This is a genomic window from Tsukamurella sputi (genome assembly GCF_007858445.1).
Classification (GTDB): domain Bacteria; phylum Actinomycetota; class Actinomycetes; order Mycobacteriales; family Mycobacteriaceae; genus Tsukamurella; species Tsukamurella sputi.
In genome coordinates this window covers 514665-572056 of sequence record NZ_VIGV01000003.1, presented here as the reverse complement: position 1 = coordinate 572056, position 57392 = coordinate 514665, and the positions used below count along the sequence as shown (strand labels likewise).

At 71.0% G+C, this 57392-nt stretch carries 51 protein-coding genes and 1 riboswitch (2 of these 52 cut by a window edge); of the genes, 26 read left to right on the top strand and 25 right to left on the bottom strand.

Annotated features, from left to right (window positions below):
- Positions 1-5525, top strand: the 3' portion of a protein-coding gene (locus tag FK268_RS12215; protein WP_146434311.1) for a non-ribosomal peptide synthetase. 3031 nt of this gene lie to the left of the window's left edge; only the last 5525 of its 8556 coding nucleotides appear in the window; the start codon falls outside the window, past its left edge; its stop codon occupies positions 5523-5525.
- 70 nt (positions 5526-5595) lie between these two features.
- Here the strand turns inward: FK268_RS12215 and FK268_RS12210 are convergent, their stop codons facing one another.
- Positions 5596-6585 carry a Fe2+-enterobactin ABC transporter substrate-binding protein gene (locus FK268_RS12210; protein ID WP_146434309.1) on the bottom strand — a complete coding sequence of 330 codons (990 nt, stop codon included), beginning with the start codon at positions 6583-6585 and terminating at the stop codon, positions 5596-5598.
- Positions 6586-6709: 124 nt separating this feature from the next.
- Here FK268_RS12210 and FK268_RS12205 point away from each other — a divergent pair, with 124 nt between their 5' ends.
- Both FK268_RS12205 and FK268_RS12200 read left to right on the top strand, forming a co-directional pair.
- A complete protein-coding gene (locus FK268_RS12205) occupies positions 6710-7993 on the top strand; it encodes a hypothetical protein (RefSeq protein WP_146434307.1) in 1284 nt (427 codons plus the stop codon).
- Between the two features lie 17 nt (positions 7994-8010).
- Entirely contained in the window at positions 8011-8937 is a 927-nt protein-coding gene (locus FK268_RS12200) for an LLM class F420-dependent oxidoreductase (protein ID WP_146434305.1), read from the top strand.
- A 212-nt stretch (positions 8938-9149) separates the two neighbouring features.
- Here the strand turns inward: FK268_RS12200 and FK268_RS12195 are convergent, their stop codons facing one another.
- The 3 genes from FK268_RS12195 to groL form a co-directional block, all read right to left on the bottom strand.
- Positions 9150-9665, bottom strand: a complete 516-nt coding sequence (locus tag FK268_RS12195; RefSeq protein ID WP_146434303.1) for a mycothiol transferase — start codon at positions 9663-9665, stop codon at positions 9150-9152.
- Between the two features lie 29 nt (positions 9666-9694).
- Positions 9695-11611 carry a molecular chaperone HtpG gene (gene htpG / locus FK268_RS12190; protein ID WP_146434301.1) on the bottom strand — a complete coding sequence of 639 codons (1917 nt, stop codon included), beginning with the start codon at positions 11609-11611 and terminating at the stop codon, positions 9695-9697.
- A 233-nt stretch (positions 11612-11844) separates the two neighbouring features.
- The gene (gene groL / locus FK268_RS12185) at positions 11845-13467 is read right to left on the bottom strand and encodes a chaperonin GroEL (protein ID WP_146434299.1); all 1623 of its coding nucleotides are present in this window, start codon (positions 13465-13467) and stop codon (positions 11845-11847) included.
- 277 nt (positions 13468-13744) lie between these two features.
- Between groL and FK268_RS12180 the strand changes: the two genes are divergently transcribed.
- Positions 13745-14206, top strand: coding sequence for an SRPBCC family protein (locus tag FK268_RS12180; protein WP_146434298.1), 462 nt, complete (start codon positions 13745-13747; stop codon positions 14204-14206).
- A gap of 54 nt (positions 14207-14260) precedes the next feature.
- On the opposite strand, the gene FK268_RS12175 is transcribed toward FK268_RS12180, so the two are convergent.
- Entirely contained in the window at positions 14261-15439 is a 1179-nt protein-coding gene (locus FK268_RS12175) for a DUF7373 family lipoprotein (RefSeq protein WP_146434296.1), read from the bottom strand.
- A 75-nt stretch (positions 15440-15514) separates the two neighbouring features.
- Positions 15515-16681, bottom strand: a complete 1167-nt coding sequence (locus FK268_RS12170; protein WP_146434294.1) for a DUF7373 family lipoprotein — start codon at positions 16679-16681, stop codon at positions 15515-15517.
- A 74-nt stretch (positions 16682-16755) separates the two neighbouring features.
- On the opposite strand from FK268_RS12170, the gene FK268_RS12165 reads away from it, so the two are divergent.
- The 6 genes from FK268_RS12165 to FK268_RS12140 are packed head-to-tail and all read left to right on the top strand — an operon-like array spanning position 16756 to position 23604.
- Positions 16756-18135, top strand: a complete 1380-nt coding sequence (locus tag FK268_RS12165) for a M20/M25/M40 family metallo-hydrolase (protein ID WP_146434292.1) — start codon at positions 16756-16758, stop codon at positions 18133-18135.
- Positions 18135-19349, top strand: a complete 1215-nt coding sequence (locus tag FK268_RS12160; RefSeq protein WP_146434290.1) for a molybdopterin molybdotransferase MoeA — start codon at positions 18135-18137, stop codon at positions 19347-19349. The genes FK268_RS12165 and FK268_RS12160 overlap by 1 nt, the downstream gene beginning before the upstream one ends.
- Positions 19350-19358: 9 nt before the next feature.
- A complete protein-coding gene (locus FK268_RS12155) occupies positions 19359-19667 on the top strand; it encodes a GlsB/YeaQ/YmgE family stress response membrane protein (RefSeq protein ID WP_146434288.1) in 309 nt (102 codons plus the stop codon).
- A gap of 59 nt (positions 19668-19726) precedes the next feature.
- Positions 19727-20449 (top strand): phosphatidylserine decarboxylase, encoded by a 723-nt coding sequence (locus FK268_RS12150; protein ID WP_146434286.1) that lies wholly within the window; start codon positions 19727-19729, stop codon positions 20447-20449.
- A complete protein-coding gene (locus FK268_RS12145; RefSeq protein WP_193560275.1) occupies positions 20446-21342 on the top strand; it encodes a CDP-alcohol phosphatidyltransferase family protein in 897 nt (298 codons plus the stop codon). Before FK268_RS12150 ends, FK268_RS12145 begins: the two co-directional genes overlap by 4 nt.
- Positions 21343-21393: 51 nt before the next feature.
- The gene (locus FK268_RS12140; protein WP_146434284.1) at positions 21394-23604 is read left to right on the top strand and encodes an AAA family ATPase; all 2211 of its coding nucleotides are present in this window, start codon (positions 21394-21396) and stop codon (positions 23602-23604) included.
- 244 nt (positions 23605-23848) lie between these two features.
- On the opposite strand, the gene FK268_RS12135 is transcribed toward FK268_RS12140, so the two are convergent.
- Complete coding sequence (locus tag FK268_RS12135) at positions 23849-24298, bottom strand: hypothetical protein (protein WP_146434282.1); 450 nt, start codon at positions 24296-24298, stop codon at positions 23849-23851.
- Between the two features lie 70 nt (positions 24299-24368).
- Here FK268_RS12135 and FK268_RS12130 point away from each other — a divergent pair, with 70 nt between their 5' ends.
- Genes FK268_RS12130 through mnhG form a run of 6 tightly spaced genes read left to right on the top strand, consistent with a single transcriptional unit; the run spans position 24369 to position 30908 of the window.
- A complete protein-coding gene (locus tag FK268_RS12130) occupies positions 24369-27266 on the top strand; it encodes a Na+/H+ antiporter subunit A (RefSeq protein WP_146434280.1) in 2898 nt (965 codons plus the stop codon).
- Positions 27263-27844, top strand: a complete 582-nt coding sequence (locus tag FK268_RS12125; RefSeq protein WP_146434278.1) for a Na(+)/H(+) antiporter subunit C — start codon at positions 27263-27265, stop codon at positions 27842-27844. The genes FK268_RS12130 and FK268_RS12125 overlap by 4 nt, the downstream gene beginning before the upstream one ends.
- On the top strand, positions 27841-29568 hold the full coding sequence (locus tag FK268_RS12120; RefSeq protein WP_146434276.1) for a Na+/H+ antiporter subunit D: 1728 nt from the start codon (positions 27841-27843) through the stop codon (positions 29566-29568). Before FK268_RS12125 ends, FK268_RS12120 begins: the two co-directional genes overlap by 4 nt.
- Positions 29561-30256: a Na+/H+ antiporter subunit E gene (locus FK268_RS12115; RefSeq protein WP_146434274.1), complete on the top strand. Its 696-nt coding sequence runs from the start codon at positions 29561-29563 to the stop codon at positions 30254-30256. The genes FK268_RS12120 and FK268_RS12115 overlap by 8 nt, the downstream gene beginning before the upstream one ends.
- Entirely contained in the window at positions 30256-30579 is a 324-nt protein-coding gene (locus FK268_RS12110; protein ID WP_068571176.1) for a monovalent cation/H+ antiporter complex subunit F, read from the top strand. The genes FK268_RS12115 and FK268_RS12110 overlap by 1 nt, the downstream gene beginning before the upstream one ends.
- Complete coding sequence (gene mnhG / locus FK268_RS12105) at positions 30576-30908, top strand: monovalent cation/H(+) antiporter subunit G (protein WP_146434272.1); 333 nt, start codon at positions 30576-30578, stop codon at positions 30906-30908. The genes FK268_RS12110 and mnhG overlap by 4 nt, the downstream gene beginning before the upstream one ends.
- A gap of 25 nt (positions 30909-30933) precedes the next feature.
- Here mnhG and FK268_RS12100 read toward each other — a convergent pair whose 3' ends face one another.
- From FK268_RS12100 to napA, 11 genes are all read right to left on the bottom strand, one after another.
- Positions 30934-31944 (bottom strand): pyridoxal-phosphate dependent enzyme, encoded by a 1011-nt coding sequence (locus tag FK268_RS12100; RefSeq protein WP_146434270.1) that lies wholly within the window; start codon positions 31942-31944, stop codon positions 30934-30936.
- Complete coding sequence (locus FK268_RS12095; RefSeq protein WP_146434268.1) at positions 31941-32858, bottom strand: GHMP family kinase ATP-binding protein; 918 nt, start codon at positions 32856-32858, stop codon at positions 31941-31943. The genes FK268_RS12100 and FK268_RS12095 overlap by 4 nt, the downstream gene beginning before the upstream one ends.
- A complete protein-coding gene (locus tag FK268_RS12090) occupies positions 32855-34060 on the bottom strand; it encodes an MFS transporter (protein ID WP_146434266.1) in 1206 nt (401 codons plus the stop codon). Before FK268_RS12090 ends, FK268_RS12095 begins: the two co-directional genes overlap by 4 nt.
- The gene (locus tag FK268_RS12085) at positions 34057-34863 is read right to left on the bottom strand and encodes a Rossmann-like domain-containing protein (protein WP_146434265.1); all 807 of its coding nucleotides are present in this window, start codon (positions 34861-34863) and stop codon (positions 34057-34059) included. The genes FK268_RS12090 and FK268_RS12085 overlap by 4 nt, the downstream gene beginning before the upstream one ends.
- Positions 34860-35861 carry an ABC transporter substrate-binding protein gene (locus FK268_RS12080; protein ID WP_146434263.1) on the bottom strand — a complete coding sequence of 334 codons (1002 nt, stop codon included), beginning with the start codon at positions 35859-35861 and terminating at the stop codon, positions 34860-34862. Before FK268_RS12080 ends, FK268_RS12085 begins: the two co-directional genes overlap by 4 nt.
- Before the next feature lie 28 nt (positions 35862-35889).
- On the bottom strand, positions 35890-36639 hold the full coding sequence (locus tag FK268_RS12075) for an ABC transporter ATP-binding protein (RefSeq protein ID WP_146434261.1): 750 nt from the start codon (positions 36637-36639) through the stop codon (positions 35890-35892).
- A complete protein-coding gene (locus FK268_RS12070; protein ID WP_231707046.1) occupies positions 36636-37703 on the bottom strand; it encodes a FecCD family ABC transporter permease in 1068 nt (355 codons plus the stop codon). Before FK268_RS12070 ends, FK268_RS12075 begins: the two co-directional genes overlap by 4 nt.
- 70 nt (positions 37704-37773) lie before the next feature.
- On the bottom strand, positions 37774-38910 hold the full coding sequence (locus FK268_RS12065; protein WP_158636104.1) for a glutamate--cysteine ligase: 1137 nt from the start codon (positions 38908-38910) through the stop codon (positions 37774-37776).
- Between the two features lie 2 nt (positions 38911-38912).
- Entirely contained in the window at positions 38913-39647 is a 735-nt protein-coding gene (sodC, locus tag FK268_RS12060; RefSeq protein WP_146434257.1) for a superoxide dismutase[Cu-Zn], read from the bottom strand.
- A 118-nt stretch (positions 39648-39765) separates the two neighbouring features.
- Complete coding sequence (locus FK268_RS12055) at positions 39766-40230, bottom strand: LytR C-terminal domain-containing protein (RefSeq protein ID WP_146434256.1); 465 nt, start codon at positions 40228-40230, stop codon at positions 39766-39768.
- Positions 40231-40249: 19 nt separating this feature from the next.
- The gene (napA, locus tag FK268_RS12050; RefSeq protein WP_068533592.1) at positions 40250-40576 is read right to left on the bottom strand and encodes a nucleoid-associated protein NapA; all 327 of its coding nucleotides are present in this window, start codon (positions 40574-40576) and stop codon (positions 40250-40252) included.
- Positions 40577-40749: 173 nt separating this feature from the next.
- On the opposite strand from napA, the gene FK268_RS12045 reads away from it, so the two are divergent.
- From FK268_RS12045 to FK268_RS12035, 3 genes are read left to right on the top strand one after another with little or no spacing between them, the layout of a single operon-like run.
- On the top strand, positions 40750-41340 hold the full coding sequence (locus FK268_RS12045) for a peptide deformylase (RefSeq protein ID WP_146434254.1): 591 nt from the start codon (positions 40750-40752) through the stop codon (positions 41338-41340).
- A 1-nt stretch (position 41341) separates the two neighbouring features.
- The gene (locus tag FK268_RS12040; RefSeq protein ID WP_158636093.1) at positions 41342-42241 is read left to right on the top strand and encodes a GNAT family N-acetyltransferase; all 900 of its coding nucleotides are present in this window, start codon (positions 41342-41344) and stop codon (positions 42239-42241) included.
- A complete protein-coding gene (locus tag FK268_RS12035; protein ID WP_146434250.1) occupies positions 42238-42714 on the top strand; it encodes a DUF1990 family protein in 477 nt (158 codons plus the stop codon). The genes FK268_RS12040 and FK268_RS12035 overlap by 4 nt, the downstream gene beginning before the upstream one ends.
- Before the next feature lie 8 nt (positions 42715-42722).
- Here FK268_RS12035 and FK268_RS12030 read toward each other — a convergent pair whose 3' ends face one another.
- Positions 42723-43064 (bottom strand): GNAT family N-acetyltransferase, encoded by a 342-nt coding sequence (locus FK268_RS12030; RefSeq protein WP_146434248.1) that lies wholly within the window; start codon positions 43062-43064, stop codon positions 42723-42725.
- A 134-nt stretch (positions 43065-43198) separates the two neighbouring features.
- Between FK268_RS12030 and FK268_RS12025 the strand changes: the two genes are divergently transcribed.
- The 4 genes from FK268_RS12025 to thiD (FK268_RS12010) all read left to right on the top strand — a co-directional run bounded on the left by FK268_RS12025 (position 43199) and on the right by thiD (FK268_RS12010) (position 47916).
- The gene (locus tag FK268_RS12025; protein ID WP_146434246.1) at positions 43199-44038 is read left to right on the top strand and encodes an ABC transporter ATP-binding protein; all 840 of its coding nucleotides are present in this window, start codon (positions 43199-43201) and stop codon (positions 44036-44038) included.
- Between the two features lie 32 nt (positions 44039-44070).
- Positions 44071-45195: an ABC transporter permease gene (locus FK268_RS12020; protein WP_158636092.1), complete on the top strand. Its 1125-nt coding sequence runs from the start codon at positions 44071-44073 to the stop codon at positions 45193-45195.
- A 30-nt stretch (positions 45196-45225) separates the two neighbouring features.
- Positions 45226-45338, top strand: a riboswitch (TPP riboswitch).
- On the top strand, positions 45335-47017 hold the full coding sequence (gene thiC / locus FK268_RS12015; RefSeq protein WP_146434243.1) for a phosphomethylpyrimidine synthase ThiC: 1683 nt from the start codon (positions 45335-45337) through the stop codon (positions 47015-47017). It overlaps the preceding riboswitch by 4 nt.
- A 35-nt stretch (positions 47018-47052) precedes the next feature.
- Positions 47053-47916, top strand: coding sequence for a bifunctional hydroxymethylpyrimidine kinase/phosphomethylpyrimidine kinase (gene thiD, locus FK268_RS12010; protein WP_146434574.1), 864 nt, complete (start codon positions 47053-47055; stop codon positions 47914-47916).
- Positions 47917-47927: 11 nt separating this feature from the next.
- On the opposite strand, the gene FK268_RS12005 is transcribed toward thiD (FK268_RS12010), so the two are convergent.
- Positions 47928-48392: an HNH endonuclease gene (locus FK268_RS12005; protein ID WP_146434241.1), complete on the bottom strand. Its 465-nt coding sequence runs from the start codon at positions 48390-48392 to the stop codon at positions 47928-47930.
- 130 nt (positions 48393-48522) lie between these two features.
- On the opposite strand from FK268_RS12005, the gene thiD (FK268_RS12000) reads away from it, so the two are divergent.
- Positions 48523-49365 (top strand): bifunctional hydroxymethylpyrimidine kinase/phosphomethylpyrimidine kinase, encoded by an 843-nt coding sequence (gene thiD, locus FK268_RS12000; RefSeq protein WP_146434239.1) that lies wholly within the window; start codon positions 48523-48525, stop codon positions 49363-49365.
- Here the strand turns inward: thiD (FK268_RS12000) and FK268_RS11995 are convergent.
- The 3 genes from FK268_RS11995 to FK268_RS11985 all read right to left on the bottom strand — a co-directional run bounded on the left by FK268_RS11995 (position 49331) and on the right by FK268_RS11985 (position 52317).
- Positions 49331-50512: an AbrB family transcriptional regulator gene (locus tag FK268_RS11995; protein ID WP_231707045.1), complete on the bottom strand. Its 1182-nt coding sequence runs from the start codon at positions 50510-50512 to the stop codon at positions 49331-49333. The two genes, thiD (FK268_RS12000) and FK268_RS11995, sit on opposite strands and share 35 nt — an antisense overlap.
- A gap of 108 nt (positions 50513-50620) precedes the next feature.
- Positions 50621-51376 carry a hypothetical protein gene (locus tag FK268_RS11990; protein ID WP_146434237.1) on the bottom strand — a complete coding sequence of 252 codons (756 nt, stop codon included), beginning with the start codon at positions 51374-51376 and terminating at the stop codon, positions 50621-50623.
- 2 nt (positions 51377-51378) lie between these two features.
- Positions 51379-52317 (bottom strand): ABC transporter ATP-binding protein, encoded by a 939-nt coding sequence (locus tag FK268_RS11985; RefSeq protein ID WP_146434235.1) that lies wholly within the window; start codon positions 52315-52317, stop codon positions 51379-51381.
- Positions 52318-52508: 191 nt separating this feature from the next.
- Here FK268_RS11985 and FK268_RS11980 point away from each other — a divergent pair, with 191 nt between their 5' ends.
- Together FK268_RS11980 and FK268_RS11975 are read left to right on the top strand one after the other, a co-directional pair.
- Positions 52509-53357, top strand: coding sequence for a LuxR C-terminal-related transcriptional regulator (locus tag FK268_RS11980; RefSeq protein WP_146434233.1), 849 nt, complete (start codon positions 52509-52511; stop codon positions 53355-53357).
- 58 nt (positions 53358-53415) lie between these two features.
- The gene (locus tag FK268_RS11975) at positions 53416-54861 is read left to right on the top strand and encodes an MFS transporter (protein WP_438695986.1); all 1446 of its coding nucleotides are present in this window, start codon (positions 53416-53418) and stop codon (positions 54859-54861) included.
- 4 nt (positions 54862-54865) lie between these two features.
- Here FK268_RS11975 and FK268_RS11970 read toward each other — a convergent pair whose 3' ends face one another.
- Positions 54866-56218 carry a TetR/AcrR family transcriptional regulator gene (locus FK268_RS11970; RefSeq protein WP_146434231.1) on the bottom strand — a complete coding sequence of 451 codons (1353 nt, stop codon included), beginning with the start codon at positions 56216-56218 and terminating at the stop codon, positions 54866-54868.
- Between the two features lie 11 nt (positions 56219-56229).
- A protein-coding gene (locus FK268_RS11965) for an ABC1 kinase family protein (RefSeq protein WP_231707044.1) crosses the window boundary here: on the bottom strand, positions 56230-57392 show its 3' portion. 253 nt of this gene lie beyond the right edge of the window; only the last 1163 of its 1416 coding nucleotides appear in the window; its start codon lies beyond the right edge, outside the window; it ends in the stop codon at positions 56230-56232.

The following is a 57392-nucleotide window of genomic DNA, read 5'->3' as shown; positions in this document are numbered from 1 at the left end:
GAGACAGCATCAGTGCGATCACCGTCTGCAGCGAGTTGCGGACTCAGGGGCTGGAGATCCGGCCCCGGGACTTCCTCTCCGGCAGCAGTTTCGCGACACTGGCGGCCAATGCCACGGAGACGGCGGAGCAGGAGGAGGACCCCGTCGTCCCGGCCGACGGCGAGTTCCTCGCGCCACCGATCGTCGCCGCTCTCCTGGAACTCAACCCGGACCCACGAGACCTCGCCGGCTACGCACAGTGGATCGCCCCGGAGCTGCCCGTCGGCGCGACGCCCTCATCGGTGCGAACGGCGCTGCAGCTCGTCGTCGAGGCGCATCCCGCGCTGCGACTGCGCCTCTCGGGCTCGCGGACGCTCACCATCGGCGACACCGCCCCGCCGGTCGAGGTCGGCGAGGGCGCCGGCACCGTCGAGGCCACGGCCGCCGAGCTGGCCGCCGAACTCGACCCGGCCACCGGCGTGGTGCTGCGCGCCCGCATCGTGCGCCCCGACGACGGACCGGACCGGCTGGTCCTGGTGATCCACCACCTCGCCGTCGACGGGGTCTCCTGGCGGGTCCTGCTCGACGACCTGCCGCAGGCGCACCGCGATGCGGCGGAGGGCCGCACCCCCGCCGTCCGCGCCGAGGCCACGCCCTGGCGCGCCCACGCACTCGCGCTGGCGGAGCAGGGCGAGAGCGGCACGTACCGAGGCGAACTCGACCATTGGCGGTCCGCGCTCGCCGATGCCGAACGGCTCGGCGTCCGCCTGCTGGATCCCGCCGTCGATCGGGTCGGCACCGCCGTGACCACGTACACCCGCACTGCTGCCCCCGTCGCCGCGGCGGTCACCGCGACCCTGGCGAGCGCCTACCGCGCCAACGCGGAGGAGACGCTCCTCGCGGCGCTCGCGCTCGCACTGCGCCTGCGCCGCCGGCGTGCGGGAACCGCGGGACGGTCGGCCGCGACGGTCACCGTCGAGGGCCACGGGCGCGAGCAGGTGCTCCGCTCCGCCGATCTCGCGCGCACCGTCGGCTGGTTCACCGTGGAACATCCCGTCCGCCTACCGCTCCCCGCGACCGATGCGGAGCTCGACGAGGCTCTCGCCGGCGGCGCCGCCGCCGGCCGGCTCGTCCGCGCCGTCAAGGAGGCCCGCCGCGGCGTACCCGGCGAGGGCATCGGCTACGGCGTACTCCGGCACCTCGACCCCGGAGGCGAGCCCCTCGGGGACGCGCCCGACGTGGTCTTCAACTACCTCGGTCGCTTCACCGCGCCCGACCGCGGCTGGCGACTGCCGGGCGAGACCCCCTTCTCCGTCGTCGATCCCGCGGGCAAGGCCCTTGAACAGGTACTCGCGGTCAACTGCTTCGACGTCGACGACGGGCTCACCGTCGAATGGACGGCCGCGGGCGGGGTCCTCGACGCCGCCGCGGTCACTGAGCTGCAGGAGTGCTGGTCGGAGGCCGTGGGCGCGCTCGCGGCACACGCGGAGCGGATCGGGCCCGACGGTGGCGGCCTGACCCCGTCGGACCTGCCCCTGGTGACGCTGGACCAGGCGGACATCGACCTGCTGGAGCAGGACGGCCCGATCGCCGACGTGCTGCCCGCCACCGCCCTCCAGGTGGGCCTCGCGTACCACTCGCAGGTGCTCGCCGATGGTGAGCCCGACGTCTATGTGGTGCAGGCCGCGACCTACCTCGACGGCCCCGTCGACCCCGACCGGATGGCGGCGGCCGCCGCGGAGCTGCTGCGCCGCGTGCCCTCGCTGCGGACCCGCCTCGGCTACACCACCTCCTCCGATGTGGTGCAGGTGGTTCCGGAGACCGTGGCCCCCGACTTCACCTTCGCCGACCTCGCCGACCGGCCCGACCCGGCAGCGGAGTTCGCCGCGATCGCCGCGGCCGAGCAGGCGCGCCGCTTCGACCCGTCGACGGCGCCGCTGATCCGGTTCCTGCTGTGCCGCACGGGCCCCCGCAGTCACCGTCTGGCCCTGACCAACCACCATTCGCTGCTCGACGGCTGGTCCATGCCGATCGCCGGCCGCACCCTGCTCGCGATCTACGCCGAGCTGGGCGGCGGCCCCGCGGCGCCCGCCTCCGCGCCGCTCGACGGCTACTACCGCTGGCGCGCGGAGCGGGACGTCCCCGCGGCCCGCGCCGCCTGGGCGGAGGAGCTGGCCGGCCTCGAGGCCCCGACGCTCCTGGCCCCCTCCGGTTCCGGCGCCGCCGATGCCGCACCCGAACGCATCCTGGTCGAGCTCGACGAGGACCTGACCGGCGGCCTCACCGAGCTCGCGCGCAGCCGCGGCGTGACGCTCACGAGCGTCCTGCACACCGCGTGGGGCCTGCTGCTGGGCCGCCTGACCGGCCGTCGCGACGTCGTCTTCGGGTGCCCGGTCTCCGGCCGTCCGGTGGAGGTGCCCGACGTGGGCACCATGGTCGGGCAGCTCGGCGAAACCATCGCGGTCCGGGTGCAGGCGACGCCCGAGCGGCCCGTCGGCGAGATGCTCGCCGACGTCCACCGCCGCGCGCTGGCCCTCTCCGATCATCATCACCTGGGCCTGGTCGAGATCACCCGCGCCGCGGGCCTCGGCGAGCTCTTCGACACCATGGTGGTCACGGAGAACTTCCCGCTCTCCGACCGGCACGTGCAGCCGATCGAGCCGGGCCTCGACCTCACGGGCGTCGACATCACCGACGCCACTCACTACCCGCTCACGATCGTGGTCCTGCCCGGCGAGCGCCTCACGCTGGGCCTCGGCTACCGCACCGACCTGCTCTCCGCGGACACCGTGCGGGCCTACGGGCGCTGGCTCACCGAGGTCCTGCGCGCCGTCGTCGCCGCCCCCGACACCCCGGTGGGGGCGATCGGCACCCTGCCCGCCGACGAACGGGCCGCGATGCTGGCCCTGGGCGAGGTGCCGCCGCGGGGCGAGTACGGTCCGCTGCTCGAGGTGTTCGGCGGGCACGTCGCCGCGACCCCTGATCATCCGGCAGTGGTGTGCGAGGACCGGCAGCTGACGTACCGCGAACTGGACGACGCCGCGAACCGGCTGGCGCACCTGCTGCTCGCCGACGGCGTACGGCAGCAGGACGTCGTCGCGGTCTTCGCCGAGCGCGGACTGCCCTGGTACGTCGCGGTCTTCGGCGTGCTCAAGGCCGGGGCCGTCTACCTCCCGCTCGACCCGTCGTACCCCGCGGCGCGCCTGCGGTTCCTCCTGGAGGACGCGGCACCGTCGGCCGTACTGACCTGTGGCGGGGTTCCGGAGGCTACCACCGCCTCCGTGCCCGACGGGGTGCAGGTGCGCGCCGTGGACCCGTGGGACACGACCGGCGAGGCGACCGACCCGGCGCACGCCCGGGAAGGCCTCACGTCGGACTCCCTGGCGTACGTCATCTACACTTCCGGGACCACCGGGCGGCCCAAGGGCGTCGCGGTGAGCCACCGCGGCCTGCCCGTCCTCATGGCGTTCGTCATGGAGGCGTTGGGCTTCCGCGCGGACGAGCGCGTGCTGCAGACCGGCTCACCCAGCTTCGACATCTCGGTGCTGCAGGTGCTGGGGCCGCTGATGGCCGGGGCCACGTCGGTGATCGCCCCCGACGCGGTGCGCGTCCCCGGCGACGAGCTGCTGGAGTACATCGCGGAGCAGCGCGTCTCGGTGATCAACCTGCTGCCGTCGTTCCTCGCGGCGATGCCCGACCACGCGCGGGTCGATCCGTCGGTGATCTTCATGGTGGGCGCCGAGCGGCTCGATCCGGAGCTCGCCGACCACTGGGGCCGGGGCCGCCGCGCCCTGTTCAACTGCTACGGCCCGACCGAGGCGACCATCAACGCCGTCACCTGGCGGTACGTTCCCGACGATCCCGGGCCGCTCCCGATCGGCCGACCCGATCCGGACCAACCCTGCTACGTGCTCGACGAGGGGCTCAACCCCGTGGGGACGGGCGTGCTCGGCGAGCTCTACCTGGCGGGTGACTCGCTCGCGCAGGGCTACCTGCACCGCCCGGACCTCACCGCCGCGACGTTCGTGGCGAATCCCTTCGGCGCGCCGGGTTCCCGGATGTACCGCACGGGCGACCTGGTCGCGTGGCGCGAGGACGGGAACCTCTCCTTCCACGGCAGGGCCGATCATCAGGTGAAGATCCGCGGCCTGCGGATCGAGCTGGGCGAGATCGAGACCGCGCTGGCGCGGCAGCCCGGCGTCCGCGCCGCGTCCGTCCTGGTGCGCGACGACCGGCTCGTCGGCTACCTGGTGCGCAACGACGGCGCCGATCCCGATCCGGAGGCGATCCGCACCGCCCTCGGCGCGGAACTGCCCGCCCACATGGTGCCCGCAGCTTACGACGTGCTCGACCGGCTTCCGCTGGGCCCCACCGGGAAGCTGGATCGGGACGCGCTGCCCGCGCCGGCGACCCGCGCCGATGCCGGTCCCGATCGCGTGCCCGAGACGCCGGCGGAGGAGGCGCTGCTCGCCGTCTTCCGCGAGCTGCTCGGCACGGACGAGGTGCGGCTGTCCGACGACTTCACGGAGCTGGGCGGCGACTCGCTGGTCTCCCTGCAGGTGGTCTCCCGGGCTCGGCGGCGGGGCTTCGAGCTCAATGCCCGCGACGTCCTGGAGGGGCGTTCGATCGCCGGGATCGCCGCTCGCGCCGTCGCGTCTTCGGCCCCGGAAGGGCCCTCGGGCAGCGACTTCGAGCAGTTCCTCGAGGTGCTGCGACTCGACGGCGCCGACGCCCCCGATGTCTTCACGGGCAGACATCCGGTGAAGGTCGGCGTGCACACCTTCGGCGGGCAGATCCTGGCGCAGGCGATCGTGGCCTCCGCCGCGACGCTCCCCGGGGACGGCGGAGCGTTGCCGCTGCACGCGGCGCACACGCACTTCGTCGAGCTCGGTGCCGTGACGCAGGACCTCACCTACCGGGTGACGCGCCTGCGGGACAGCCGGACCGCGGCGAACCGTCAGGTCACCGTCGAACAGGACGGGCGGATCCTGGCGGTCATGACGCTCGCCTATCAGGCCGACGCGCCGAATGCGCTCGAGCACAACGACACGGCACCGGAGGCGGGTGATCCGTTGATGCTACCCACGATGGCGGAGCGGTTCGCCGGACACGAGTCGCGCCTGCGCACCCTCGTGGCCGCTTCACACCCGATCGAGATGCGCTTCGCCTCGGAGCCGGTGTGGGAGAAGCGCGGAGCGGAGGGCGCGACGAGCCGGAACCTGGTGTGGATGCGCACCGACGGGACGCTCCCCGCCGAGCAGGTACTGCACGACGCCGCGCTGGCCTGGGCGTCCGACCTCACCGTGCAGGACCCGATCATCGCCCGGCACGGTCTCGCCTGGGGCTACGACCGGGTCGGCGCGGCAACGCTGAACCAGTCGCTGTGGTTCCACAGGCACACCCGGTTCGACGACTTCCACCTGCTGGTGGTCGATTCCCCCGTCGCGCGCGGTGGGCGCGGGCTGTCGACCGGCCACTTCTACGCGCACGGGGAGCTGGTAGCGACGGTGACGCAGGAGGCGATGGTGCAGGCGCTCCCCGACTGATTCCGCCTGAGACGACGCGACAGCCGCGGCCGGTTCACCCGGGCCGCGGCTGTTCGCGTGGTGGAGCGGGTTACTTCTTGAACATCTTCTCGACGACGTCGAGCGTGGCCATGGCCTTGTCGAAGTCGGGGCGCTGCACCCAGTAGGGAAGGTCGTAGGCACGGTTCGCGGCGAAGGCCGGGAGCGAGGCGTAGACCGGCTGCGAGCGCAGCGAGTTCGCATCGAAGGTCTGGCCGCTGAAGCCGACGATGAAGACCGAGGGCTGCGTCACCGTGCTCGGCAGCGCCTCCTGAGTGATCTCGTAGGAATCGCCGCCGGCGGTGTACGGCTTGAACTTGCCGCTCGCGAAGATCGGCGCCGGCTCGATGCCGAGCTTGGCGAACTCGGCGGGCACGCCGCGGTTCTCGATGAGGCCGTAGGCCTTGCCCTGCGCGGTCATCGACAGGTACGACACGGGGCCGGGAGGCGGTGCGATGGCCGCCTTCACCTGTGAGACGCGGTCGTCGTACCTCTTCACGGCGTCCTGGTACACCCGCGGCTGGTCGAAGGCCTTGGCCAGGAACTCGAACTGCTGGTTCCAGCTCTCCAGCTTGTTGTCGACCACGATCGTCGGGGCGATGGCCTTGAGCCGGTCGTAGGCGTCGTTGGTCTGCTTGAACGGGAAGCCCAGGCCGCCACCGACGATGAGGTCCGGCTTCTCGGCGGCGATCGCCTCGATGTTGTAGCCACCGGCGGGCCAGTGCATGAACTTCGTGCCGGCCTTGGTGAAGTCGTCCTTCCACGCGTCGAAGGGCTGCGCCTTCGCCGGGTCGCGGTCGGTGTATTCGGTGACCATCGAGACCACGGGCAGGCCCAGGTCGTACAGGTAGCCCGCGAGGTTGTAGTTCAGCAGCACGACCCGCTTCGGCTTCGCGGGGATCGTCACGTCACCCTTGACGGTGCTCACGGTGCGCGTCGCGTTCGCGTCGGCGGGGGAGTCGGACGAGCCGCCTCCGCCGCAGCCGGCGACCAGACCGACGGCACAGAGGATGGCGACGAGGTATCGCACATGCTTGGCCATGGAGTAGCCCTTTCTCCGTGTAATTAGGACAGGCTTATCAAAGCATACGGCCGCGTCAGGCCGATACCCAGGCCCGATTCGAACTGAGGTTAGCATAACTATAGTATTTCGGTACGGTGGGGCCGTGACTCGCGCTGCTTCCCTCTCTCCCCTCCGCACGGTCGCGCGCACCGTCGGGCTCGCCGTCGCGGGCCTCGTCCTGATCCTGTTCACCGCCGCCGTACTGCTCTCACAGGTCGTCGCCGCGCTGTCCGCGGCATCGTGGTTCACGCCGCTGTGGCGGGCGGTCGGCGCCGTCGGGGCCCGGATCACCGGTACTGCTCCCGCGCCCGTCGACGTCGCAACCGGCAGCGACCTGCAGTGGGCGTGGCAGTTCCACGCCGGCGCACTCGCGATCGGCGCGTGCGCGGGCCTGCTGTGGGGCGCCGTCGCGGTGCGTTCCGGCGACCGGGGCGCGGTGGGCGTCGACCGCGCCACCCGGGTCCTGCGCGCGATCGCGACCGTGGTGCTGGCGGTCGCGATGCTGCTCTACGGTCTGGCCAAGGTGATCCCCGCCCAAATGGGCCACATGAACCTGCCCGCCTATCAGCTGCAGGCCGTGGGCGATACCGAGCCCTTCTCCCTGCTCTGGGGTTACATGGCGGCGTCCACGCCCTACACGGTGATCACGGGGGCGATCGAACTCGCCGCAGGACTGCTGCTGATCGTGCCGCGCACCCGCCTCGCCGGGGCGCTGCTCTCGATCGTCGCCCTGACGCAGATCGTGCTGCTCAACGTCTTCTACGACGTGCCGGTGAAGTTGCTCGCCGCCGAACTACTGCTGATCGCCGTGGTCCTCGTGTTCCCGCATCGTCGGGACCTGCTCCGCGCCGTTCTCCCCGCAGTCGCATCGCCCGCGCGGCGTACGGGCACCGTCGTGGCCGGCGTCCTGGCAGCGATCCTCATCGCCGCGACCGTCGCCGGCAACCTGGAGCGGGTCGACGCGATGAACACCCCGCGCGATCCGCGGGACGGGGTCTGGCGGGCCGTCTCGCTCACCGTCGACGGCGCGCCCGCCCGCGCCACGGGCGAGGACGGGCCCGTCTGGACGTCGATCGCGATCACGCTCCGCGGCACCGCGGACCGTCCGGCGAAGGGCTCCGCACAGGACAGTCTCGTCACGCAGACACCCGACGGTGCCGTCACCGCCTGGGGCCTGCGCGCGGACGGCGACCGGTTCACGGTGCGCGCCGGGGCCGGGGCCGAGCCCGTCGAGCTGCAGGTCACGACGGTGCCCGCCGGCCTGCAAGTGGTCGGCACCGTCGATGGACGGCGGCTGGACGCGCGGTACGAGCGGCGCGAGCTGGACCGCCGCGCCGACATCCGTTTCGTGCAGGCACCCTTCGATCGCACACGTCCGCGGCTGTAGTGGCACAGTGGTCTTCCATGGAGCTACGCATCTTCGTCGAACCCCAGCAGGGAGCCACCTACGCCGACCAGCTCGCCGTCGCGCGGACCGCGGAGGCCGCCGGATTCGGCGCCTTCTTCCGATCCGACCACTACGTCGCGATGAACGTCGACGGGGCGCCCGGCCCCACCGACTCGTGGATCACGCTCGGCGCGATCGGTCGTGAGACCTCCACCATCCGGCTCGGCACGCTGGTCACGTCCGCCACCTTCCGGTTCCCCGGACCGCTGGCGATCTCCGTCGCGCAGGTCGACGAGATGTCGGGCGGGCGCGTGGAACTCGGGCTCGGCGCCGGCTGGTTCGAGGAGGAGCACGCCGCGTACGCGATCCCCTTCCCGGACGTGAAGGAGCGCTTCGCGCGCTTCGAGGAGACACTGGAGATCGTCACCGGACTGTGGGAGGCGCAGGGCCCCTACACCTTCCGCGGTGAGCACTTCTCGGTGGTCGACTCCCCCGCGCTGCCCAAGCCCGCGCAGGCGCACGTGCCGATCGTGCTGGGAGGCGCCGGCAAGAAGCGCAGCGCCGCGCTGGCCGCGCGGTTCGCCGACGAGTACAACACCCCCTTCGTGCCGGTCGAGGAGGCTGCGGCCGTGTGGGCCCGCGTCGACGCCGCCGCCACCGCCGTCGGCCGCGACCCGCAGTCGATCATCAAGTCCGCCGCGCAGATCGTCTGCGGTGGGTCCGACGAGGCGACCGTCGCACGACGGGCCGCCACGATCGGCCGCGAGCTGCCCGAGCTGCGGGAGAACGGGCTCACCGGGTCTGCGGCGGAGATCGTCGACAAGTTGGGCACCTTCGCCGAGGCCGGCGCCTCGCGGGTGTACCTGCAGGTGCTCGACCAGAGCGACCTCGACCACGTGGAGTGGATCGGCGCCGAGGTGCTGCCGCAGGTCGCCGACCTGTAGCCGCCGAGACACCACAGAAACCGGCCCTCAGCTCGGTCGCGCGGAAGTATCTCCATCGCGACCGAGCCGACGGCCGGCTTCTGTACGCAGGTCAGACGTTCGCGGTCCGTGCAGCGATACCCCGCGGCGGGCGGAATCGGTTCTCGGGCACCAGATCGACGAGCGGCGCGTCTACGTGGAGCTGGCTCTGCACGCGGTGCCGGTCGTCGGCGTCAGTCCGGAAGCAGAGCGCCCTTGAGGTAGGCGGCGGCGCCCAGGTGCTGCGCGCAGTCGTCGACGATGCTCACCAGGCGCACCGCGACGGTGACCGGCGGGTCCCAGGCCTCATCGATGACGCGGGCCAGCTCATCCGGTGTGACCTCCGCGAGGTAGCGGCTCGCCATGGAGTCGACGTCGCGGAAGTAGCCTATGAGCAGCGCATCGCTGCCGTGCACCTTCGCGGCGTCGGCGCGGGTGTGACCGTACCCCGTGGACTCCGGCGGCAGGTCGAGGCCGAAGCGGTCGTACCAGCCGTTCGCCGTCCAGACCTCCTCGACGCCGGCGATCGGCGCGAGTTGCGCGTCGATGACGCGAGCGCTGTGCCACACCAGCCAGGTGATCGTGTTGGCGTCCGGCACGATCCGCCGGTTCGCGATGTCCGGGTCGAGACCGTCCGTCACCTCCTCCGCGTGCTCGCGGATGCGGGCGAACGAGTCGGTGAGCAGGTCGCGTGCAGCGGTTCCGTCCATACGTCCGACGGTACGCCGAGCACCGTCGATCAGCTGAGGTTGCGAGCGAGCTGGCGTGCGAGGACGGTGGCGAACTCGGCGGGATCCGCCACGGCGCCGCCCTCCGCCAGCATGGCGGTGCCGTAGAGGATCTCAGCGGCGTCCTTCAGCTCGTCTCCCGGCTCCCCCGCTGCGACCTTGTCCTTGAGTGCACGGACGAGATCGTTCTCCGGGTTCAGCTCTAGCGTGCGTCGGGTCCGCGGCACCTCCTGGCCGCTGGCGCGGTACATCTGCTCGAGCTGCGGCGTCAGGTCGAACTCGCCGCCCACGAGGCACGCGGGCGAGGTGGTCAGCCGCGAGGTAAGACGCACACCGGAGACCTTGTCCTCCAGCGTCTTCGCCAGCCATTCGGTGAGCGGCTCGAAGCCCTCCGCCTCCGGCGTCTCGTCGCCGAGGTCGGCCTCGCCCTTCGCGACGGAGACGAACCGCTTACCGTCGAACTCCGCGCCGGTGGTCCACAGCTCGTCGACCTGGTCGGTGAGGAGCAGCACCTCGAAGCCCTTGGCGGCGAAGGCCTCCAGGTGCGGCGAGGACTCCAGCTGTCGGCGGGATTCACCGGCGGCGTAGTAGATGACGTCCTGCCCCTCGGGCATGCGCGAGACGTACTCCGCGAGGCCGGTGGTGCCCTCCTTGCTGAAGGTCGACGCGAACGACGATGCCTTGAGCAGGGTTTCGCGATTCTCGTGATCGTCGAGCAGCCCCTCCTTGAGAACGGCACCGAAGGAGGTCCAGAAGGTGTCGTACTTCTCCCGCTCGTTCTCCCGCATCGCGGTGACGGTCTGCAGCACCCGCTTGACCAGGCGCTTGCGGATCATCACGAGGTGCCGGTCGTTCTGCAGGATCTCGCGGGAGACGTTGAGAGAGAGGTCCTGTGCGTCCACGACACCGGTGATGAACCGCAGGTACGGGGGCAGCAGCGCCTCGCAGTGATCCATGATGAACACCCGCTTGACGTAGAGCGCGGGACCCGGCTTGGTGTTGCGGTAGAACATGTCGAAGGGCGGCATCGTCGGGATGAAGAGCAGCGCCTGGTACTCGAAGGTGCCCTCCGCGCGGACCGCGATCGTCTCGAGCGGCTCGTCGAAGGCGTGGCTGATGTGCCGGTAGAAGTCGGCGTACTCCTCGTCGGAGACCTCCTCCTTGGGGCGGGCCCACAGGGCCTGCATGGAGTTGAGGGTCTCCGGGCCGGACGGTGCGGCATCGTCGGACTCGGCGGCCTCGCCGTCCGCCGCGGCGGGGAGGACCAGGCGGATCGGGAAGGCGATGAAGTCGCTGTAGCGCCGGACGACCGTGCGGAGCACGTGCTCGGAGGCGTAGTCGTGGAGGCTGTCGTCGCCGTCCGCGGCGCGCAGGTGAAGAGTGATCGTGGTGCCGTGCTGCGCGGGCACGTCGTCACCCGTGAGGTCGGTGACGGTGTAGGTGCCGTGGCCCTCGGACTCCCACCGCGTGGCGGTGTCCTCGCCCGCCTTGCGGGTGACGAGCACGACGCGGTCGGCGACCATGAACGCGGAATAGAAGCCGATGCCGAACTGGCCGATGAGCTCCGCTGAGGCACCCTGTTCCTTGGCCTGCTTGGCGGCCTCCAGCTTCCGCTTGAGCTCGCCGGTGCCGGACTTCGCGAGCGTGCCGATGAGGTCGACGACGTCCGCGCGGCTCATGCCGATGCCGTTGTCCGCGATGGTGAGCGTGCGGGCATCGGCGTCGGGGCGCAGCTCGATGTGCAGGTCGGAAGCGTCCGCGTCCAGGTTCTTGTCCTGGTAGGCCTCCAGGCGCAGCTTGTCCAGCGCGTCCGAGGCGTTGGAGATCAGCTCACGGAGGAAGACGTCCTTCTCCGAGTACACCGAGTGGATCATCAGCGACAGCAGCTGATCGGTCTCGGCCTGGAACTGAAGGGTCTCTGCGGTCACGTCGTCGCCTTTCTGAACACGGACGGATGTCCGATACGGATGATGGAGGTGGTTACGCGCCGCTCACCGCGGCCCGCTGGTCTGGTGCGTTCCGAAGTTCGGGTTCTGCGAAGCGGCGGCGGCTGATTCTGCCGCCGACCCTCGTACAACCCGAAATTCGGAAACGGGGCGGGCCCGGCACCGTCGCGGACGACGATGCCGGGCCCGGAGATCCTGATCCGAGTGGCTTGGACTTAGAAGTCCATGCCGCCCATGCCGCCGGTCGGATCGACCGGGGCACCGGCCTTCTCCGGCTTGTCGGCGACGACGGCCTCGGTGGTGAGGAACAGCGCCGCGATCGAGGCTGCGTTCTGCAGCGCCGAGCGGGTGACCTTCACCGGGTCGTTGATGCCGGCGGCCAGCAGGTCCTCGTACACGCCGGTGGCGGCGTTGAGGCCGGTGCCGGCGGGCGAGTTGCGGACCTTCTCGGCGACGACGCCGGGCTCGAGGCCGGCGTTGACGGCGATCTGCTTGACGGGAGCGTCCAGCGCGACCTTGACGATGTTCGCGCCGGTGGCCTCGTCACCCTCGAGAGCGAGGGAGTCGAAGACGGTGCCCGACTGCGCGAGAGCAGCGCCACCACCGGCGACGATGCCCTCCTCGACGGCGGCCTTGGCGTTGCGCACGGCATCCTCGATGCGGTGCTTGCGCTCCTTGAGCTCAACCTCGGTGGCGGCACCGGCCTTGATGACGGCGACGCCGCCGGCCAGCTTCGCGAGGCGCTCCTGCAGCTTCTCCCGGTCGTAGTCCGAGTCGCTGTTGTCGATCTCGGCGCGGATCTGCGAAACGCGGCCCTCGATCTGCTCCTTGGAACCGGCACCGTCGACGATGGTGGTCTCGTCCTTGGTGACGACGACCTGGCGCGCCTGGCCCAGGACCTCGAGGCCGGCGGTGTCGAGCGACAGGCCGATCTCCTCGGAGATGACCTGGCCACCGGTGAGGATGGCCATGTCCTGCAGCATCGCCTTGCGGCGATCGCCGAAGCCGGGGGCCTTGATGGCGACCGACTTGAAGGTGCCGCGGATCTTGTTGACGATGAGCGTCGACAGGGCCTCGCCCTCGACGTCCTCGGCGATGATCGCGAGCGGCTTGCCCGACTGGATGACCTTCTCCAGCAGCGGCAGCAGATCCTTGACGGTCGAGATCTTGCCCGAGACGAGCAGCACGTAGGCGTCCTCGAGCACGGCCTCCTGACGCTCGGCGTCGGTGGCGAAGTAGCCCGAGATGAAGCCCTTGTCGAAGCGCATGCCCTCGGTGAGCTCCAGCTGGAGACCGAAGGTGTTGCTCTCCTCGACGGTGATGACGCCTTCCTTGCCGACCTTGTCCATGGCCTCGGCGATGAGCTCACCGATGGCGGGGTCGCCGGCCGAGATGCCCGCGGTAGCAGCGATCTGCTCCTTGGTCTCGACCTCCTTGGCGGCCTTCAGCAGGTGCTCGGTGACGGCCTCGACGGCCTTCTCGATGCCCCGCTTGAGGCCCAGCGGGTTCGCACCCGCGGCCACGTTGCGCAGGCCCTCGCGCACGAGCGCCTGGGCCAGAACGGTGGCGGTGGTGGTGCCGTCGCCCGCGACGTCGTCGGTCTTCTTGGCGACCTCCTTGACGAGCTCGGCGCCGATCTTCTCGTAGGGATCCTCGAGCTCGATCTCCTTGGCGATGGAAACACCGTCGTTGGTGATCGTGGGGGCGCCCCACTTCTTCTCCAGAACGACGTTGCGGCCCTTGGGGCCGAGCGTCACCTTGACGGCGTCGGCGAGGGCGTTCAGTCCCCGCTCGAGGCCGCGGCGGGCCTCTTCGTCGAACGCGATGATCTTGGCCATTGCGAAGTGATTCCTCCAGATAGGGGCCTGTTCGGCCCGTACTTTGGACACGTCTTCTAGGTCGATTCGGTGCCCGCGACGGACGACCCGGCGTGTCACCTCCGCGCGTCGCACGAAGGGCCCGGTCTCACCTACCTGACCTAGCACTCACGTTATCCGAGTGCTAAGTCGTTTCTAGCACTCGGCGGTGCCGAGTGCAAGGTCGATCCCGCCCCGTCCGCCCCGGGCGGAAAGACGGCACCGTCGGGCGGTTCCTACCGCTGGGTAGGATCCGGTCATGGCAACCCCCGTATTGGAGTCCAGCGTCGTGATCGACGCGCCCGTGGAGAAGGTCTGGGCCGCCGTGTCCGACCTGGCGAAGATGGGCGAGCGCAGCCCGCAGTGCAAGAAGGTGTTCGTCTTCGGTGGCCCGATCAAGCAGGGCACCCGCATGCTGAACATCAACCGTCAGGGCTGGAAGGTCTGGCCCACGAACACCCAGGTCACCGAGTTCACGCCGAACGAGCGCATCGCCTTCCGCGTGGCCGAGAACCACACCGTCTGGAGCTTCACGCTCGTGGCCGACGGTGACAAGACCACCGTCGTCGAGCGGCGGGAGGCGGCGGGCGGCAAGACGACCGCGCTGAGCAGCACCCTCGTCGCGGCCCTCCTCGGCGGCAACGAGGACTTCGAGCGCGGCCTGCTGGTCGGCATGAAACAGACCCTCTCGCACATCAAGACCGAGGCCGAGGCGGCCTGACCTCACGGAACCGGAAAGGGCGCACCCGGCGGGTGCGCCCTTTCCCGTCTGCGCCTACGCGTTGGACTTGAGGATCGTGTACGCCGCGCCGATCCCCTGGAGCGCCTCCTGGCGCTGCTGCGAAGCGAACTCCGCGACGTACCGGCCCACTGCCACGGCGCACCACGTGTTCTTCGTCGTGGCACCGTCGTATACGGGGTAGGTGAGGCAGACCGCGCCCGGCGCGCCCTTCACCTTCTCCTCGTCGGCCTTCGGGAAGGCCTCCTTGTTCTCCGCCGCGAACTCGTTCACGACGTGCGTCGCGCCTGCCGCGTCCTTCGCCCGGTAGACGGTGCTCCCGCCGGTGCCGACGACATCGACGCCCGCGTCGGCGAAGGTCTTCACCGACCGGGAGACGTCGGTCTGCCGCAGTACCGCGGCGCGCCCGGGGAGGGAGTAGCCGCCGTCGCTCTTCGACGGTGCCAGGGTCAGCTTCGCGATGCCCTCGGCGTCGCGCTGCAGCGTGCTCACCTTGTCGAGAGGCGTCGGCTGGAAGCCGTCGAGCGCCTTGGTCTGCCGGTCGAAGAAGGTGCGGATCTGGTCGACGGAGAAGTCACCGAAAGCGCCGATCACGTACTGCTTGTACGCGAGGAAGGCCACCGTCGCCGTACCGGCGGAGTCGAAGGTCTGGGTGTAGGCGACCGCCGCGTCGTAGCCGGGAATACGGGTCTCCACCTTCGCCGGGTCGGTCCTGCCCGCCGCATCCTTCGCGGCAGCACGCAGCGCCGGCCCGACGGTCGCCGCCGCGTCGCCGGGATTCGCCAGGCGCAGGACCGCGACGGTTTCGCCACGGTTCTTGGTCTTCGAGTCGTACTTTGTGCCCTGCGGCTTGTCACCGATCCCGACCGTCACCCACGCCTCGGGCTTGGCACCCACGACGTCCGAGACCGACTGTCCGAAGAGGTTCTTCATGCCCCGCTGGACCGTGTCCCGGGATCCCGTCTCGACGTGGCCCTGGAAGTGCATCGTCTGATCGATCTCGTACAGGTACGGCACGATCTCCGACATCCGGTAGCCCTCGAGCGCCTCACCGTCGGCCTGCGTCGGCGGCGCGATAGTGCGCGCCGTGGTCGCGAACGAACCGGTCTCCGGCTTCGGCACACCGGACGGGTCGGCGACGGGGGTCCCGTCCACCGTGGTCGAACATCCCGCGAGCAGCAGCGCCGCCGTTATCAGCGTGACGGACTTCTTCATGGCCCTCCTCATATCGCCCCCTGCGGGATCAAGTATGCAGGTTCGCCGCCCGGACCGACCGCGGCGCGCGATATCTCATTTCGCGCGCTGCAGGATCAGGTACGACGCGCCGATCGCCTGCTTCGCCCGCGCCTCCTGCCGATCGGTGACCTCGGCGAGATAGCGCCCCACCGGCACGGTGCAGTACGTCCTGGTGTCCTTCGAACCCGGGTACGTCGGAGAGTTCAGGCAGCGTGCGCCCGGGACACCGCGCACCGTCGACTCGGTCGAGCCCTTCCGCATCGCCTGGGTCTCGGCGATGGACCGATCGCCGAGCGTCTTCGCCCCCGCCGCGTCCTTCGCCCGATAGACGGTGTTGCCCGCGTTCGCGATGTAGTCGACGCCCGTATCGGCGAGGTCCTGCTTCGCGGCGGAGATGTCCGTCTGCGCGGGCAACAAGGTTCGGGCCGGCAACGTGGCCTGGAAGACGGTGGCGCTCTGCTCGGCGATCGTGTACTTCAGCAGATCGTCGTGGTCACGGGTGAGGGTGGAGAACTTGTCCACCGGCGTCGGCACGAAACTCTTCAGAGCGGGGATCTGCAGGTCGAAGAACTTCTTGATCCACTCCACGGGGCCGCTCGTCCAACTGGCGAGGACGTACCGCCCGTTCGCGACGAGTCCGACCATGGATCTGGTGGACGAAGTGGTCTCCGAGTAGGCCTTCGCGTCCGTGTACCCCGGTACGGTGACCGCCACCTTCGGCGTCGGCTTGTCGCTGCCGATCGCCTTGTCCGCCACGAAGAGCGCCGGGTTGTCGACCGCGGCCCGCGCGGCCGCGTCGTCCTTGAACCGGAACACCCCCATGATCAGGCTCCGCCCCATCACCGTCGCGTCGGAACCCGGCGCCCTGTCGCCCGCCGAGGTGTACGCCCCGACCTCCAGACCTTCGAGCACCTTGCTGACGCCGTCGCCGAAGGTGGAGCCGATGATGCCCGAGAGCCTGCCGACGCCCGGCGTGCCGCCGTACCGCACCGCGCCGTCGATGTCGGGAGCAAGCGGAATGATCTCCACCATCCGGAAGCCCTCCGCTGCGGCCTGCACCTTCTCCGTCATCGGGCCGACCGCCCGGGGCTCGGTGGCGTACGAACCGGTGTCCGGTCGCGGAACGCCCGAGGGGTCCGCCACGGGGGTACCCGTCACCGTCGTCGAACAGCCCGCGAGCAACAGCGCCGCCCCCGTCACCACAAAGGTCTTTCGCAGCATGGATCCTCCTCCAGGGTCACACAAGTGAACCACGAGTGGCATGTCGTGCACTGAAGCCGCGCTAAGGTGAGTCGATGACCGAGCGCAGCCTGCGGGACACCGTCGCCGACCTGATGGAGAGGGCCAGGTCGGACCTGGCGGAGCTGGTCGCGCATCCGTCGGTGCACGACTCCCCCGAGTTCGGCCCCGAGCCCAACGCCGCGTCGGCGGCCTGGGTGGCGAAGGCCTTCGCGGAGGCCGGGATCGACGGTGTCGAACAGGTCACCACCTCCGACGGGTCGATCGCGATCGTCGGGCACACACCCGCCCCCGAGGGGGCGCCGACGGTGCTGCTCTACAGCCACCACGACGTCCAGCCGCCCGGCCCGCGCGAGGCCTGGGACTCCGATCCGTTCACACTCACCCCGCGCCCCGGCGCCGACGGCGCGGAACGCTGGTACGGCCGCGGCTCCGCCGACTGCAAGGGCAACCTCGTCGCGCACCTCACCGCGCTGCGGGCGGCCCGCGGCGCCGACGGGACCTTCCCGGTGGGCGTGCGGATCATCATCGAGGGCTCCGAGGAGGGCGGAGGCGAAGGCCTCGAGGACCTCGTCGCGGAGCGCCCCGAGCTGGCGCAGGCGGACCTCATCATCATCGGCGACACCGGCAACGTCGCCGTCGGGCGGCCTACCCTGACCACCTCGCTGCGCGGCGTCGCAAGCGTTCGCGTCGACATCAGCACCGGCACCTCCGACCTGCACTCCGGCGCCTTCGGCGGCGCCGCACCCGACGCCCTCGCGGCCCTCATCGCGCTGCTCGCGACGCTGCGCGACGGCTTCGGCAACACCACGATCGACGGCCTCGACGCCTCCGCCCGCTGGGCCGGGGAGCCCTACGACGAGGCGCAGTTCGCCGCCGACGCCGCGCTCTTCGACGACACGGCGATCCTCGGCTCCGGGACCATCGCCGATCAGCTGTGGGCGCGGCCGGCCGTCACCGTCATCGGGCTCGACGCACCCGCGACCGCCACGGCCGCCGCCGCGATCGCGCCGCGCGTCGCCGCGCTGCTCAACCTGCGGGTTCCCCCGGGCACCGACCCGCGCGCCGCCGCCGACCTGCTGCTCGCACACCTGCGCAACAACGCGCCCTGGGGCGCGCACGTGGACGCGCACGTCGAGTCCGTCGGCGAGCCCTTCGCCGCCGAGACCACCGGCCCCGCCTACGCCGTGCTCCGCGCCGCGCTCACGGAGGCCTACGACGGTGCCGAGGTCGCCTTCAGCGGCCAGGGCGGGTCGATCCCGCTGTGCACGCAGCTGCGCAAGGCCGCTCCGAACGCCGAGATCGCATTGCTCGGCGTCGAGGAGCCGCAGTGCCGGATCCACGCGCCCAACGAGTCCGTCGACCCCGAGGAGCTGCGGCGCACCGCCCTCGCCGAGGCTCTGCTGCTCACCCGCCTCGCCGGAGCCCGCGCCTGATGAGGTCCGTCGACGAGCACCGGGGCGCGGTCGCGGCGGTGGTGCCGCGGCCACGGATCGTCGACCTGGCTCCCGAGCAGGCCGTCGGCCTGACCGTCGCACGCGATCTCGTCGCACCGATCTCGCTGCCGCCCTTCACCAATTCCGCGATGGACGGCTACGCCGTCCGCGCTGCCGACGCCACCGCGGGCGCGGTGCTTCCGGTCGCCTTCGACGTGCCCGCGGGGCGCGTCGACGTGCCCTCTCTTCCCGCGCGAGCCGCGTGCCGCATCATGACCGGAGCTCCCCTGCCCGACGGTGCCGACGCCATCGTCCCGGTCGAGCGGACCGACGGCGGGACCGAGCAGGTCCGGATCGACGAGTCGCCCGAGCCCGGCCGGTTCTTCCGCGCCGCGGGCAGTGACATCGAGGCCGGCGAGGTCGCGGTGCGCGGCGGCGAACGGATCGTTCCCGCGACCGTCGGGCTCCTGGCGGCGCTCGGGTACTCGACGGTCCGCGTCTCCGCTCCGTTGCACGTCGCCGTTCTGTCCACCGGATCCGAGCTGGTCGAGCCGGGTGTGCCGCTGCGACCCGGCCAGATCTACGAGTCGAACGCCCCGATGCTCGCGAGCGCTCTCCGCGAGGCCGGGGCGACCGCCGAGGTGCTGCGATTCGTCACCGACCACGCCGACGAGCTACTCGGCCGCCTCGCCGAGCGCCTCGCGGCGGGCGACGTCGACCTCGTCGTCACCAGCGGCGGCGTGAGCGCCGGAGCGTACGAGGTGGTCAAGGACGCGCTGGCGGCCCGCGGCGTGGAGTTCGTCAAGGTCGCGATGCAACCGGGCATGCCGCAGGGCTGCGGCACCGTCGACCTGGGCGGCGTGCGCGTGCCCTTCGTGACCTTCCCCGGCAACCCCGTCAGTGCCCTGGTCTCGTTCGAGGTCTTCCTCCGCCCGGCCCTGCGGGCGGCGATGGGGCTGCCCGCGGACCGCCCCCGGCGGCGGGCGCGACTCACCGAGGCGGTGGACTCGATCCCCGGGAAACGTCAGTACCTGCGCGGACTCCTGCGCACGGAGGACGACGGTACCGATTCGGTCTCGGTTCTCGGCGCGTCCGGTTCGCACTACTTACGATGGTTGTCACAGGCGGACGCTCTGCTGGATGTTCCGCCCGAGGTCGAGCATCTGGCCGAGGGCGCGACAGTGGACGTGATCGACCTGACCGGCACTCACTAGGAGGCACACATGATCACGCAGTACGCAGACACCGCCCTGCTCGCCGCTGCGGGCGTCGCGAAGGTCGGTTGGATCGCATGGATCGTCATCGGCGGCCTCGCCGGCTGGATCGCCAGCAAGTTCATGGGCACCGACAAGGACCAGGGCATCTTCCTCAACATCGTCGTCGGCATCGTCGGCGGCGTGCTCGGCGGCTTCCTGCTGAAGCTGGTCGGAGTCAACGTCGAGGGCGGCGGCTACTGGTTCACCTTCTTCACCGCCATCGCCGGCGCCTGCATCCTGCTCTTCATCGTGAAGCTGGTCACCGGACGCAAGTGATCGACCCGTCGGGTGCGAGAATGTCACCCGACATGAGCACTGCATCGAAGGGAAGTTAGGTGGCGCGCCGACCTCGCACGCCGGTCGACGGGCATCTGACCGAGCACTCCACCGGTATCGAGCACATCACCGAGCTGATCCGGCACACCGTTCCGCCGCTGCACCCCGCGGGGACCCCGTTCATCGCGGGCTCCCTCGGGGTGGCGGCGGTCGGCTACCGCAAGGGCTGGATCCGGGTTCCCGCCCTGGTCACCGCCGCCGCATGTGCCGCCTTCTTCCGGCATCCGCCGCGCGTGACGCCCACGCAGGAGGGCGTCGCCGTCGCTCCCGCGGACGGCGAGGTGACCCTCGTCGACGAGCACGTCCCGCCCCGCGAGCTGGGCCTGGGCGATCAGCCCCTCCCCCGCGTCTCGATCTTCCTGTCGGTGTTCGACGCGCACGTGCAGCGGGCGCCCCTGGCGGGCGTCGTCGACTCCGTGGTGCACACCGATGGGAAGTTCCTCTCCGCCGACCTCCCCGAGGCCAGCGATGCCAACGAACGCACCACGGTGCGTCTGGCCACCGAGCACGGCCCCGTCGGCGTCGTCCAGATCGCGGGCCTGGTGGCGCGCCGCATCCGCACCGACTGCGCGCCCGGCGACACCCTGGAACTGGGCGAGACCTACGGCATCATCCGGTTCGGTTCCCGCGTCGACACCTACTTCCCCGCCGGCACCGAGCTGACCGTCTACAGCGGCCAGCGCGCGGTGGCGGCCGAGACCGTGATCGCGCGACTGCCGTGACCGAGTCGCCCGCCGAGCAGCACCGCCCCGTCGGCGTCATGATCCTGCCGTCCGTTCTGACGGTGGCCGCCCTCTGCTCGGGCCTCACGGGCGTGCGCTTCGCCGCGGACGGCAAGGTCGACCTGGCGCTCATGCTGGTCGTGGTCGCCGCGATCCTCGACGGTCTCGACGGCCGCGTGGCCCGCCTGCTGGGCGCCTCGACGAAGATCGGCGCTGAGCTGGACTCCCTGGCCGACGCCATCAACTTCGGCGTGACGCCGGCGCTGATCCTGTACTTCGTGTGCTTCCCCGGCTCGCCCGCCGGCTGGATCGTGGCGCTGCTCTTCGTGGTGGCGATGGTGCTGCGGCTCGCGCGGTTCAACACCCTCGCCGCCGACCCGACGGCACCCGCGTACACCAAGGACTTCTTCGTCGGCGTGCCCGCGCCCGCCGGGGCGCTGCTGGTGCTGGCCCCGCTGGCGGCCCGCCAGGAGTGGGGCGACGGCTGGTGGGTCAGCACCCCCACCGTCGCGGTGTGGACGCTGTTCGTCGCAGCGCTGACGGTCTCGCGCATCCCCACGTCCAGCTTCAAGACCATGACGGTGCAGCCCGCGAAGGCCGCCGGCGTGCTCGTGCTGGTCGCGGGCCTGGCCGCGCTGATCCTCACCTACCCGTACATCGCGCTGCTCGTGGTGATCGCGATCTACCTGCTGCACATCCCCTTCGCGTGGCGGTCCAAGCGCTGGGTCGTCGCCCGACCCGAGGCCTGGGACAACAAGCCCGCGGAGCGGCGGCAGATGCGCCGCGAGCAGCGGCGCGCGGTGCGTCCCAACCGTCGGGCCGCCACCGTTGGACGTGGTCCCCGACGGTCCGCCGCCCGCCTGGGCCTGCGCCGCCCCACCCGCGAGGACTGACGCCGCCGCGCGGGCCGCCGACCGGCGGCATCGCGAACTAGTGTGGACGGCGTGTCGACCCTCTCGCTCACCGTCCGCCTGCAGACCTCGGCCCTCGAGGCGCGACGGGGCATCGTCCGGATCCATCCCGAGGCCCTCGCGGCGCTCGGCCTGCGCGAGTGGGACGGGATCGAACTGCTCGGCGCGCGCCGCACCGCGGCGGTCGTCGCGGCCGCACCCGTCGGATCCGCGCCGGGAGTCGCTCTCCTGGACGAGCTGACCATCACCAACTGCGGCCTCCGTGAGGACGCGACCGTCGTGATCTCGCCCGCCACCGTCTACGGGGCCAAGCGCGTGCTGCTGCGCGGCAGCGCGCTCACCCGCAACGCCCTCGACGGCGCGGCCCTGCGGCAGGCGCTGCTCGGCAAGGTGATGATGCCCGGCGACAGCGTCTCGCTGCTGCCGCGCGACCTCGGTCCCGGAACGTCGACGGCGGAGGCCGTCCAGCAGCTCTCGCGGCTGGTCGGGATCACCTGGACGAACGAGCTGCTCACCGTGGTCTCCGTCGATCCCGCTCCCGGCCCGGTGTCCGTGCAGCCGAACTCCGCGGTGCTGTGGGCGGACGAATCCGGTGTCGCCGTCCCCGCGGCGGCCGAGACCGGCCCGGCGGAGACAGTGACCTTCACGGAGGAGGTGCCCGACGTCGAGACGCCGCCGGTGCGCCCCGTCGGGGACCTGGTCGGCGCGGAGAGCGCGGTCCGCCGCCTCACCGAGTGGCTCTCGCTCGCGCTCGACGAGCCGGAGCTGTTGGAGAAGCTGGGCGCACCCGCCCGCCTCGGCGTGCTCATCACCGGCCCGACGGGCGGCGGCAAGGCCACCGTCGCGCGGTCCGTCGTGGCGCCGCGGCCCCTCGTGGAGCTCGACGGTGCGCTGACCGGCGCGCTCGAGCCGCAGGCCCGGCTGGCGCGGGTGCGCGACGCGGTGGCGCGCGTGCGAGAGCACGTCGATGGTTCCGGGGCGGCGCTGCTGGTCCGCGACGTGGAGGCGCTGCTGCCCGCCACCCGCGAACCGGTCTCGCCGATGATCCTCGACGAACTCCGACGGGCCGTCGCCACGCCGCGGGTCGCGCTGCTCGCGACCACCTCCGCGCCCGGCGAGCTGGACTCGCGGCTGCGCGAGCCCGACCTGGCCGAGCGCACGGTCACCGTAGACCTGCCGGATGCGAAGCAGCGGGAACAGCTGCTGGACCTGCTCCTGCGCGAGGCGCCGACGTCGGAGCTGGACCTGCACGAGATCGCGCTGCGGGCGCCCGGCTTCGTGGCGGCCGACCTGGCCGCACTGTGCCGCGAGGGCGCGTTGCGGGCGGCCGCCCGCGTGGTCGGGACGGACGCCGCCATCTCCATCACTCAGCCCGACCTGCTCGGCGCGCTGAGCGTGATCCGGCCGGTGTCCCGGTCCGCGACGGAGGAGGTCTCCGTCGGATCGATCACCCTCGACGACGTGGGCGACATGGTCGAGACCAAGCAGGCGCTCACCGAGACGGTGCTGTGGCCGCTGCGCCACCCCGACACCTTCGCCCGCCTCGGCGTCGAGCCGCCGCGCGGCGTGCTGCTCTACGGCCCGCCCGGCTGCGGCAAGACCTTCGTGGTCCGAGCGCTCGCGGCATCGGGCCAGCTGTCGGTGCACGCGGTCAAGGGCGCGGAGCTGATGAACAAGTGGGTCGGCGAATCGGAGAAGGCCGTCCGCGACCTCTTCGCCCGGGCCCGCGGCAGCGCACCGTCGCTGATCTTCCTCGACGAGGTCGACGCCCTGGCCCCGCGCCGCGGGCAGTCGAGCGACTCCGGGGTGGGCGACAAGGTGGTCGCCGCGCTGCTCACCGAGCTCGACGGTGCCGAACCCCTCCGCGACGTGGTGGTGCTGGGCGCGACGAACCGCCCCGATCTCGTCGATCCGGCGCTGCTGCGGCCCGGCCGGTTGGAGCGGCTGATCTTCGTGCCGCCGCCGGACGCCGAGGCCCGCGCGGAGATCCTGCGGACCAGCTCGCGGTCGATCCCGCTGGCCGACGACGTGGACCTGCCGGCGCTCGCCGAGCAGTTGGACGGCTACTCGGCCGCGGACTGCAGCGCGCTGCTGCGCGAGGCCGCGCTCACCGCGATGCGGCGCGACCTGGATGCCGCGACCGTCACGGCGGCGGATGTGGAGGCGGCGCGGCAGGCCGTGCGGCCCTCGCTCGACCCCGCGCAGGTCGCGGACCTGCAGGCCTACGCGGACCGTCGGGGGTAGCGGTTCAGAAACCGGGTCTCAGGAGACACGGAGCGAAGCAGTTCCCCCGTGATCGAGCGGGAGCCCGGTTTCAGAAATCGGTCACTCCCCGGTGCCAGCCCTTGCGGACCAGAGCGAGAACCTCCTGGACAGAACACGTTAGGTACGCATCTGTGTGGAGGAACCGGCTCGGAAACCGGCGTTCAACGAGGTCAGGCCGGAAATACTTCGCCGTCGTCGATTCCTGACCCGGTTCGGGAACGCGCTACGTTTTGCTGACCGAGTAGAAGACGGCGTTGGGGACGGCCGCGGCCTGCACCGAGCTCACGGTGATCACGTAGCCCTTGCCGGAGAACTGGGCGGACTGCGAGGCGTTCTCGGGGCCGCCCGCGCCGGCGCCGAGCGCCGTGTAGCCCGCGTCGGTGAGCTTGCGCTTCGCCTTCTCGTATCCGCCGTCACCGGCCTGCACCGTCACGTTGAAGACGGTGACGCCGCCCTGCGAGCGCTCACCCGCGTCGATGAGGTTGCCGTCGACGAGCGGCACCTCGTCCTTGGGGAAGGTCGCGGGGAGCGTGACCGTCGCGGCGGGGGTGTCCGTGCGGCCGTCATCGCAGCCCGCGGCACCGAGCGCGAGCGCTCCCGCCGCGAGAAGGGCGAACGCGCCCCGGGCGAGTCGCCCCGTCGAAGTGGTCGGACGATCCGTCGACTGGTCCATGTAGCTCCCGACATGCCTACCGGTAGAATCTGAAAAGAACGACACCCCGCTCATGAAGGACGGAGTGCCCTTGCTTGTCATCCTTGCCTGTTTGTCATTGGCGACCTTAGCCGCCCCCGTTGTGGTCGGACGCTTCGGCGCGCGCGGATTCCTCGGCCTGGCCGTCGTCCCCGCAGCAGCGCTGGTCTGGGTCATCGGCGTCTGGCCGACGAGCGGCGAACCCGACCGCACCGAATCGGTGCAGTGGGTCCCCGCGCTGAACATGAACGTCGACCTGCGGCTCACGCCGCTGTCCGCGGTCATGTCCGTGCTGGTCCTCGGGATCGGCGCGGTCATCCTGGTCTATTGCGCCGGCTACTTCACCGGCGTCACCAACACCCGCAAGCTGCCCACCTTCGCGGCCGAGCTCGTCGCCTTCATGGCCGTCATGTTCGGCCTCGTAGTCAGCGACAACATGCTGGTGATGTACGTCTTCTGGGAGCTCACCTCGGTACTGAGCTTCCTCCTCGTCGGCTACTACGCCGAACGCGCGACCAGCCGGCGCGCGGCGACGCAGGCACTGCTGGTCACCACACTCGGCGGCCTCGCGATGCTGGTCGGCATCGTCGAGTTGGGCGAGCACTACGGCACGTACCTGTTCTCCGAGGTCATCGCCCGCGCCGTCGCCGACCCGTCGACGATCTCCATCGGGGTCGAGGTCGGCGTCGTGCTCATCCTGATCGGCGCGATCAGCAAGTCGGCGATCGTGCCCTTCCACTTCTGGCTCCCGGGCGCCATGGCGGCGCCGACGCCGGTCTCCGGCTACCTGCACGCCGCGGCCATGGTGAAGGCCGGTGTCTTCCTCGTCGCGCTGCTCGCGCCCGCGTTCGCGCATCTGAACGCCTGGCGCGTGATCGTGCTGGGCCTCGGCATCCTCACGATGATCCTGGCCGGGTGGCGTGCGCTCCGCGAGTTCGACCTCAAGCTGATCCTCGCCTTCGGCACCGTCAGCCAGCTCGGCATGCTGATGGTGCTCGTCGGAACGGGCGAGCGGAACGTCGCGCTCGCGGGGATGACGATGCTCACCGCGCACGCCCTGTTCAAGGCGACGCTGTTCATGGTGGTCGGCATCATCGACCACGCGACCGGCACGCGCGACATCCGGCGCCTGGCGATGCTCGGCGACAGGCAGAAGGTGCTGGCCGTGATCGCCGCACTCGCCGCGGCGTCGATGGCGGGCATCCCGCCGCTGTACGGCTTCGTCGGTAAGGAGGCCGCACTCGAGACGATGCTGCACGCCTCCCTGCCCGCACCGATCCCGGTGGTCCTGCTGGTCGGCATGTGCGTCGGCTCGGCGCTGACGGTGGCCTACAGCATCCGCTTCCTGTGGGGCGCGTTCGGGCGCAAAGGGCAGTCCAAGCCGACGAGCGCCGTCGAGAACATGCACGCGATCAGCCCGCTGTTCCTGGCCGGTCCCGGCCTGCTCGCCGTCCTCAGCCTGATCGACGGGGTCCTCTCGACCCGGCTCGACCACGTCCTGGCGGAGTACCCGGACCAGTCCTTCCCGTCGGCGGAGGAGCCCTACCACCTGGCGCTGTGGCACGGCTTCACGCTGCCGCTGCTGCTGACGGTGCTGATCATCGGGGCCGGCATCGTCATCGCGCAGCCGCACAGCCCGTTCTCCCGGCTGCGGCGGCGCAACAGCGTGCTCCTGGGCAACGCGGACCGGCTCTACGACGCCACCCTGCGCGGCGCCGACGTGCTGTCGCTGCGCATGACGCAGAGCACGCAGCGCGGTTCGCTCCCCCTCACCCAGGGCACGATCCTGCTGACGCTGGTGCTGCTGCCGATCCTGGTGCTGACCCTCGGGACCCGGGCGCGGCCCGACCTGCGGGTCGAGGCCTCGCCGCTGTTCCTCGCGATCTCGGTGCTGATGTGCGCCGGCGCGCTGACGGCGGTGGTGCTGCGCAACCGCCTGGCGACGGTGCTCGTCGTGGGCGTGACGGGCTACGGCACGGGCGTGATCTTCGCGATCTACGGCGCGCCCGACCTGGCATTGACGCAGTTCCTCGTCGAGACGCTGACCCTGGTGATCTTCGTGCTGGTGCTGCGCAAGCTGCCCGCCGAGGCGCCGATCACCGGCAGCCGGCCGTCCCGGGTCGTGCGGGCGCTGCTCGGCGTGGCCGTCGCGGCGATGGTCGTGGTGGTGGCGATCGCGGCCCGCGCCGCGCGGGTCGCCGCCCCCGTCGCGGACCGGCTGCCCGAGCAGGCCTACAAGTTCGGCTACGGGCACAACACCGTCAACGTGATCCTCGTGGACATCCGCGCCTGGGACACCTTCGGCGAGATCTCGGTGCTGCTCGTGGCGGCGACGGGCGTGGCCTCGTTGGTCTTCCGCAACCGCCGCTTCGGCTCCGCGCCGCGCGTGAGCGCCGCTGCGGCCGCCGCGGCAGCGGCAGCGCCCGGCACCACGTGGCTGCGCGGCTCCGCGCTGCGCGACCCGCGGCACCGCTCGCTGGTCCTGGAGATCACCTCGCGCCTGGCCTTCCCCACGATCATGGTGGTCTCGGTCTACTTCTTCTTCGCCGGCCACAACGCGCCGGGCGGCGGTTTCGCCGGCGGCCTCACCGCCGGTCTCGCGCTGGTGCTGCGCTACCTCGCCGGGGGCCGGTACGAGATAGGCGAGGCCCTCCCGCTCGACGCCGGTCGCATCCTCGGCACCGGCCTGTTGCTCGCGGCGGGCGGCACCATCGTCTCGTTGCTCGCGGGCGCCCCGGCGATGTCGTCGGTCGCGTACGAGTTCACCCTGCCCGTCTTCGGTGACGTCAAGGTGGTCACGGCGCTGATCTTCGACGCCGGCGTCTACCTCATCGTCGTGGGCCTGGTCCTCGACGTGCTGCGCAGCCTCGGCGCCAGACTCGACCTGGAGGGATCCCCCGCCGACATGACCTCGCCCCTGCCCGTCCAGACGGGGGGTGGCGCGCGATGATCATCGACATCGGGCTCTTCGCCGCGATCGCCGTCATGGTCGCGACCGGCGTCTACCTGCTGCTCGACCGCAGTCTCACCCGCATGCTCATGGGCATCATCCTGTTCGGCAACGCGGTGAACCTGCTGATCCTCGCCGTGTCCTCCCCGCCCGGGAACCCGCCCATCGTCGGGTACTTCTCGGAAGGGAGGCTCACGGAGGCGGACCCGCTGGCGCAGGCGATGATCCTCACCGCCATCGTCATCACGATGGGCATGGCCGCGTTCATCCTCGCGCTCGCCTACCGCTCCTTCACCATCAACACCGATGACGAGGTCGACGACGACCCCGAGGACACGAAGGTCCTCGAGCGCGACGCCGATCGCGCCGACGAGGATCCGGACTACGACGCCTCGGACGACCCGATCACGGGCGCACCGTCGGCCCTGGGCGACGCCTTCGGCCCGGACGGCGAGCCGCTCTCCCCCGAGGAGATGCAGCGGGCGCGCGTCGACATGGTCGACACCGGCGCGCTACCCCTGCCCAGCGTGCCCCGGGAGAAGCAGTTGCCGCCGGCGGAGAAGGAGGACGAGCGATGACCGAATCGGTGATGCTCGCGCTCATCCCGCTGCCGACGGTGCTGCCCATCGTGGCGGCCGCGATCACCATGGTGATGGGCCGGCACCCCCGGCTGCAGCGCCTGATCTCGCTGATCTCACTCGCGGCGATCGTCGCGGTCGCCGCCGCGATGCTCTACTACACGGACCGGCACGGCACCGTCGCACTGCAGGTCGGCGGGTGGGGCGACCGCGACGGCAAGGGCGGGCCGCTCGGCATCACGCTGGTGGCCGATCAGCTGGCCGCGCTCATGGTGCTGGTCTCGGCGATCGTGCTGCTGGGCGTCCTCGTGTACTCGGTGGGCCAGGGTATCCGCGACGGCGACGAGCACCAGCCCGTCTCGATCTTCTACCCCACCTACCTGATCCTCGCGGCGGGCGTGTGCAACGCCTTCCTCGCGGGCGACCTGTTCAACCTGTTCGTCTCCTTCGAGATGCTGCTCGCCGCGAGTTTCGTCCTGTTGACGGTGGGCGGCAGCGCCGACCGCATCCGGGCGGGCGTCTCGTACGTGATGGTCTCGATGGTCTCGTCGGTGATCTTCCTGCTGGGCATCGCCTACGCCTACTTCGCGACGGGCACGCTGAACCTCGCGGACATGGCGATCAAGCTGCAGGACCTGCCGTCGGGCACCCGGACCACGCTGTTCGCGGTGCTGCTCGTGGCCTTCGGGATCAAAGCGGCCGTCTTCCCGCTGTCCACCTGGCTGCCGGACTCCTATCCGACGGCGCCCGCCCCGGTCACGGCCGTCTTCGCGGGATTGCTCACCAAGGTCGGCGTGTACGCGATCATCCGCGCGCACACGCTGCTCTTCCCGGGTGGCTCGCTCGACACCGTGCTGATGATCGCGGGCCTGCTCACGATGATCGTGGGCATCCTCGGCGCCATCGCGCAGACCGACATCAAGCGCCTGCTCTCGTTCACCCTGGTGAGCCACATCGGCTACATGATCTTCGGCATCGCGCTCTCGACGCCGCTGGGCCTGAGCTCGACGATCTACTACGTGGTGCACCACATCCTCGTGCAGACGACACTGTTCCTGGTGGTGGGCCTCATCGAACGCCAGGCGGGCGCGGCCTCCCTGCGCCGCCTCGGCGGGCTCGCCGCGGCCAGTCCCGTGCTGGCGATCCTGTTCTTCCTGCCCGCGCTGAATCTCGGCGGCATCCCGCCCTTCTCCGGGTTCATCGGCAAGGTGGGCCTGATCGAGGCCGGCGTGCAGCAGGGTTCGGTGGTGGCATGGCTGCTGGTCGCGGGCAGCGTGATCACCAGCCTGCTGACGCTGTACGCGGTGATCCGCGTGTGGACGAAGGCCTTCTGGCGCGCCCGTGCCGATGCCCCGGAGGGGCAGCTGGCCGTCGCGCATCCGGAGGCCCTCCTCGACGACGCCGACGTGATCGAGTTCGCCGACCGCGAGGATCCGGGCCGGATGCCGATGAGCATGGTCGCGCCCACCGCGGGCCTGCTCGGCGTCGGACTGATCCTCGCGCTCCTCGCGGGACCGATGTTCAGCGTCACCGATCGCGCCGCCGCGCAGCTGATCGGCCGCGCCGACTACATCGAGGCGGTGCTCGGTCCGGAGGCTCTCGCCAAGCTCAAGACGCCCGACGGTGCCGGCGGCTGGCACGCGTACCAGCCGCTGACCGATGCGCGGGGCGACGCGCCCGGCACCGTCGCACCGCAGAACCGGGAGGGAGGCGCGCATGGCTAAACGACTCGTGACCCGCGTCCTGCCCGACCTGCGCGACGGCCGCGCCGTCCTCGTCAAGCTCGGGCAGCTGCTCTGGCTGGACGCGGTGTGGGTCATGCTGTGGGGCGGCGTGACCTGGGGCAACATCGCCGGTGGCCTGCTCGTGGGCCTCGCGATCCTGCTGCTGCTGCCGCTGCCACCGGTCCCGGTGGAGGGCCGCGTGCACCTCGGGGCGCTGCTCAAGCTGATCGGTGTCTTCGTCGTGGAGATGTTCCGCTCGTCGATCGAGGTGGCCTGGCTGGCGATCCGGCCCGGTTCGATGCCGCTGAGCGCGGTCCTGCGGGCGAAGGTATCGATCAAGTCCGATCTGGTGCTCACGCTGCTCGTCGACATGATGAACCTGATCCCCGGCACCATGGTGCTGGAGATCGACACCAAGCGGCGCCTGCTCTACGTGCACGTGGTCGACGTGAGCAGCGAGAAGTCGGTGCGGCAGTTCTACCGCAGCACCGCGCGCCTCGAGCGCCTGTTCATCGACGCCTTCGAGCGCGAGGGCGAGTGGCACGCGAGCCCGATGCACGGTATCGACGACGACGAGTACCACCACGTCACCCCCGGCTCGCGCAGCCTGGCGGGCGATGCCCGGCGGATGGCCGCGCCCGAGATCGCCTACCGCAAGGCACACCAGCCGGACGGGGAGGAGAAGTAATGACCGTCGTCTTCGTGATCACCGGCGTGATCCTGATGATCGCCGCCTTCCTCACCGCCTATCGCCTGCTGCGCGGTCCGAACACGCTGGACCGGGTCGTGGCCGTGGATGCGCTGGTCGCGATCGCCGTCGGCGGGCTCGCGGTGTGGGCGGCGTACAGCCGCAACTCGTCGGTCATCCCCGGGATCGTGGCGCTCTCGCTGGTGGGCTTCGTCGGCTCGGTCTCCGTGGTGCGGTTCCGCGTGCCCGACGATGCCGGCACCGCCCCGTCCCCGCCCGACGAGACGCCGGACATCGCGCCGCGGACGGGAGGCCTGCGATGATCGTCGACGTCGTCTCCTCGATCCTGTTCCTCACCGGTGCCGTCTTCGCGGTGACCGCGGCGATCGGCATCATCCGGTTCCCGGACACGCTGACCCGCATGCACGCGGCCACGAAGCCGCAGACCCTCGGCCTCCTCCTGCTCCTGGCCGGCGCGATCGTCCGGATGACGGACTCCGTCGACGTCTGGATGCTGGTGCTCGTGGGCCTGTTCACGATGATCACCGCGCCGGCCGTCGCGCACCGCGTGGGCCGCGTTGCCTATCAGGAGCAGCGCCTGCGGGACAGGACCATCGAGCCGGACCAGATGGAGACCGGCAGCCGCGACTAGCGGCGCCGGCGCCGTCCGCCCCGGCTCACTCCGCGCCCGGCCGTCCGGCCCACGACATCCGCGACCAGGGCAGTGCGATGTCCGACGGATCGTCGACGAGGTGCGGCGACACCGTCTCCCGTTCCGCCGGAAGAGGTTCGGTCAGCGCGCGCAGGTATCGGTGGCCGGTGTCGGGGAGCACCTGCACGGTGGCGTCGACGAACTCGCCCTGGTCCTGTTCGTACCCGGCGACGACGTGCCCCGCCCCGGAGGAGAGACCCGCGAACAGCGCGTGATCGGCCAGCAGCCGGTGCGCGCCGATCCGCGCGATGTCGAAGGACACCCAGTGGATGACGTCGTAGAGACGGTGCCGGACGTTCTCGAACCGGATCGACGAGCCGATGCCCGCGATGAGCATCGCGGGGTCCTCCACGTGTTCGGCGCCGAAGGTCATGCTGCCGAAGGGCTGTACCCCGACGAGCCGAACCGCCAGGCCCGCCTCCTCGAAGCCGAGCCGCAGCGCCCCGCTCGAGACGCCCGATCCCACCGGCGCGACCAGTCGCACCGAGCCGACGCCGGCGGCGGCCAGCTCCGCGGCGGCGCTGCGCGCGATGTCGCGGTAGCCCCGGTAGTGCACCGCATCGTGGTACTGCCGCATCCAGTGCAACGACGGGTCCTCGGCGAGCAACTCGGTGATGCGGCGGACGCGGCGGTCCTGGTCGAGCTTGAGCGACTCCGACGGCGGCATCTGCTCCAGATCGACGCCGAGGGCGAGCAGTTGGAGTCGCAGACCCTCGTCGATGGTGGTGGATCCGATGATGCGGCACCGCACGCCGGCCTCGTGGCAGGCGAGCGCCAGGGCGTAGGCGTAGATGCCCGACGAGGAGTCGATGACGGTGCCGCCGGGCCGGACCCGCCCCGTGTCCAGGGCGGCTCGTAGCGCGGCGCGGGCGGAGGCGACCTTCATCGATTCGAACCGCAGGAAGTAGCGCGCGTCCTCGGCCCGGATGAGGGCGGGCCGGCTCAGTGCCTCCGCGATGTGCCCGTACGCCGTCATGCGGCCCCGCCGATCGGCAGCGGCTCGGCGTCCACCCGGAATCCTTCTGCGCGTACCCGATCCGCCGCCCGGCGCACCCGGTCCGGGAGCGTGTGCGCGAAGAGCAGCCCGGCCACGTTCCCCGAGTGGGCGACCTGCACACCGAGAGCGCCGGCCCGCTCAGCGGCGGCGATGAGCCGATCGAGATCCGGCTTGTAGTGCCTGCTCTGGTTGAGCCGTGCGCTCCGCGTGGCGACGGCGGCGACACCCGCGGCATCGCCGTCGGCGACCGCGCGCCGCAGCAGGGCGCGCAGTTCCTCGTACTCCTCCACGTCGCCGGTGCCCGCCGGGGCGAGCGCGAGGGTGTCGACGGGGCCGCCCAGCACGCACCGCACGAGGAGCATCCGCGGGAGCTCCGGCCCCAGTTCCTCGATGACGTGGCCGTGCCTGTGCGCGAACAGGATCGGCCGGTCGGACCACAGCGGATCGGACGCTCCCTCGGCACCGACCGCCAGGCGCGCGACGGTGTCCGTGTCGAGGTGGACGCCGCCGGAGTCCGCGACCGCACGGACTGCGGCGAGGACGTCGGCGGTGGAGGAGCCGAGTCCGATCCCGACGGCGGCCGTCCGGGTCACCCGCAGTTCACCACCGGTGAGGCCGGGCGCACCGTGCGCGCGCAGGTGAGCGATCGTCGCCTCGGCAGCGCGTCGGGCCTTCTCCAGATCCTGTGCGCCACCGTCGGTCCGGGTCCGCACGCGGTCGTCGCCGTCGGGCGTGAACACCGCGACGGATCCGACGGTGCCGATCGGCACCGTCACCAGGCCCGGGCACTCGTCGAAGACGGGGCAGCGGAAGCGTCCCTGGAGGAGTTCGCCGTGGTGGCCGGCGCTCCGGCCCGTGCCCCGGCCCCGGGAGGCCGCGCGTCGCCCCGTCATGTGACCGGCTCCCCGGCGCGCAACCGGACGGAGGCCCGCAGGGCGAAGACCGCCGCGAGGGCGGTGGCGCCACCGAGCACGAGCCCCACGGCGGTCCACCCGCCGGCCGCGAGCGCGGCCCCGCCCAGCGTGGCCCCGGCGAAGACGCCGACGCTCTGGGCCGCGCCGTTGAGCGAGAGGACGGTGCCGCGCACCGGCCCGGCCCCGCGCACGAGTGTCGTCGTCACGGCGGCGGCGATGACGGCGTGTGCCGCCGAAACGACGGCCACCATCGGCCACGCCACCGCGATGTGCGGGACGGTGTAGAGCGCGATCATCGCGATCGCGGCGACCGCGATGGCGATCCCCGCCGTGCGGAACAGCCGATCCGTGCCGCGGTCCTGCATCACCCTGCCGCCGAGGAAGTTCCCGAGGAAGAAGGCCAGGCCCGACGTGGCCCAGACCAGGGAGAACCAGCCCGTGCCGATGCCGAAGCGCTCGCCGAAGGCCGCGGCGATGTAGGCGAGCGAGCCCATGAAGGCCAGCGTGCGCAGCAGCGAGATCGCCAGGACGTCCGTCGCGCCGGGGATCGACCGGACGGTGCGGAAGGCGTCCAGATAGCTCAGTCGGGTGTCGCCGCCGCTCGGATCGCTGCGCTGCGCGATCAGGACCGCGACGAGGAGCAGCACGACGGCGGTCGCCGCCATGTCGGCGCGCCACCCCCACAGCACCGCCGGCACCGCCAGCACGGGCGCCGCGAGGACCGCCGTGAGGGTCATGGTCGAGGAGACCAGCGTCGCGGCCCGCGCGGACGCCGCGGGGGCGTCGAACCGGTCGGCGGCCATCGCCGAGAGCGCGGGGTTGAGGACCGCCGTTCCCGCGCCGATCAGCAGGCAGAAGGCGATCCACGCCGTCGTGCTGCCCAGCAACGACAGTCCGCAGCCCACGGCGAGGACGGTCAGTGCCAGCGCAGCCACCGCCGATCGCGAAAGCCGGTCGAGGAGCGGTGCCGCGGCCACCCCGACGAGGAGCGCCGCCACACCGCCGAGGCCGCGGAGACTCCCGATCAGGTCGACGCCCGCGTGCGCATCGGCGGCGATGGCGACGAGGAAGTTCGCCATGACGGTGAACGGCACCAGGCCGAGCGCGGCGGCGGCGAGCAACGGCCACACCGCGCGCACGAGGACCCGGTCGGGCAGCGGCCGTTCCTGTGGCGCACTCACGCGTGCCCCCGGTACAGGTACATCGGCGAGGCGTCGGCCGAGAACTGCGAGAACGGGAAGTGCTCGGCGGAGAGGGCCGTGAGGCCGGCGCCGAGGAAGGCGCGGGCGACCGCGGCGCCGCTCTGCGCGTACACCGCCAGCGGCACGCCTCGCTCCCGGCAGGCCGCCACGATCTCGTCGAAGCTGCCGTTGCCGAGCGTCATCCCGGTCGCGAGCACGACGTCCGCCCGCGCGACGACGTCGCGATGATCGTCGGCGACGGGGTCGCCCCACTGGGTGCGCTCGAGATTCCGGTCGGCGAGCAGCGGCTCCCCGCCTCGTTCCCGGATCGCGGCCACCAGCGGATTGACCACGCCGATCAGGCCGACCCGCGCGCCCGGAGCGACCGTGAGCAGCTCCGCCACGGCCGCGTCGCGCGCCACCGCGCGGATGTCGGGGGTACCGGTCGGCAGGGTCCGCAGTTCCGCGCGCGGATCGTCGCGGTGCGGTGCGGCGGCACCGAGCGCGGCGTCGGCGGCGGCGATCCGCAGCGGCTGCGCGGCGTGATCGAGCAGTGCCGCGAGCGGCTCGCCGGACAGGTCGGCCACGCCGGGGTCCAGCTCGCCGTCCTCGAAGGCGCACGCGCCGAAGGAGTCCCCGACGCGAACAAGGACGTAGCGGTTGCGGTACCGCTGCGCGCTTCCCGCGAGGCGGGTGCCGTGCGCGACGAAGAAGACGCTGCGGGCCACCTCGTCATCGGCGACCTCACGGGCGAGATCCAGCACGTCGGAAACGGATTCGGGTGCAGTGCCGGGTGCGCTCATCGGGCCGTCCCGCTCTGCTCGAGGTACTCCGCCAGCGCCTGGGCGGCATCGAGGTTCCGCGGCCCCGCCACGAGCTCCGCGTAGTCGACGACCCGGATGCGGTTCTCCCGCACGGCGGGCGAGTCCTTGATCGGTGACGACCGTCGCAGGTAGTCGATCTTCTGTTGCGCGGGCTGCTTGTCGTAGTCGACGATGACGATCACCTCGGGTTGCGCCTGCACGACGGATTCCCAGCCGACGGTGGTCCACCGCCCGTCCACATCGTGGGTCACGGAGCGGCCGCCGGAAAGGGAGACGACCCGGTCGGCCGCGGCGCGACGCCCGGCGGTGTACGGCTCGGCGGTTCCCGAGTCGTAGACGAACACCGAGGGCTTCACCGTCTTCCGGTCGGCGCGCTCCTGCAGGCTGCGCTCCCGTGCCCGGAGCCCGTCGACCAGCGTCGTCGCGCGGTCCTGCACGCGGAAGATCGCGCCGAGGTTGGTGAGGTCGGTGTAGGTGTCCTCCATCGGGTTCGCCGCGCGTGCGACCGGCTTGTCGCCGTAGTTGTAGCAGGTCTCCTCCTGCATGTAGCTGTCGATCCGCAGCTTTCCCAACGATTCCGGCGTCACTCCGCGGGCGGGGCTGAAGCCGGCCTGCCAGCCGGCGAAGACCCAGTCGGCCTTCGCGGCGACGAGGGGTTCCTGCGCGAGCACTCCGTCGCTGAGGATCGGGACCTTGGCGTACTCGTCGCGGTAGGGGGACTTCGCGATGACGCCGTGCACCGTCTTCGGGAGCACGATGCCCTTGATGCGGTCGGTGAGCCCCAGGGAGAACATCTTCTCGATCGCCGAGACGTCGTAGGGAACAGCCGCGGTCGGTGACCGGTACTGCTGGCGCACACCGCAGTTGGTGACGTCGATGACGTCCGAGGCGGTGTCGGCGGGGCGCGCACCGCAGGCGGTGCCGCTCAGCACGGCGCCCACCGCCACGGCGGCGGCGAGCAGGGAACGGGGGTGCATCTTCTCGATCCTCTCGATCGGTCGGGTTCTACAGTTCGAAGCGGATGCGCGGCGGGCCGCTGCCCGCCGTCGCGACGGTGGGACGAACGCCGTAGACGCCCGCGATGCGGTCCGGCGTCAGGACGTCCGCCGGGGTTCCGGTGGCGACGATCCGGCCGGCGTCCAGCAGCACCAGGCGATCACAGCTCTGCGCGGCGAGGTCGATGTCGTGAATGGCGGTGACGGTCGTCTTGGTGGTGGCCCGCAGGAGGCGCAGCAGATCCAGCTGGTGGCGCACGTCGAGGTGGTTGAGGGGCTCGTCGAGCAGGAGGACCGGGGTGTCCTGTGCGAGGGCACGGGCGATGAGGATCCGTTGCCGCTCACCGCCCGAGAGCCCGAGGACGCTGCGCCGGCGGAGGTGCGCTGCGCCGACCGCGTCGAGCGCCGCCGTACAGGCGCGGGCCGCCTCGTCACTCCCGGCATCGCCGTGGGCGAACCGGCCCAGCATCACCGTCTCCTCTGCGGTGAATCCCAGGTGGCCGGAGTCGCTCTGGGTGACCGCGGCGACCCGTCGGGCACCGTCGCGCCGCCGGAGCCCGACGAGGTCGTCGCCCCCGACGCGCACGGCCCCGGTGGTGGGCGCGATCGCCCGGTAGAGGCAGCGCAGCAGCGTCGACTTCCCACTGCCGTTCGGGCCGATGAGGCCGACGTGCGACCCCGGCTCGATGTCGAGCGTCACGCCGTCGAGGATGCGGCGGCCGGCGAGCTCGACGGTGACCGAATCCAGTTCCACCCTCATGCCGCACCTCCCAGTAGGCCGCCGCGACGCCGGAGCAGCACGATGAAGACGGGCACGCCGACCAATGCCGTGACGATCCCGAGCGGCAGCTCGCGGGGGGCCACCACCAGGCGGCTCAGGAGATCGACCCAGACGAGGAGCAGCGCACCGACGAGCGGTGCCAGCACCAGCACGCGGCGGTGCGCCGGTCCGACGATCATGCGCACGGCGTGCGGGACCACGAGCCCGACGAACCCGACCGTGCCCGCGACCGCGACGAGGACCGAGGTCATCACGACGATGACGAGGAACAGCGCTCGACGGGCGCGATGCGGGTCCAGCCCGAGCGCGGCCGCGGCCTCGTCGCCCTGGGACAGCACGTCCAGTACGCCCGCGAGGCGCGCGGTGAGCACGCCGCAGACCGCCACGGTCACCGCGACGAGCGGTAGTACCGACCACTGCGCACCGCCCAATCCGCCGAGGAGCCAGAACATCACAGACCGCGCGGCATCTCCGACCGGGTCGAAGAAGACGATCGCGCCCGCGAGGCCCTGGAAGGCGAAGGCGAGCACCACGCCCGTGAGCACCAGCCGGACCGGACTGAGAGCACCGTCGGACGTCCGGCTCAGCAGGTACACCAGCACGGAGGCGAGGACCGCGGTGACGAACGCGGCACCCGCGGTCCCGGCGACGCCGAGCCCGGCGACGACACCCGTGGTGACAACGAAGCTCGCCCCGACGGAGGCGCCGCTGGAGATGCCGAGGATGAACGGATCGGCGAGCGGATTGCGGACGAGGGCCTGACAGGCGACACCGGCGAGCGCGAGGCCGGCTCCCACGAGCGCGGCGAGCAGCACGCGGGGAACGCGCAGGTCCCACAGGATGGAGTAGGTCGAGTAGTCCTCGCGGGCCACCGTTCCGCCGCTCACCGCGGCCCAGAGGAGGCGGCGGGCGTCGTCGAGCGGCACCGTCGCAGCACCCTGCGAGACCGCGATCGCCATCGACCCGAACAGGGCCGCGGCGAGGGCGGCGGCCAACAGCACGGGACGGGCGCAGGCACGACGGCCGGGCGGGGTGATGAGCACGCGGCAACATTAACGACAATGATTTTCGTTAACAAAGCCGCATGCGTCTATGCGTCCGGGACGCGGAGGGCTACGGGAGGATCAGTTCACCCGTCACCGACCGCACGACGTCGCGGTAGGCGTCGGTGCTGCACACGCCACCCGCGACGGACCGTTGGCGCTGGTAGGAGGCTCCCCGGCGCGGGATGTCGGCGACGGCGGCCAGCTCCCGCGTGCAGCCGAGTCGCTCCGCGATGGGGGCCAGCTGCTCGAGCAGGTCCGCGAGGTCGTCGGTGACGAGCCTCTCGTTGTTGTCGGCGTCCTGGATGATGATGGCGTCGAGGCCGTAGCGGGCGGCGCGCCACTTGTTCTCCTGAACGTGCCAGGGCGGCAACGTGGGCAGGCTCTCCCCCGCATCGAGGCGGGAGTCCAGCCAGACCACCAGGCAGTGGATCAGCGCGACGATCGCCTCGAGTTCCGCGAAGCTCGACATGCCGTCACAGATCCGCACCTCGATGGTGCCGAGATGGCACGCCGGACGGATGTCCCAGCGGATCTCGTTGAGGTGGTCGATGATCCCGGTGGTCTTCTGGTCGTGCACGAAGCGCTCGAACTCGCTCCACCGCTCGAACTGGAAGGGCAGGCCCGCCGTGGGCAGCTGCTGGAACATCATCGCCCGGGTACTGGCGTAGCCGGTGTCGTGGCCGCCCCACATCGGCGAGCTGGCGGAGAGCGCCAACAGGTGCGGGTAGTGGTTGAGCAGCGCCGAGATGATCGGCAGCACCTTGTCTCGGTGGTTCACGCCCACGTGCACGTGCACGCCCCAGATGAGCATCTGGCGACCCCACCACTGGGTGCGGGCGATCAGCTCGTCGTACCGCGGATTCTCCGTGAGCTGCTGCGCGTTCCACTGCGCGAACGGATGAGTGCCCGCGCCGAAGAGCTCCACGCCCATGCGGTCCGAGGTCTCGCGCACCGCACCGATGATCGCGGCCAGATCCGCCATCGCCCCGGCCGTGTTCTCGCACACACCCGTCACCACCTCGACGGTGTTGCGCAGCATCTCCGAATGCACCTGCGGCGCGATGTCCGGCCGCGAGGCACGGATACCGTCGAACAGCTCCCCGGCTCTACTGACCAGGTCCGCGGTCTCCCGATCGACGAGTGCGAACTCCCACTCGACGCCGATCGTCGGCCGCGGCGACGCCTCGAAGGCGACGGGCTCGATGATTAACCGACCTTGATCACGCCGCAGGCGATGCGCCCGCCGGCGTCGCCGGTGTTGAGGGTGGTCTCGTCCGGCACGGGCTGGCCCGGAACGATGTTGGCGTAGCGCGCCGACGGGATGTTGCCGAAGTTGTCCGGGCCCGCGTGGATCATGAGAGCGTTGCCGTCGGCGTTCTTCTTGATGTCCGACAGGCTGAAGGCGCCGGTGCTGGTCACCGTCTGGCCCGTGCCGTTGGCGTTGACGTAGATCGAGACGAGGTCACCGGTCATCGGGTGGCCGGTGGCGCCGGACTTCTGCCAGTGGCCGCCCGCGGAGCCGAAGTTGGTGGCGGAGCCGGGCGCGCCGTTCTTGGCGACCGAGTTCGGCTCGCACTTGCCCACCTCGTGGATGTGCATGCCGTGGAAGCCGGCGGTCAGGCCCGTGACGCGCACGTCGATCACCACGACACCGTCCTTCTCGGAGAAAGTGGCCTTACCGGCGCTGCTGCCGTCGGGCTTGACGAGCGAGGCCTCGGCACCGCCGGCCGACGGTGCGCTCTCAGCCGCCTTCTCGCCCTCGCCGTGCGGCTTGGGCTCCAGGCTGCGGACGGGGCCCTGGGCGGGCACCGTCGCACCGGTGACAACGGCGGGCGTCGTGCCGGGGCTGTCGGCCCGCGGCTCGTCGGGCGTACAGCCGGTCAGGGCGAGCGCCGCCACCGGAAGGATCGCGATCGGGGCGAGGAACTGACGCTTCGTCATCGATGACTCCTTATGGAACGGCTACCTGGGCTGGGCCGCCCTGGGGCTGGTGTTGCCCGAAATCATATCGGGGCCGCCTGCGCGGCGAGGGACAGGTCCCCGGTGCGCCCGTCGCCGGCTACTTTTTCACGACGGCGACGGCGACCGCGCCCGCGCACGCCTCGAGCCCGGCGGGCCGGGGGGCGGTGGCGGATCCGGGAAGTGCGGCCGCGACGGTCTTGGCCGCGGCCTCGCCACCGTCGTCGAAGTACACGGTGGTGGCACGCGGTGCTGCGGGACGATTCGGCCAGGCCGCGGGGTCGCCCTGCACGGTCACGCCGGCCTTGGTGAGACGATCGCGCACATCGGCGACGGGCGCCTTGGCCACGGAGAGCAGGCAGGCCGTCGGCTTCTCGGCGGCCGGCTGGGCCGTCTGCGTGGCCGCGGCCTTGATCTTCGCCTCCTGGGCGTTGAGCGCCGCCTGCGGATCGTCGTTGCGCGTCACGAGCCCGTGGACCCCGATCGCCGCGAGGATGATCGCGGCCGAGATCAGGATCATGATGATCGTCCGGATCGGGACGGCGCGGGTGTTCTGAGTGCTCACGACACCCGACTGTATCGGATCACGTGATCTCGAAGCCGAGCTTGCGGGCGGCGCGAGCCTTCTGCCGGCTCGCCCGGACGCGGCGGAGACGCTTGACGAGCATGGGATCGGCGGCGAGCGCTTCGGGCGTGTCGACCAGCGCGTTGAGCACCTGGTAGTAGCGGGTCGCGGAGAGCCCGAAGAGCTCCTTGATCGCGTCCTCCTTCGCGCCGGCGTACTTCCACCACTGGCGCTCGAATGCCAGGATGTCGTGCTCGCGCCTGGTCAGACCGTCCTCGCCGCGCTCGTCGACGGGCTGCGCGTCAGTTCGGACCGTGTTCTGCGCGGCCGCACCGGCGCCCTCCATGCGTTCCCCTCGCATTCGAAATAACACTTCTGTAGTTCGCGTCAATCTAACCACGGCGGGCGGCGGCACCGCGGGGCTACGGGCGCGTGTCGCCGATCCGCGCACCATCGGCCGGCGCCGCCGCGCCCGGTGCACCCGTGCGGCCCGCACCACGTCCCGACTACCGTGTATTCATGCCCGTTCTCCCCATCGTCATCGTCGGCGACCCCGTGCTCCACTCCCCCACGAAGCCCGTCGAGCTCGACGGCGACGGCAAGCCTTCCGCCGAGATCGTGGCTCTGCTCGACGACATGTACGAGACCATGGACGTCGCCAACGGCGTGGGCCTCGCCGGAAATCAGGTCGGGCGCGATCTGCGCCTGTTCGTCTACGACTGCCCCGACGAGGAGACCCGCGAGCGCCGCCGCGGCGAGGTGATCAACCCCGTGCTCACCACGTCGGAGATCCCCGAGACGATGCCGGACCCCGACGACGACTGGGAGGGCTGTCTCTCCGTGCCCGGCGAGTCCTTCCCGACGGGCCGCGCCGACTGGGCCAAGGTCGTCGGCACCGATCGCAACGGCGAGAGGGTCGAGATCGAGGGCACCGGCTTCTTCGCCCGGATGTTGCAGCACGAGACCGGCCACCTCGACGGCTTCCTCTACACCGACGTACTCACCGGTCGCTACGCGCGGCAGGCCAAGAAGGCCATCAAGAAGAACGGGTGGACCGTCCCCGGCCTGACGTGGCTGCCCGGCACCGTTGAAGACCCGTTCGGGCACTGACGTGCCGGTTCCGGGTGACCGCGTGGTCGTCCGGCGGCTGTTGCCGTCCGGGCAGGCCTCGGATGTCATCGGGACCCTGCTGGCCGACGGAGACGCGCTGCGCGTCCGGGCCGACCGCGACGGCACGGAGCAGTTGATCCCCCGGGCGGAGATCGTCCGGTGGAAGACGGTGCCGCCCCGACCCGTACGGGCGAGCGAGATCCGTTCCCTGGACCTGGCGCGCGCCCGCTCGTGGTGGTCGGTGGAACGGGAGTGGGTCGACGGCTGGCTGTGCCGCGCCGCTCCGGGACTTCCGGGCAACCGGGCGAGCGCGGCAGCACCGCTGCACCCCGACGCCTCTCCGGACCGGCTCGACGGGGTCCGCTCCTGGTACGCCGACCGCGGCCTGCCCCTGCGCCTGACGGTGTCCGACCGGCTCCTCCCCGGCGCGGCCGCGCTCGCGCCCGCCGTGCAGCCGACGGACGTCCTGACCGCCCCGTCCGCCATCGAGGCCAACGGTGCGGCCGACGGGGAGGTGCGCTTCGCCGCCGCGCCGGACGCGGCCTGGCTGTCGCTGACCGGCACCGTCGAACCCCTCGTGACTTCCGTCGACGGGGAGGTCCTGTTCGCGACGCTCGTCGAACCCGACGGCGCGCCCGTCGCCGCCGGCCGGCTGGCGCTCACGGCGGACGCCGCGGGGACGCGCTGGGGCGGGATCGGTTCGATGGCCGTCGCACCCGCGCATCGCCGACGGGGCCTCGCCACCCGGCTGCTCGGCGCATTGCGCGCGCGGGCGGCGGCCGAGGGGGCGCCGCGCGTCTTCCTCGAGGTGGTGCAGGACAACGCCCCGGCGCAGAATCTGTATCGCGGCACGGGGTTCACCCGCCATCACGGCTACCACTACTGGACCGAGTCGCGATGACCCGTCCCGCCGACGCGGTGTGGGCCACCGGCTTTACCGGCCATCGCCGCTCGGAGATCACGACGCTCATCGGTCGGGGCGACGAGGACTTCGCCCGCGCCGCGCATGACGTGCTGCGCTGGGTGGTGAAGACGCGCAGCGGTTTCACCGTCGCGACCGACGCACCGGTCGAGATGGGACAGCGCCTCATCATCACCGCCACCGTCGCGGGCGTCTCCGTCCACGAACCCGTCGAGGTCGTCGAGGTGGTGCACGAGCGGGATCGCGTCGGCTTCGCCTATCGCACCCTTCCCGGTCACCCGGTGCGCGGTGAGGAGGCGTTCGTCGTGCACCGCGAAGGCAACGCGGTCCTGCTGTCGATCCGGCCCCTCACTCGGCCCGCAGCGCGCGGACCCTGGCGCGCGGCGTTCCCGCTGCTGCTCCTCGCGCAGCGGGTGGCACGCGCCCGATACGTCCGCGCGCTGCGCGCCTAGGTGTGCGCCTAGGTGTGCGCCGCCGAGGTGACCACGTCCTGATACTGCGGGAAGCGAGTCAGGAACGAGCGCACATAAGTGCACACGGGGATCACCTGCCTGCCGCGGGCGCGCGCATCGTCGAGAACTCCGGAGACGAGGGCGCGGGCGAAGCCCTGACGGCCGAACTTCTCCATCACGACGGTGTGCAGCAGGATCATGTCGCCGTGGTCGGTGAACTCGTACCCCTCGACACCGATCAGTTCGTCACCGGCCCAGAGCTCGTACCGGTCGCGAACGGGATTGTCGAACAGCCGCAACTGCTCCTTCAGCTCGAGCGTGGGCGGTGGAACCTGGGCCTTCTCTGCCATGAACACCTCCGTTGTGATGCGTATCACTCCACCGTACGCCGCGGGGCCGACAGAACGTCGTTGTCGACACGGCCGTGTCCGGATCGATGCATGTTTCGCGATCTCGATTTCGATATCGCCGCTACTGTGGTCGCATGACGCTGGTCGCCCGCGGGCTGTCGCTGACCTTCAAGGAGCACGTCGCGGTGGCCGACGCGACACTCACCCTCACCCCGGGGCGGATCACCGGCCTGGTCGGCCCGAACGGCGCCGGCAAGACCACTCTGCTCCTCATGCTCGCGGGCCTGCTCCGGCCCTCGGCGGGGAGCATCGAGCTCGACGGTGCGCCCATCGCACCCGAGGATCTGCGCGGTCGCATCGGGTGGATGCCCGACGTCTTCGGGACCTGGGACTCGTTGACGCCCAACGAGATCCTGACCACCTTCGCCAGGCTCTACGACGTCCCGTCGAACGAGGCCCGTACCAGGGCGACGGACCTTCTGGCCCGCGTCCACCTGTCGGAGTTCGCCGACCGTCCGGCGCAGGTGCTCTCCCGCGGGCAGAAGCAGCGCCTCGGCTTCGCGCGTGCGATGGTGCACCATCCGCCGATCCTGCTGCTCGACGAACCCGCCTCCGGCATGGACCCGCGGTCGCGGTTCGAACTGCGCGATTCGCTGCGCGCCCTCGCCGACAGCGGCGTCGCGGTCCTCGTCTCCTCGCACATCCTCACGGAGCTCGGCGAGATGGTCGACGACGTGGTGATGATGGCTCGGGGCCGCACCGAGGCGCCACCCGAATCCGCCGGGACCCGGTGGCGGATCCGGATGATCGGCGAACCGCCCGGCGGTGGCACGTACCTCACCTTCGCCTCCGAGGCCGACGCCGCGGCACATCTCGCGCAGCGGATCGCCGACGGTGCCGAGGTCGTCGAGTTCGCCCGCGCGACCAACGCCCTCGAGGACTCGTACTTCGCACTGGAGGCTGATCGCACATGAACGGCTTCACGAGATGGTGGCGCACCGTCGGCGTGCTCGTCGGCCTGGAACTGCGCCAGCGCACCCGCGCCACCCGCTGGCGCGTGCTGCTCGGTCTGTTCTTCCTGGTCGTCTCCGCCGTGGTCCTGGGCCTGATGTGGTTTATCACCACCTCATCACCGGATAACGGATGGCAGACCTTTACAGAGAATCTGTATTTTATCGTACTCGGATTCGTCGGCTTCCTCGGGCTCGTGATCTCCCCGACGATGACTGCGACCTCGATCAACGGCGACCGCAAGGATGCGACCCTCGCGGTCGTGCAAGCCACACCGGTGAGCGGTCTTCAGCTCGCGATCGGCAAACTACTGGGCGCGTGGCTCGCCTCATGCGCACTGCTGGCGGTGGCATCGCCCTACCTGATCTGGGGAATCGCGGTCGTGGAGTACCCCCTTGCGTATTCGGTGCTCGGGGTACTCGCCGTGTCGCTGATATTCCTCTCCTACTGCGGAATCGGCTTGGGATTCTCCGCGCTGCTCTCCAGGCCGATCGGATCCGCCGCAGTGACTCAACTGGCAGTCCTCTTCCTACTGGTCGGCCTTCCGCTCATCACTGTCCTGCTCGTGCCGGCTACCGAGAGCCGGGTCACAGCAATGCGCCCGGAGTACACGTACATCGACGACGACACGAGTGTCTGCACCCTCAAGCCGGAATCGGTCACCGTCACACACACTGAGCGGATCTGGTGGCTGACCTCCCCCAATCCGGTGGTCATTCTCGCGGACGCCGCCGCACAACGTGACTACGGCCGCGACGCGGACCGAGGCAGTAGACCGGGACGGTACGTCGACTACACCAACAGCGACGAGCACGCAGCTCGACGTCCCTCGCCGTCGGGTCTCGCCGCCATCGCCGACCTCGTTGCCGAGACCCGAGTTCCGCCCAACGCGAATCAGGACAGCACATGCCCACGGCGATCGAGCAGCGGGCTCCGGATCGACGGCGATGTCGTTTACGGCGGCAGCGAGACCTCCCGCGATCGCGAGCGCTACCTCGGCCACTCCTGGTACTGGGGCCTGTTGGCGAACCTGGCTCTGGGCGGGATCGGGCTGGCCTTCGCGGCGCGCCGACTGCGCGTCCCCGCGAGCAGACTCCCTCGGGGCGTGCGCATCGCCTGACGTCGCGCGGATCGTGCGTTACGCTCGGTGACGCACACCAACGGGAGCTCACCGCAGTGAGCTGAGAGGACGTCTTCGATCGGGCGTCGACCGTACGAACCTGTCCGGGTAATGCCGGCGTAGGGAAGAGGAGTCCCGCATGTCTGTATCCGCACCCGTCTCCACCGTCACCGTCGGCCCGATCGAGGGCTCGGAGAAGCAGTACCGCACCCTTCCGGGCGCCGACGGTGCCGCCGATCTGCACGTGCCCTTCCGGCGCATCGCGCTCACCAACGGCGATCACCACGACGTCTACGACACCTCCGGCCCGTACACGCAGTACACCGCCGAGGACCAGCTGCACGACCTCGCCGAGGGGCTGCCGAAGACCCGCGACGGCTGGAACAAGCCGGCGCCGGTGGACGGGGCGAGCACCCAACTCGCTTGGGCACGTGCGGGAATCATCACCGACGAGATGCGCTTCGTCGCGGCCCGCGAGGGTTTCGATCCCGAGCGCGTCCGCGAGGAGGTGGCCGCCGGGCGAGCGGTGATCCCCGCGAACCGCAAGCACCCCGAGCTGGAACCGGCGATCATCGGCAAGGCCTTCGCGGTGAAGATCAACGCGAACATCGGCAATTCGGCCGTGACCAGCTCGATCGCCGAAGAGGTGGAGAAGATGGTCTGGGCCACCCGATGGGGCGGCGACACCATCATGGACCTGAGCACCGGCAAGGACATTCACGAGACCCGCGAGTGGATCATGCGCAACGCACCGGTCCCCGTCGGCACGGTGCCGATCTACCAGGCGCTGGAGAAGGTCAAGGGCGATCCGACGAAGCTGACCTGGGAGATCTTCCGGGACACCGTGATCGAACAGTGCGAACAGGGCGTCGACTACATGACCGTGCATGCGGGCGTGCTACTGCGGTACGTCCCACTGGCGGCGAACCGGGTCACCGGCATCGTCAGCCGCGGCGGCTCGATCATGGCCGCGTGGTGCCTCGCGCACCACGAGGAGTCCTTCCTCTACACGCACTTCCGTGAGCTCTGCGAGATCCTCCGCGAGTACGACGTGACCTTCTCCCTCGGCGACGGCCTGCGCCCGGGCTCGATCGCGGACGCCAACGACGAGGCGCAGTTCGCGGAGCTCCGCACGCTGGGCGAGCTGACGAAGATCGCGAAGTCCTATGGCGTGCAGGTGATGATCGAGGGTCCGGGTCACGTGCCGATGCACAAGATCGTGGAGAACGTGCGGCTCGAGGAGGAGTTGTGCGAGGAGGCGCCGTTCTACACGCTCGGCCCGCTCGCCACCGACATCGCGCCCGCGTACGACCACATCACCTCCGCGATCGGCGCGGCGATCATCGCGCAGGCGGGCACCGCCATGCTCTGCTACGTGACGCCGAAGGAGCACCTCGGCCTGCCCAACCGCGACGACGTGAAGACCGGCGTGATCACCTACAAGATCGCCGCGCACGCCGCGGACCTCGCCAAGGGCCACCCCGGCGCGCAGTCCCGCGACGACGAGTTGTCGAAGGCGCGCTTCGAGTTCCGCTGGGTCGACCAGTTCAACCTCTCCCTGGATCCGGACACCGCGCGGGAGTTCCACGACGAGACCCTGCCGGCGGAACCCGCCAAGACGGCGCACTTCTGCTCGATGTGCGGGCCGAAGTTCTGCTCGATGCGGATCAGCGCGGATGTGCGCGCCTACGCGGAGGAGCACAACCTGGTGACCCAGGAGGACATCGACGCCAAGCTCGCCGCCGACATGGCGGCGAAGTCGCAGGAGTTCGCCGACGCCGGTGGCCGCGTGTACATCCCGCTCGAGACCACGCGCGCGTGAGCGATCCCCGTCGGGTCGCGGTCGAGACGACGAGGGTGACCGTCGGCGCACCGTCGCGCCTGCCGACCGCCCCGCGGGGCACCGCGCCCCGCCGCGTGCTGACCATCGCCGGCTCCGATTCCGGTGGCGGGGCGGGAATCCAGGCGGACATGCGGACCTTCGCCGTGCTCGGCCTGCACGCCTGCGTGGCGATCACGGCGGTCACGGTCCAGAACAGCGTGGGCGTGCAGGACTTCCGCGGCGTCGATCCGGAGATCGTCGCGGGCCAGATCCGCTCCGTCGCGGGCGATATCGGCGTCGAGGCGGCGAAGACGGGGATGCTGGCCTCCACGGAGATCATCGAGGCGGTGGCGGCGGCCGCCGACGCGGAGGGCATCGGCCGGGGCCGCGCGACGCCGCTCGTCGTCGACCCCGTCGCCGCGTCGATGCACGGCGATCCCCTGCTCGCGACGGAGGCACTGGACGCGCTGCGCTCGGTGCTGCTCCCGCGTGCCACCCTGGTCACCCCGAACCTCGACGAGGTCCGGCTGATCACCGGCATCGAGGTGGTGGACACCGCCACCCAGCGGGCGGCCGCGGAGGTCCTGCTGGCTCTGGGCGCGCAGTGGGCCCTGGTCAAGGGCGGCCACCTCCGCGAGCACCCGGAGAGCCCGGACCTGCTGACCGACGGCGCCGAGTCCGTCGAGTTCACCGCGCTCCGCGTCCCGACGGGCCACGATCACGGCGCAGGGGACACCCTGGCCGCGGCGACCACGGCAGCGCTCGCCCACGGCGCGACGGTGCCGGCCGCCGTGGAGTTCGGCAAGGCCTGGGTGACCGAAGGGCTGCGCTGGGCCTATCCGCTCGGCGCCGGCCACGGCCCCGTCAACCCCCTGTGGGCGGTGGCCCGGGAGGGCTGACGGGGCCCGGCTCACACGTCCGACGGGCGGAAGGGCTCACGCACCAGGCGCATCCCGGCCTCGTCGGGCGTGCGATCGGCCTTGCCGTGGTTGCACTGCGTGCAGCACGCGACGAGGTTCGCCCACGTGTTGCCGCCGCCGCGCGAGCGTGGGAAGACGTGGTCGATCGTGGTCGCCCGCTCGCCGCAGCCCGCGTACTGGCACACGAAGCCGTCGCGGCGCAGGATCTCCGATCGGCTCGCGTGGTCGGCCGTTCGCCGGTAGGGCACCGCCGCGTAGCGCACGAGCAGCATCGACTTGGGCACCTCGATCCGAGTGCTGGGCGAGCGGAGCACGCGCGGCGGGTCGTGCGGCTCGAGGGCGAAGGCGACCTCGCGCAGCATCATTCCCACGGCGTCCTGCCAGTGCACCGCGTCGAGCGGGCTGTAGTCCGCGTTGAAGACCCGCACCGGTGGTGCGGCAACGAACGTGCTCATGCCCCACCTCCTTTCCGGTCGTCCGCGTGCGGCGAGCACGTCGACGATAGGAGCGCACGGTTGCGTCCGCAACGGCTTTTCGGCGCGTACGCCGAGCCGATCCCGGCCGTCCCGGCGGTATCCTCACCGCATGCGGTTCCTCCCCCTGCCCGACACCGGCGAGACGCCCGTCCGGGTGATGACGATCGCCGGCTCCGATTCGGGCGGGGCCGCCGGGCTCCAGTCGGACCTGCGCACCTTCGCACTGGCGGGAGTGCACGGCACCAGTGCCGTCACGGCGGTCACCGTGCAGAACAGCCTCGGCGTCACCGGCTTCCACCCGATTCCGCCGGAGACGGTCGCCGGGCAGATCCGCGCGGTCGTGGAGGACATCGGGATCGGCGCCGCCAAGACCGGCATGCTGGCGACGGCCGGGATCATCGACGCCATCGCCGATACTGCGGAGGACCTGGGTATCGGGACGCGCATCCCCTTCCTCGTCGACCCGGTCTGTGCATCACAGCACGGCGATCCCCTGCTCACTCCCGAAGCCCTCGACACCCTGCTGCGGCGCCTCTTCCCGCTCGCCCACCTGGTGACGCCCAACCTCGACGAGGTGCGGCTCATCACCGGGATCGACGTCGTCGACGAGGCCTCGCAGCGCGACGCCGCCCGCGCCCTGCACGCCCTCGGGCCGCGCTGGGCGCTGGTCAAGGGGGGTCATCTGCGGACCGCCGCCACCAGTACGGACGTCCTCTACGACGGTGCCGGATTCCTCGAGTTCGAGGCGCCACGGCTGGACACCCGGCACGACCACGGCGCCGGCGACACGCTGGGGGCGGCCACGGTCTGCGCCCTCGCCCACGGTTTCGACGTGCCGGAAGCGGTGGCCTTCGGCAAGGAGTGGGTCACCCGGTCGCTGGCGGCGGCCTATCCCGTCGGCGCCGGCCATGGTCCGGTCAATGCGTCGTGGCGGTTGCGCGAGCTCCCCTGAGCCCTCCCCATCGGTTCATCGCCGCCACCACCAGCGGTAGCGCGAGCACCACGATGATCAGCCGGAGGCTCTGGACCGTCGCGATCAGCGCCATGTCGGCGTCGGCGTTGCCGGTCGCGCTCGCGACGACGGCGTTGATACCGCCGGGCGTGGTGGCGAGGTAGGCGTCCGCCAGCGGTACCCCCGTCATCCACGCCGCCGCCCCGGCGAGCACCGCGACGACACCGCAGAGGACGACGATGGCGCCGGCGATCGCGGGCAGCAGGTGCGCGAGGCGCCGCAGCAGCCGACGGTCGAACATGAGGCCCACCTCGAGGCCCACCACGATCAGCAGCAGTTCCTTGAAGGCGCCCTGCGGCGCGAATCCGCGGGTGAGTTCCGCGCCGCCGATCACGGCGGCGAGGAGCATCGGTCCGATCAGTCCGCCCCCGGGTAGGCGCAGCCTGCGGCCGAGCCACATGCCGGCCATCGCGAAGACGAACGCGGTGGACAGGCCCGCCACCTGATCACCGCGTCCCACGATCTGCAGGTCGAGCAGCCAGGACCGTGAAGACGTGGTCGCACCGCCCGCCAGGCCGACCAGGACGAAGGGCGCGGTGAGGCTCACGAGCAGCACGCGCGAGTACTGCATGACGCCGACGACGTCCTTGCGCGCGCCGAGTTCGTCGCAGAGGGTGACGACCGCCGAGGATCCTCCGGCCATGAGGCCGAGGGTCGCCGTGCGCTGATCGAGCCCGGACGCCCACCGGCTCAGCCCCCAGGCGGCCACGACGGACAACGCGATGGTCAGCACCGAGATCGCGAGGAAGGGCGCCAGCACCGGTCCCACGGACCTCATCGCCTCCAGGTTCAGGTAACCGCCGAGCATGACGCCGATGAAGGCCTGCGTCCACCGACTGACCTCGGTCGGGACGGCGACCTCGCGTCCGATCGCGATCCGCAGTACCGCTCCCAGCAGAAGCGCCGCGAGCAGCGCGGGAGCCGGAACCCCGAGCCGTCCCATCCCCTCGGCGAGCAGCCACGCACCGACCAGGACCGCGAAGTACCGCAGTCCGCGGCGCGCGAGGATCCGCCGGACCGGACCCGGCGCGGGTGGGCGCACGGCGGGGTCCGGGAGGGTCGGCGGGGCGGCGCTCGGGGCGGTCACCCCTTGTGTGTAGCACTGCGAACGAACACCTGGCCAGAGTGCGCGACGAACGTTCACGCGATGCTTACATTCGCGCTGTGAGCTGGGCCGATCTGTTCTACGAGTGAGTCACGCGTCACGTCGCGCGACGAGCGCCACGGCCCCTGCCCACAGCGCTCCGATCACCACGACGAGGTAGACGAACGAGACGGACGCACTCCACGGGAAGGACCCGCCGTCGAACAGGACACCCATGAAGTTCTGGAGATTCGACAGCGGCAGATACGGCCCGGCATCCCGCGTCTGCGGGATGGAGGTGATGACGTTGTCGACCACGAAGAGGTAGCCGAGGAGCAGCGTGATCGCGCCGGCGCCGTTACGCAGCGCGCATCCGACGGCCACCCCCAGCACCGCCGCGAAAGCGGTGCCGATCGGGAAGGCGAGGAACGAGCCGATCCCCGACCGGAGGACCTCCGCCGGCGAACCGTCCACGATCACGCCGAACAGCAGCACGGCGACGATCATCGTGACCGCGTAGGCCACCGCGCACACGACAGCGACCACGAGCGTCTTCGCCAGCAGCGCGATCCACCTGTTCGGGAGAGCGAGGAACGTGGTCCGCAGGGTGTTGTACCGGATCTCCGTGGTCACCGACAGGACGCCGATCACGGCGGCGAAGGTGATGCCGATGCCCGGCAGTCCGCCGAACCCGGACAGTGGGGCGAGCGCGACCACGCCGATCTCCTCGACGTTCTCCCCGATGTTGCGGATCACCAGCGCCACGATCACGGTGATCGCCAGCGCGGCGGCGGACGAACCGATCAGCAGCCACTTGGTGGCGCGCACGGTCGCGATCTTGACGAGCTCGGCTCGAATCGCACGCACGATCATCCGATGCCTCCCGTTCCCCGGTACTCGACGGCACCGCCGGTCATCCGCATGAAGACCTGCTCGAGCGAGCTGGTCTGTGGGGCCAGCTCGGCCAGCGGCAACCCCTCCGCCGCGGCGATCTCGCCGACCGCATCGCTGGTGGCTCCGCGCACCGTGAGGACGGTGCGTCCGCCCCCGCCGGGCGCCGCCTCGGCCGCGGCGTCCACGGCCAGACCGCGGGACGTGAGGGCCTGCGCGAGCTCGCGGTCCCGTGGGCTGCGCACCCGGACGGTGTGTTCCGAGTTCTGGGCGATGAAGTCGGCCATCGTTCCGTTCCACACCAGGTGCCCGCGGCCCACGATCACCACATCGTCCGCGGTGAGCGCCATCTCGGCGAGGAGGTGACTGGAGACGAAGACGGTGCGGCCTTGCGCGGCCAGGGATTTCATGAAAGTGCGCACCCAGACGATGCCCTCGGGATCGAGACCGTTGACCGGCTCGTCGAAGAGCAGCACGCCCGGATCCCCCAGCAGCGCACCGGCGATGCCGAGTCGCTGTGACATGCCCAGGGAGAAGCCGCCCGCCTTCTTCCGGGCGGCGTCGGTGAGGCCGACCGCCGCGAGGCACTCGTCGGCACGACCGACGGGGATCCCGCTCGCCGCCGCCAGCCAACGCAGGTGATCGCGCGCGGTGCGATTGGGGTGCACCCACTTCGCGTCGAGCAGCGCGCCGACGCGTGTCAGCGGACGGTCGATGGCGCGGTACTCGCTGCCGCCGATCGTGGCGCGCCCGGCGGTGGGGCGGTCCAGCCCGAGGATGCACCGCATCGTCGTGGACTTCCCCGCGCCGTTCGGTCCGAGGAACCCGGTGACGCGACCGGGCCGTACCGCGAAGGACAGGTCGTTCACCGCCTGCACGGCCCCGTAGGTCTTGGTCAAACCCGCGACTTCGATCATGGATTCACGCTAGCAATTCTCCGGCCGCGCCGCCGTGACGCGCCGCAATGGTCCGCCTCATCGAGACCCGTGCGCGCACACTTCGGAATGCTGCCCGCCGGGCCCACCGACCCCTCGATTGTGGTTCGCGTCACACAGACGAATCGGTCATGCGATGATGAATCACCCCCGATGACCGCCCGGAGTGACCGATGACCGCGAACACGCTCGACGTCGACGTCACGCGGGGCGCGCTGCGGGCCATTCGTACGCGTACAGAACTTCCGGTCGCGTTCGTCGGGCTGGTCGACGACGATCGCGTCGTCCTGAGCGGGGGCGTCGGCCTGCGCACCCCCGCCCTGAACGGCCTGCCCGTCGCCCGCGGCGCCGGCCTCGGCGGCCACGTCCTGCGCACCGGACGCCCCACCGCTGTCGCCGATTACGGCACCGCGGGCATCACGCAGCACTACCACGCGCACGTGCAGGCGGAGGGCCTGCGCTCGATGGTCGCGGTGCCGCTGTCCATGAACGGCGTCGTCCGCGCGGTCTTCTACGCGGCGGACCGGCGGCAGTCCACCTTCGGCGACACCGTGCTCGGGGCGGTCGCACACACCGTCCGCGACCTGGCCTACGAGCTGCGCGTGCGCGCCGAGGTGGAGCGGCGCATGCAGTTCGCGGAGGCCGCGGCGGCGGAACGTTCCGCGCTCGGCGGCGCCGACCGGGAACTGCTGCGCGAGGTCTTCTCCGAGCTCCGCGCGCTCACCGGGGAGATCACCGACGGTGCCGTCCGCTCCCGCCTCGAGTCGGCCTGCGACCGCATCACCGGACTCGGCCGTCCGGCCGACGACCAGCCGTCACCGCTCGAGCGCCCCCTCACGACTCGGGAGTTGGACGCGCTCGCACACGTGGCGCTCGGCTGCACCAATGCCGAGGTGGCACAGCGTCTGTCACTGAGTCCCGAGACGGTCAAGGCCTACCTGCGCAGTGCCGGCCAGAAGCTCGGGACACGCACCCGGTTCGAGGCCGTCACCCGCGCGCGGAGCCTCGACCTCCTGCCGTAGCGGGGCGCACCGTCGAACCCCCTTACCCCCTTTCGGGGGTACCCGTCGTGTGACGGCGATCACTACCGTTCGGGGCGTCCACCGACCCCGAGGAGCACTCGTGAGCGCACCCGCACTCCCCACCGTCCCGAAGACCCGGCTGCGCCGGGTCGCGATGGCCAGCTCGATCGGCACCACGATCGAGTTCTACGACTTCTTCATCTACGGCACCGCCGCCGCCCTGGTGTTCCCCACCATCTTCTTCGCGAACATGAGCTCCGGCGTCGCGACGCTGGCCTCGTTCGCGACCTTCGCGGTCGCCTTCTTCGCGCGGCCCGTCGGCGCGATCCTGTTCGGCCACTTCGGCGATCGGATCGGTCGCAAGCGAACACTGGTCTGGACGCTGCTGATCATGGGTGCGGCGACGGTGATGATCGGCCTGCTGCCCGGCAGCGAGACCGGCGTCTTCGGACTGTTCCCGAACGGTATCGGCACGCTCGCCCCGGTACTACTGGTGGTGATGCGGTTCCTGCAGGGCTTCGCCGTGGGCGGTGAGTGGGCCGGTGCCACGCTGCTCACCGCCGAGTACGCCCCGAAGGGCAAGCGCGGGCTGTACGCGATGTTCCCGCAGCTGGGCCCGTCGTTCGCGTTCTTCCTCTCCAGCGCCACCTTCCTGCTGTTCACGCTGACGGCCGGCGACACGAAGAACGCCGAGAGCGCCTTCATGACCATCGGCTGGCGCATCCCGTTCCTGATGTCCGCACTCCTGGTGCTCGTCGGCCTGTGGGTGCGCCTGTCGGTCGAGGAGACGCCCGTCTTCACCGCGGTCCGCAAGCGCGCGATGAGCGAGATCAACCGCACCAGGCTGCCCTTCCTGGACGCGATCCGGTTCCAGTGGAAGGAGATCCTGATCGCCGCCGGAGCGCTGGCGTCACTGTTCTCCCTGTTCTACATGGGCACCGCGTTCCTCACGAACTACGCGACCAAGAACCTGGGCTTCCCGCGCACCACCGTGCTGGCGATGGGCATGGCCGGTGCCGTCTTCTTCGGGCTCGCGATCGCCGCATCGGCGGTCTACTCCGACCGGATCGGACGCCGCACGGTGATCATGACCTCCTGCGCACTCGCCGTGGTGTGGTCGCTGGTGCTGTTCCCGATCCTGGACACCAAGAGCCTGCCGATGTACGCCGTCGGCCTGATCGGCACGCTCATCATCTTCGGCATCGCCTACGGCCCGGCGGGCGCCGCGCTGCCCGAGATGTTCCACGAGCGCTACCGCTACACCGGCGCGGGCCTGGGCTACAACCTCGCCGGCATCCTCGGCGGCGCCATCCCGCCGCTGATCGCCGCGAAGTGGGTCGCCGACGGCCACCAGCTGTGGGTCGGCTTCCTGTTGGCCGGGCTGTCGGCCGTGAGTGTCCTCTGCTGCTACCTGATGGTGGAGACGAAGGACCACGACATCGTCGAGGCCGCGGCGATCGACCGCGACGACGCGCAGCCCGGCGAGGACCTCGCCGCCGTCTGACCGATCAGTCCGTACGGGCCCCGCCGAGAAGCAGATTCGTGATCACGCGAGCGCTCTCGGCGGGGCTCGTCACGTCCACGTCGTTGACCATCGCGGCGACGGTGCCCAGCATGTAGCTCAGCCAGAACTCGGCGATGTCACCGGGCGCGAGCCGCTCGTGGAGCAGGCCCGCCGCGCGCGCCCGATCCAGGATCGCGGCGAACCGTCCGGCGGCCTCGCGGTACAGGCCCAAGTAGGTGTCGAAGGCGTCGACGTCGACCCCCGGCACCTCCAGCGCCAGGAACCGGAACTCGTCGAGCCGGTCAGCGATATCGAGGAGCACGACGACGTTCACGTCGTGGACCGCGGCCTGGAGCGCCTCGACCGTGACGGAGTCGGGCAGCGCGGCCACGGCCGCATCCAGCCGGTCCAGCGTGAGCGTCCGGTTCCGCTCGACGAGCACAGAGAGCATGTGCCGCTTGCTGTCGAAGTAGTTGTAGAAGGTGCCGTGGCTGACGCCCGCCCGTTCGGTGATCTCGCGGACGCCCACGGCGGCGTACCCCTTCTCGACGAACTCGGCGATCGCCGCGTCGAGGAGCTCCGCGGAGCGGCCGGTCGACGTCGCGCCCGGTTCGGCAGCGGAGCGGGGCGCCTCGTCCTGCGGTGCCGATGACGGCAGGGCGGCGCGGGCCTCGTCGGACAACATGCCGCTCGCCGACATCCGCACGGCGGCACGGACATAGGTGTGCCGACGGTCCGCGTCCGCCCCGTCGGTGAGCGACATGACCAGGCCCGGCACGCCGAGCGCGGGCAGGAGCCGGCCGAGATGCACCGTCTCCGTCTCCGGATGCTCGGTGCGGGTGACGATCCATCCGCGCTCCCGCGCATGGCCCAGCGCACGCCCCATCATCGAGTCGAAGGTCTGATACAGACCCTGGATCCGGTAGCGGAGCTCCTCGTCGACGGTGCCCGACTGGACCATGACCACCTTGAGGATGTCGGGCCGCGAGTCCACGAGGTCGAAGAGCCTGGCGCCCACGCCCTCCACCATCTCCTCGGCGGCCTGCAGGTCACCGGCCGCGGCCGTCTCGACGACCACGTCCGGCGCGATCGCGGTCATCAGCTCGTCGACGCACCGGTCGAAGACGAGGTCCAGGAGTTCACGCTTGCCCTCGACGTAGCGGTACAGCGTGCCCTGCCCCATGCCCGCGCGCTTGGCGATGTCCGCCACGGAGGCCTGCTCGTAGCCCTGCTCGGCGAAGACGGTGAACGCGGCGTCCGTCAGCTCCTCGCGCCTGCGTTCGGCGAGCCCGACGGAGGGCGGGCGACCGCGGCGCGGCCTGTGGCCGTCCGCGACGCCCGACTCCATAACCGACATGGTTGAAGATTCTATCGCGCGCCCGAGTCCCACTCCGCTCGCCACTCTGCAATCTCAACGCCCATCGCGGTCGCGGGACCTCCCAGGCCCAGGACCTCGCACGCGATCGCGCGCCACGGTCCCGTCGCCCTCAGCTCGCCGAGCAGCGCTACCGTCGAGATGTCGGTGCGCCGCCCCAGTGCATGCTCGGCCTGGAGCATCTGGCCCTCGAACTTGTCGTAGAAGCCGCCCGCGGGGAGGGTCGCCGCGATCACCGCGCGCCGCGCCGTCGCGGGGGTCACCTCGACCGCGCCGTCCCGGAGGTGCCAGCCGACGACGCTGTCGATGTACTCGGCGAGGTCGTCGGCGTTCATCAGGTCCGGGCGGCCGATGAATCCCGCCTGCACGGCGAGCTCGTGCACGCGCGCGGACTCGCCCCGCAGCAGCGCGGAGAACAGTTCCTGCTCGAAGGCGTGCTCCTCGTCGGTCAGGTGCACCGTCATGCCGAAGTCGACGAAGCCGGCACGGCCGTCGGGCAGGATCAGCACGTTGCCGGGGTGGGGATCCGCGCAGAACCGGCCCGTCCGGTACATCTCGCCGCAGTAGAAGCGGTAGACGGCCTCGCCGATCCGGTCCCGTGCGGCCCGGTCCAGTTCGGCGGCCGCGGCGAAGGGGCGGCCCTCGAGGAACTCCGTCACGAGCACCCGGCCGGTGCACAGGTCGTCGACGGGCTGCGGTACGACGATGCCCGGATGCCCGGCGAAGAGATCGGCGAAGTAGCGGTGGTGTTCGAGCTCGGCGCCGAAGTCCAGTTCGGCGAGCACCTGGCGGACGATCTCCTCGGAGAGCGCGGAGGCGTTCGAGGCCGGGATGTACTTGCCCAGCACCTTCATCAGCAGCCGCATGTTCTTCAGGTCGGCCCGGACCATCGCGTCGACCTTGGGGTACTGGATCTTCACCGCCACCGAGCGGCCGTCGTCGAGCACGCCCCGGTAGACCTGGCCAATCGACGCCGCCGCGATCGGGCCCTCGAGCGAGACGATGCGGCTCCGTCGGGCACCCAGTTCCTGGTCCAGCAGCTTCATCATCGCCGCATCGGTCCACCGCGGCGCCGCCTGGAACAGCGGCTGCAGACGCTGCGCGAAGGCCTCCCGCGACGCCCCGCTGGTGATCCCGATGTCGATGACCGCCATCA

Excerpts from the sequence above, each read along its gene's own strand:
- FK268_RS12165 (WP_146434292.1), top strand. The coding sequence starts at position 16,756 with ATGACCGAGCGCAGCCTGCGGGACACCGTCGCCGACCTGATGGAGAGG.
- mnhG (WP_146434272.1), top strand. The coding sequence starts at position 30,576 with ATGATCGTCGACGTCGTCTCCTCGATCCTGTTCCTCACCGGTGCCGTC.
- sodC (WP_146434257.1), bottom strand. The coding sequence starts at position 39,647 with ATGACGAAGCGTCAGTTCCTCGCCCCGATCGCGATCCTTCCGGTGGCG.
- thiC (WP_146434243.1), top strand. The coding sequence starts at position 45,335 with ATGTCTGTATCCGCACCCGTCTCCACCGTCACCGTCGGCCCGATCGAG.
- FK268_RS12110 (WP_068571176.1), top strand. The coding sequence starts at position 30,256 with ATGACCGTCGTCTTCGTGATCACCGGCGTGATCCTGATGATCGCCGCC.
- FK268_RS12125 (WP_146434278.1), top strand. The coding sequence starts at position 27,263 with ATGATCATCGACATCGGGCTCTTCGCCGCGATCGCCGTCATGGTCGCG.
- FK268_RS12175 (WP_146434296.1), bottom strand. The coding sequence starts at position 15,439 with ATGAAGAAGTCCGTCACGCTGATAACGGCGGCGCTGCTGCTCGCGGGA.
- FK268_RS12170 (WP_146434294.1), bottom strand. The coding sequence starts at position 16,681 with ATGCTGCGAAAGACCTTTGTGGTGACGGGGGCGGCGCTGTTGCTCGCG.
- FK268_RS12135 (WP_146434282.1), bottom strand. The coding sequence starts at position 24,298 with ATGGACCAGTCGACGGATCGTCCGACCACTTCGACGGGGCGACTCGCC.
- FK268_RS12075 (WP_146434261.1), bottom strand. The coding sequence starts at position 36,639 with ATGAGGGTGGAACTGGATTCGGTCACCGTCGAGCTCGCCGGCCGCCGC.
- FK268_RS11980 (WP_146434233.1), top strand. The coding sequence starts at position 52,509 with ATGACCGCGAACACGCTCGACGTCGACGTCACGCGGGGCGCGCTGCGG.
- FK268_RS12025 (WP_146434246.1), top strand. The coding sequence starts at position 43,199 with ATGACGCTGGTCGCCCGCGGGCTGTCGCTGACCTTCAAGGAGCACGTC.
- FK268_RS12045 (WP_146434254.1), top strand. The coding sequence starts at position 40,750 with ATGCCCGTTCTCCCCATCGTCATCGTCGGCGACCCCGTGCTCCACTCC.
- groL (WP_146434299.1), bottom strand. The coding sequence starts at position 13,467 with ATGGCCAAGATCATCGCGTTCGACGAAGAGGCCCGCCGCGGCCTCGAG.
- FK268_RS12100 (WP_146434270.1), bottom strand. The coding sequence starts at position 31,944 with ATGACGGCGTACGGGCACATCGCGGAGGCACTGAGCCGGCCCGCCCTC.
- FK268_RS12155 (WP_146434288.1), top strand. The coding sequence starts at position 19,359 with ATGATCACGCAGTACGCAGACACCGCCCTGCTCGCCGCTGCGGGCGTC.
- FK268_RS11985 (WP_146434235.1), bottom strand. The coding sequence starts at position 52,317 with ATGATCGAAGTCGCGGGTTTGACCAAGACCTACGGGGCCGTGCAGGCG.
- FK268_RS12115 (WP_146434274.1), top strand. The coding sequence starts at position 29,561 with ATGGCTAAACGACTCGTGACCCGCGTCCTGCCCGACCTGCGCGACGGC.
- FK268_RS12160 (WP_146434290.1), top strand. The coding sequence starts at position 18,135 with ATGAGGTCCGTCGACGAGCACCGGGGCGCGGTCGCGGCGGTGGTGCCG.
- FK268_RS12085 (WP_146434265.1), bottom strand. The coding sequence starts at position 34,863 with ATGAGCGCACCCGGCACTGCACCCGAATCCGTTTCCGACGTGCTGGAT.
- FK268_RS12035 (WP_146434250.1), top strand. The coding sequence starts at position 42,238 with ATGACCCGTCCCGCCGACGCGGTGTGGGCCACCGGCTTTACCGGCCAT.
- FK268_RS12080 (WP_146434263.1), bottom strand. The coding sequence starts at position 35,861 with ATGCACCCCCGTTCCCTGCTCGCCGCCGCCGTGGCGGTGGGCGCCGTG.
- thiD (WP_146434239.1), top strand. The coding sequence starts at position 48,523 with ATGCGGTTCCTCCCCCTGCCCGACACCGGCGAGACGCCCGTCCGGGTG.
- FK268_RS12120 (WP_146434276.1), top strand. The coding sequence starts at position 27,841 with ATGACCGAATCGGTGATGCTCGCGCTCATCCCGCTGCCGACGGTGCTG.
- FK268_RS12030 (WP_146434248.1), bottom strand. The coding sequence starts at position 43,064 with ATGGCAGAGAAGGCCCAGGTTCCACCGCCCACGCTCGAGCTGAAGGAG.
- FK268_RS12200 (WP_146434305.1), top strand. The coding sequence starts at position 8,011 with ATGGAGCTACGCATCTTCGTCGAACCCCAGCAGGGAGCCACCTACGCC.
- FK268_RS12180 (WP_146434298.1), top strand. The coding sequence starts at position 13,745 with ATGGCAACCCCCGTATTGGAGTCCAGCGTCGTGATCGACGCGCCCGTG.
- napA (WP_068533592.1), bottom strand. The coding sequence starts at position 40,576 with ATGGAGGGCGCCGGTGCGGCCGCGCAGAACACGGTCCGAACTGACGCG.
- FK268_RS12195 (WP_146434303.1), bottom strand. The coding sequence starts at position 9,665 with ATGGACGGAACCGCTGCACGCGACCTGCTCACCGACTCGTTCGCCCGC.
- FK268_RS12005 (WP_146434241.1), bottom strand. The coding sequence starts at position 48,392 with ATGAGCACGTTCGTTGCCGCACCACCGGTGCGGGTCTTCAACGCGGAC.
- FK268_RS12210 (WP_146434309.1), bottom strand. The coding sequence starts at position 6,585 with ATGGCCAAGCATGTGCGATACCTCGTCGCCATCCTCTGTGCCGTCGGT.
- FK268_RS11970 (WP_146434231.1), bottom strand. The coding sequence starts at position 56,218 with ATGTCGGTTATGGAGTCGGGCGTCGCGGACGGCCACAGGCCGCGCCGC.
- FK268_RS12095 (WP_146434268.1), bottom strand. The coding sequence starts at position 32,858 with ATGACGGGGCGACGCGCGGCCTCCCGGGGCCGGGGCACGGGCCGGAGC.